This window comes from Algoriphagus litoralis, assembly GCF_003259255.1.
Lineage (GTDB): Bacteria > Bacteroidota > Bacteroidia > Cytophagales > Cyclobacteriaceae > Algoriphagus > Algoriphagus litoralis.
This window is the reverse complement of the sequence record NZ_QGOL01000008.1, coordinates 57,672-113,670: the sequence shown is the minus strand read 5'-3', so window position 1 is coordinate 113,670 and position 55,999 is coordinate 57,672. Positions and strand designations below refer to the sequence as shown.

The following is a 55,999-nucleotide window of genomic DNA, read 5'->3' as shown; positions in this document are numbered from 1 at the left end:
GGAATAGGGAACAGGGCTCTGAATGGCTCAGATTGTCCTTTTTCCCACCATGGCTGGTTCCACTTCCCGAAGCGGATCATATCAGTTCTTCTGCTTGCTTCAGCAAACATTTCGAACCCTCTTTCTTCGAAGATGATATCCAAAGTAAGGGAAGTGTAGGCAGGCATACCTGCTCTGGTTCTAATCTGGTTGATAGCAGCCAAAGCTTCTGCATTTTTTCCTTGACGGAAAGCAGCCTCAGCTTTGATCAGAATGATATCACCAAGACGAATCAATGGATAATCATTGTTCAAGCTAGACGCAGCACCAGAAGCGAATTCAAATTTACCCACTCTAACTCCCGCCTGTCTTAATGCATTAGGAGCAAGCATGTTGATTTCTGGTGTGAACGTCAAAGGTTGACCATCCGGATCACCTGCTTCAGCAGAGATATCGTTCAGTCTGCTTCCGTCAGAAGCGAATTGAGGACCTACTAGGAATGAGTTCTTGCGGACGTCAGCGTCATCAAAGTTGTTGTAGAACTCTTCCAAAGAGGCATAGCCATTCCAAGGTTGCTCCTGCAAGTTGTAAGTGTTCTGGCTCAAATAATGCAAAGTCATCTGAGGAAGGTTAAAGCCTCCCGCATTGTTTTGATCATAAGGAAGCGTCAGAATATTCTCAGTGGATCCGTTATTTCTTTCGGAGAAATTGGTGAAGAAATTAGAAGACAGGGAGAACACACCACTGTTGATCACTTCATTGGCAGCAGCTTCAGCTTCAGCCCACTTGGCAGTGCCAGTGTAGATTTCAGCATTCAAATACAACTTAGCCAACATTGCCTGAGCAGAATAATAGTTGACAGTAGTTTTGGTATTTGATTTTGGCAAAAGGTCAATGTTTTCTTTGATTGAGCTTTCGATGAATGCAAATACTTCAGCACGGGAGTTGTTTGTTGGGTTACCACCTGTAGAAGTTTCTTCGATGATAGGCACGTTACCGAACGAATCAATCAACCAGAGGTAAACTAGAGCTCTCAATACTTTAAGCTCTGCATTCAAGGCCTCAACATCCGGATATTGAATCAACAAGTTGTTGATTTCACCGATTGCGGTGTAGCAATAGTTCCAAGAGTTGTTGAAGGCTTCATCAGATGGCTGCCAAGTATGTCTGTGCATTCTTAGCCAAAGTCCACCATCTTCCCAGTCAGCTCCTTTTTGAGGAATGGCCATTTCGTCAGAAGATATTTCATAGATGGACCAGATGCTATTGTGACCTCCCCAAGAACCTACGATTCTTGAATAAGCGGAAGCTTTGAGGACATTAATCAAATTCGGATTGTTGCTGTTTGCAATATCATCCGCAGTCACACCATCCAACACCTCTTGCTCAAGCTCCTGACATGCGCCCAAGGCATAAACCAATGGGAGCATCAAACAGATTTTACTTATAGATTTTAACATATCTGTAGAATTTGATTGGTTATTTAAAGTTAACTGTTACACCCAATGTGAATGAACGAGTCTGGAAGTAGGTATTTCTACGCTCAATACCCGGAGAAAGAGCAGATGTAAATGCATCATTGTTCTCAGAGTCATTTGTTCTTACTTCCGGATCAACACCGGTGTAATTGGTAATTGTGAATAAGTTCTGTGCAGCGAAGTACACTCTCAAAGAACTCAAATTTGGAGAATTGGTTTTTACATTGTATCCAATCTCAGCGTTGTCCAAACGGATAAATGAAGCATCTTCTACTACAGAGCTATTGAATGTAGGAGTAGAGATTACCAATGGATTGGTAGGAGTCTTGTCTGTCACTACAGAGTTCCAGGTGTTGGAAGCAGGGTCAGCGTTTTCATAGAAACCTCTGTAAGAGTTGTACAGATCATGTCCCCATGCACCTCTGAGGAAGAAGTTCAAGCTCCACTGTCCATAGGAGAAGCTGTTGGTGAAGCCAAACTCACCTTTAGGGAGACCGTTACCCAATTTTTCAAATTGATTTGGATCGGTAGTAGAAAGAATATACTCTCCGTTTTCTGTCAATCCATTCAGTCTTGGTCCATAGATGTCACCCAATGTCTGACCTACTCTGTTGTAGATGATTGGGTTGTTGTTTTGTCCAGGAGAACCTGGAGTCGCAAATCGCAATTCTTCAAAACCAAGCTCCCCAGCGGATAAACTTTCGATAGTAGTCTTGTCATAGATTGTGAAGTTCAAAGTAGGAGTCCACTTTAGGGCGCCTTTTCCGATTTGATTCACACTTACCGCGAATTCAAATCCAGCTGCTCTAAGGTCTGCCAAGTTCACCCAAGTAGAACCTGCGGTGTTGAATCTTCCCGGATCGAATGGGTTAGGTGCACCAGTAGCCACCGGTACGTTGAACAATAGATCAGAGATATTTCTGGTGTAGTAATCTACACTACCTGTCACTTTGTTGTTGAACATTCCAAAGTCGATACCAAAGTTCAATTCTTCTTTAGTTTCCCATTTTAAGTCTTGGTTTGGATTTGAAAATTGGTTGATCCCCACGAAAATATCGTTTTGTGTCAATGGATCGCCATCCAAGTCGATTCTGTTACCGTTGCCAAATACACCCAAAGCCAAGGTTGGAGATGGAGGAAGGTTACCGGTGATACCGAATGAAACTCTAGGCTTGAACTGAGAGAAAACTCCCATGTCAAAAATTTGAGTGAAATCAGATCCCAAAGAGAATGCAGGGAAAACACCAGTTTGGTTGTTTGGTCCGAATCCTGAGTAAGTTTCCGCTCTTACTGAAGCAGAAAGGAAGATCATATTGTCCCAGTTGAAGTTTGCTCTTCCGAATACGGAGTTGAGTTGATCTTCATTAGCGTAAGAAGAAACTTCGGTGTTATTTCCGACTCTGATTGCTCCAGCTCCTAAGTTATTCCATCCCAAGTCAAACAGATATTGTCTAACTCTAGCATTAAATCCTTGGTTGGTAGTGAACTGAAGGCCCACACCGCCTAGGAGTGTCATGTTCAATTTATCAGAAAGATCAGTTTCGTATCTTAAAGTAGATTCGAAGATTCGTTGAGATCGGTCTCTTGTAATCCGTTGAGCAGAACCAGTTGCACCTAGACCTACTTGGAAATCCTGCAATGACCAGAAGTTACCTTCAAGTTCATTTCTTCTGTCCTGAGAATACTGTCCGGTAATAGTAAGGTTTGGAAGAATGTCATATTCTACTCTGTAAGAAGTTAGGGCAGTTTTAACTTCACCAACAAACTTTTGCTGATTAGCAAGTGCTACTGGATTGTAGAAGTCAAAAAGATCTCGCTGGAAATAACCTCCGAATCTGTCCTGAGCTGCTTCAGTGTTTTCAAAAACAGGAGCCGTAGGATTGTAAATCGTAGCATATCTAAATGCAGCATCGTTAATTGATTCTCGCGAGGTATTGGTAAAGCTTAGGTTAATATTGAATCTCAATTTGTTGTCCAAAGCACCCTGAGAAAGGTTCAATCTGGTGTTTAGTCTTTCATTACCCACACCGTTTACAATCCCGTTGTTATCTCTGTAGTTGACAGAAGCCATATAGCTAGAGTTACCGAAACTTCCGGAAACACTTGCGTTGGTAGTGTAAGAAATCGCATCGTCGATCAGCTCATTTCTCCAATCGGTGTTGCTTCCGAAATCCGTACCCCCTCTTGCCACAAACTCCTCGGCAGAAAGAATAGGAATCAAATTGGTTGCTTGATCTACCGTAGCAAATGAATTGATGGTCACATTGGTAGTTCCTTCTTTTTTCCCCTGTCTGGTGGTGGTAATCAAAATTACACCAGAAGAACCTCTAGCACCGTAGATAGCAGCAGCTGATCCATCCTTCAAAACGTCAATTGACTGGATATCATTTGGATCGACGTTTTCAAGCGAAGCACCAATTACACCATCCAATACTATCAATGGGGAAGAGTTGGCACCGAAAGTTGAAAGACCTCTAAGTCTTACCTGGAATGCATTGTTTGGGTTACCTCCCGGACGGGTGATAGACAGACCTGCCACCTTACCTTGAAGCAATTGTGCCGGGTTGGATACGTTACCCCGGTTGAAGTCTTCCGGCTTGACACCTACTACGGCAGAAGTGATTTCTTTCTTATCCTGGGAACCATAACCGATTACGACTGCTTCTTCAAGGCTTTGGATATCCTCTTCAAGATTTACAGTGATGTTGGTCTGGTTACCGATCTCTACTTCCTGAGTCATATAGCCGACAAAGGAAATCACGAGTACCTGATCGTCTGCCTGTAGCGGAAGGGTGAATTTTCCGTCCAAATCCGTGGCTGTACCACGGGTAGTGCCTTTGACGATCACTGTGGCACCAGGAACAGGGTCTCCATAAGCAGCGTCCATAACTGTACCAGAGATGGAGCGACTTTGGGCATTGGCTGCTAGCGTTGCACCTAGTGTCAGTGCAAACGCAAGCATCAATGTCTTGAGTTTTGGTAAATAATTTCTCATAGGGTTTTTTGTTTTTTAAAAATCGAAATAGGTATGAGTACTTGTATTTCGAATCTAAGGTGAATCCTAAATTTTGATTTTGCAATAATTAACAAAACCCCTATTCTGAGTTGCTGAAATCTATTTTCAACAGAACAATGTATTATTTGTTAAATTCACAATGAATTATTCGTTTTGTTTCAAAGGATTTAATGGAAAACGTTTTCCGTTTGGTGATACTTAAAAAATTCAATTTTTATTAAAAAAATGAAAATTGAGATGAATTGGTAAATCTTTGTTTACAGCTCAATTTCAACATTTTTAAAAATTTTAAAGAAGTAAGGACACTAGTCAGATTAATTTATTCACTAGGGCATGGGTAGGATTTTACGGTTTGGCTTGGGCCTGAGAATTTTCTATTCCATTCTCTTCGCTAATCCATCTTTTCCTGCGATCCTAAAACATCTTAAAACTGCCCATACAACCTCTCCGTTAATTTTTGCATCTCTATATTTAACGAAGGCAAAACCGACTTTTATGAAACCAACTTTTACACGATCGATTCTTCTTGCATGTACCTTATTTATCTTTTTTCAGAATCAAACCTATGCTCAGGGTATAAAGGGGAAGGTAACCACCAAAGAAGGTGAACCTCTCGCCTATGCTTCAGTCTATATCCGAAATCTCGAGGATGGAGTGCCAACCAATGAAAATGGCCTCTATGAATTTCGGCTGAAGCCCGGGTTTTACGATGTCATTGTCCAATTTCTAGGATACAAATCTGTGCTCGAAACGGTAGAGGTCCGTGAGGACTGGGTAGAGATGAATTTCACCCTAGAGTCGCAGGTCTATAACCTAAGCGAGGTTGAAGTCCGGGCAGGTGCAGAAGATCCGGCGCTGACCATCATGCGAAAGGCCATTTCCAAGGCAAAATACCACCGGCTTCAACTGCAGGAGTATTCCATGACCGTATACCTCAAAGGGACAGGGCAATTGACCGATGCTCCGTTTTTTATGAAAAAGACTTTGGAGAAGGAAGGTCTAAAGCTCAATGAGGCCTATACTTCAGAGTCCGTATCCCGGATCACTTTTACCCTTCCGGATAAGGTAGAAGAAAAAGTAATTTCCATCCGTACCAATGGAGATAATCAGGGAACATCACCTGCACCCTATATCCAAACTTCCTTTTACCAAGATCAGATCAATGAGATTGTCTCCCCGCTTTCCCGGTATGCGTTCAATTATTACCAATTTAAGTACGAGGGTAGCTTTTTTGACCAAGAGGTGATGGTCAGCAAAATCAAAGTTACCCCGAGATCCAGAGGGGAGCGGGTTTTTGAAGGCTACATTTACATCATTGAGGACCTGTGGGCAATACACAGCCTTGATTTAAAGACTTCGCTTTTGGGATTTCAGATCGGCGCCAAGCAGCAATATGCGCCTGTGGCTGACAATGTCTGGATGCCGCTCACCCATACCTATACATTTGGAGGAAAGATTTTTGGCTTCGAAGGTGAATTCAAGTACCTCGCTTCCACCCGGGAATACGAAGTAAAACTCAATCCGGACTTGATCGCTGTGCCGGAGATTGTAGATGAAAAGGTGCAGGAATTGCCGGAAGATTTGAAGAAGTTTGATAAGTCCATATCCGCTCTCGAGCAATTGGCCAGTGAGGAACCCAAATCCCGCAAAGAGTACCGCAAACTCCTCAATGAATATGAAAAAGAATCACTGAAAGCCCAGCAGGCCGAGGAAAAGGAGATTGTCGTCTCCGAGCGAAATTACAGTGTGGACTCTCTTGCGAAAAAAAGAGACTTGGCCTATTGGGACAGTATTCGGCCAGTTCCGCTGACTCCAAAAGAAATCGAAGGCTACAAGCGGGACGATAGTTTGGCGACCGTAGAGACAGCTAAAATGAGCGACGTGGACTCGGTCGCCAAAAAAGCGCGAAGCAAGTATAAACCTTTAGATTTCATGAATGGATCCAGATACAGCTTCGGAAATGGAGTGTCGATGGGTTTTCGGACCAATTGGACCAAGCTTTCCTTCAATACGGTGGAAGGCTGGAAAGTGGGATTAGGTATGTATTACAGAAAGTATTCCGAAGTCAAAGACGCTGACAGTGTGAATATTGTAAGAAGGAAAAGCTTTAATATCGAGCCGGAACTTAGGTATGGATTCTCCAGTGACAGATTTTACGGGAAAGTCGATTTTCGATGGTCAGATACTAAGACTACCTCTGGAAAGACTTGGGGAATAGACGGAGGAAGGTACATTTTCCAGTTTAATCCCGAAAACCCCATCCAAGAGCAAGTTAATGCGGCATACTCGCTATTGGTGAGAAGGAATTACATGAAATTGTACGAGCAGGATTTTGCCAGAGCCTATTTGGCTCACCGGGTGAATTATGGATTTACCTATCGATTATCCTTTGGATGGGCGGAGCGAAGAGAATTGTTTAATAATTCCGATTACTCCTTTTATAACAAGCCTGAACGGGAGTATACATCAAACAGGCCAGAGAATGTCGAGGCCGGTGATGTAGCATTTCAAAACCACCAAATCGCAAAACTCAATGCTTCGATAGAATGGAGGCCTGGCTTGACCTACTCCATCCGGAATGGCAGAAAATCCCCCAATTTTGAGCGCTCTCCATTGATTACGTTCACCTTTCAGAAGGCATTTCCTGAATTGGTGACTTCTGCTAATGGGGCAAAGTATGATCTATTGGAAGTTGGGGTAAAGCATGATTTCAAGTTTGGGGTCAGCGGCAAACTTGACTTTAATGTCAATGCGGGAACATTTCTGAACAATGATCGGGTATATTTTCAGGATTTCAAGCATTTTGGAGGCAACCGAACCATATTCTCCAATTTGGGTCCTGCGTCCAATTACCGCTTTATGGACTACTACAAGTACAGCACCAACTCTAACTTTATTTCAGGGATTGCGCATTACCAATTCAGGAAGTTCTTGTTGACCCAACTTCCCATGTTGCGGTTTTCAGGTGTTCGGGAAAACATCTTTGTCAATTATCTAAAAACCGAAAACTCTCCACACTACACCGAGATTGGCTATTCTTTGGATAACCTGTTCCGGATTTTCAGACTGGAGTTGGGAGTGGCTTTCGAAAATGGCAAATACCTAAGAAGCGGTCCCTTGTTTGGAGTGGCGACCTTTATCAATGTAAGTTTTGAGGATTAAGGCCTAGTGCCAAGGTTAAAATTTCTTTGCCGAGGCCATAATTCGACCAATTCACCAAAAAGCATTGCTTTCGGTGAATTCATTCACTAAAAAGCATTACTTTTGGTGAATGATAAAAAGAGATGATTGAAAGAATCTTAAAAAAAAGGATCACAGATCAATTATTCAGAGGTAAGACTATCATACTTATCGGAGCGAGACAAGTTGGTAAAACTACCCTTATTCGAGAAATCCTACAGGAGCGGGATTTTTTATTTCTTGACGGAGACGATCCGCTGGTAAGGCAGCAGTTGACTAATCCCAATACAAAACAAATTGAGACACTGATAGGTACCTCAGCCATTGTTTTCATTGACGAAGCTCAGCGAATAGAGAATATCGGAATTACAGCAAAAATTATTCACGATCAATTTCCTAAGGTCCAGTTGATCCTTAGCGGTTCTTCAGCTTTTGAACTTCGAAATCAAACCAATGAACCTCTGACTGGAAGGAAGTTTGAATATTTTTTATATCCCATATCTTATGAGGAATATGAACAGTCTGAAGGGTATTTGGATGCTATTCGAGATCTGGAAACCCGTCTGATTTTTGGCTTTTATCCCGATGTTATCAATCAGCGTGGGGAGGAGCGAGGAGTTCTGAATGAAATCACTCAAAGCTACCTTTTCAAGGATATTCTCTCCTTTGCAAATATTAAGAAACCTGAAGTTTTGGAAAAAATACTTCAAGCTTTGGCTTTTCAGGTTGGAAGTGAGGTGAGTTACAATGAAATCGGTCAATTGACAGGAGTGGATAAAAACACCGTTTCGAACTACATACACCTATTGGAGCTTTCATGCATCGTGTATCCGCTCACCTCATTTAGCCGAAACCTTAGAAATGAAATAAAAACCAACCGAAAAATTTATTTCTATGATAATGGTATTCGGAATGCAATCATCCAAAATTTTAATCCCCTTGAATTGCGAAATGATGTCGGAGCATTGTGGGAGAATTTCCTAGTAACTGAGCGGCTTAAGCGAAACCATTATCACAGAAAGTATTGTAACACTTATTTTTGGAGAACAAAGCAACAGCAGGAAATCGACTATTTAGAAGAGGGAGATGGGAAAATTTCCGCTTTTGAATTTAAATGGAATGCAAATGCTAAAGTTAAAATCCCAAGTGCTTTCGCTGAGGCCTATAATCCTGATTTTCAAATTATATCCAAGGATAATTTTCGGGAGTTTGTTTGCTTCTTTTAAACACACTTTCCATAAGGTTGAAACACAAAAAAGCCTGGCAAAATTTGATTTGCCAGGCTTTTTTGTTCGGTTTTATTAAATCAGACCTTCATAATATCTGCTTCTTTTTTCACCAGAAGTTCATCCAGTTTGGCAGAATACTGATCGGTTAATTTCTGTACCTGATCTTCAGCACGCTTGATGGCGTCTTCCGGAGCTCCGTCTTTTTGAAGCTTTCGAAGTGATTCATTCGTCTCTTTTCTGACGCTTCGAATAGAGATTTTCCCTGATTCGCATTCCTGCTTGGATTGCTTCACCAGATTGATTCTTCGCTCTTCGGTGAGGGCAGGGATCGTCAGCATGATGGTTTCTCCGTTGTTTTGTGGAGCAAGTCCAAGATCCGAGTTGATGATTCCCTTTTCGATCTCCGAGATCAAGTTGCGCTCAAAAGGCTTGATCGCCAAGGTTCTCGCATCTGGAGTAGTCACAGAGGATACCTGGTTGATTGGGGTAGGTGATCCATAGTACATGACCATCACACCATCGAGCATAGTTGGCATAGCTTTGCCTGCTCGGATTTTAAGCAATTCAGCTGCGGTGTGGTCTACCGCTTTTTGCATCAATTCTTTTGCTTCATCTAAGAATAGCTCGATTTCTTCCATGATTTTATTCAGGATTTATCAGTGATCAATGTTCCAATTTGTTCTCCAAGTACGAGTTTGCTCAGGTTGCCGGCCTTATTCATGTCAAAGACGATGATAGGCAGGTTATTTTCCTGGCAAAGTGTGAAAGCAGTCATATCCATGACGTTGAGGTTTTTTTCATAGACCTCGCTGAAAGTGATCTGTTCGTATTTTGTGGCAGTAGAGTCCTTTTCAGGATCGGCAGTGTACACCCCATCCACCCGAGTTCCTTTCAATACCACATCTCCCTCGATTTCAATGGCGCGAAGTGCAGCCGTGGAATCAGTGGTAAAGTATGGATTGCCAATTCCTGCTCCAAAAATAACAATTCTGCCTTTTTCCAAGTGTCTAATCGCTCTGCGTCGGATGAAGGGTTCGCAGACACTTTCGATTTTGATACCAGACATGAGTCGGGTAAACATCCCGTTTTGCTCCAGCGCACTTTGCAAAGCCATCGCATTGATCAGCGTGGCCAACATCCCCATGTAGTCGCCTTGAACCCGGTCGATGCCGGATTTTTCAGCCTGAACCCCGCGAAAAATATTTCCGCCTCCGATGACAATCGCTATCTCTACTCCCATATCCTTCACTTTTTTGATTTCATCAGCGTACTGCTGAAGACGGGAAGGATCGATACCGTAGTTTTTGTCGCCCATGAGGGCTTCTCCACTGAGTTTGAGTAGAATGCGCTTGTATTTCATTTGTTTATAAATTGTTTTTTAGTTGTCAAATGGAATGCCCTATATAAACATCCACAGTTGCGAAAATCATTTCTCATGGGCATTACATTGCAATTGAGAAGGTTGATTTCTAAAGTTTTTTTTGGAAAAAATCCGAAACTTGATTTGGATTTAGCTGTCAAATTGAGATTGAATCGACCCCGAAAAGCCCAAACAATCCGGCAAATATAATTTCTTCATGGCACAATGAAAGGGCCAAATCCAAAAATGGCAGTGCCATACTCAAAATTGGATCAAGACCTGATTTTTTTCCACACTTTGCTTCAAGGATACTTTTACTTCCTTTACCACTCCTTCTCCGGGAGATTTGATGATATTTTCCATCTTCATGGCTTCCAAGATCAGTACCACATCTCCTTTTTTGACTTCATCACCGGGCTTTACCTTCAGGTCCAGAATCAATCCGGGCATGGGCGCTTTGATATTTTTCAATGCTCCCGATCCGCCTGCATTCATGCCCATTTTTTCTAGGAGAAGATCAAATCGATCTTTGACCTGAAGTGTGGCCGTTTTGTGGCCCAAGCGGATCTGAATGGTTTTTGACTCCTTATCAAATGACAGCATTTCGGCTTCCATTGACTCAGCACCTTTGATGAGATGAACCTTCCGATCACCCATCCACTTGAGATCCCATTGGATTTGTTTCTGATTGACAGCAATCGAATCGGTAGTTTTTTCGACCGCTTGAACGGTATTTTGGAGAATTACTGAAAACATTCCTGCTTATTTGGAAGTGAAAATACACCTGACGGGGAATTGCCCTCGTTTAGATTTTCCCAAATATGAAACAAATGCAATCGAAGCCAAAGAAAATTTTGAATAGGAGTTTGACTTGGAGCTGTGTGGTGACTCTTTTTTTTGTCTTTTCCTGCAAATCCGAAAAATCAACCCTACAGACAACGGCACTAGATAGTATTCAAAGTGAGTCTTCCTCTCCAACAGATTTGGACACGCTCAAAATTTTGAAACTCATCAAGGAAAAAGAGTCCAAGCTGGAAAGCTACCAACCCAGTGCGAAAAGAGAATTTGACTTGATTCATACTGAATTGGATTTGTCTTTTGACTGGTCCAAGCAAACCGTAACTGGAAAGGCTAAATTGAAGTTGACGCCCTATTTCTATCCTCAAAAGGAAGTAGTCCTTGACGCCAAAGACTTTGAAGTAGGGGCTGTTTTATTGTGGAAAGAAGCAAGCCAACAAAAATTAAACTACCGCTACGATGAAAAGCAACTTCGAATTTACCTCCCAGAGGTAGTCAATTCTAAGGACACCATCGAGGTGGAAATAAACTACACGGCCTTCCCGGAACGTAACTCCGGATCCGGCAGTGAAGCGATTACCGACAACAAAGGCTTGTACTTTATCGATCCATTGGACAAGATTCCAGGAAAGCCAAGCATGATCTGGACGCAAGGCGAGACCGAGCATAATAGCAAATGGTTTCCTACGATTGACAAACCCAACGAGCGGTTTACTCAACTTTTCAAACTGACCGTCCCTGACACGATGGTGTCAATCGGCAATGGGGAATTAATCCATCAGGAAAAGCTGGAGAATGGCCTCAGAATCGATCATTGGGAAATGAAATTACCCCATGCCCCTTACTTGGCAGCTTTCGCCATCGGGGAATTTGATAAGGTAGAAGCAAAGTTGGGTGATATTCCGCTTGGATATTACGTTGAAAAAGGCTTTGCAAAAGGGGCCGCAAAAGTGTTTGAAAATACGCCTGAAATGATTGGGTTCTTTGAGAAAAAGCTCGGAGTAGACTTTCCATGGCCTAAGTATGATCAGATCGTGGTGCGTGATTTTGTGTCAGGTGCAATGGAAAATACCACTGCATCGATATTTATGGAAGAGTTACGCTTGAACGAACGGGAAGCGATCGACTCCGAATGGGATTACATTATTGCGCATGAGCTTTTCCACCAGTGGTTTGGGGATTACGTCACAGCGGAATCCTGGGCCAATTTGACATTGAATGAAGCCTTTGCCAATTACAGCGAATACTTATGGAATGAGCATCACTATGGACAAGATGAAGCAGACCTGAAGTTGGTGACGGAAATGGAAGGGTATTTTGCAGAATCTGAGACCAAGCAAGTTGATTTGATCCGATTTGATTACAGCGATTCGGAGGACATGTTTGATTCCCATAGTTACAACAAAGGTGGTGTTATTTTGCATATGCTGCGAAAACACCTTGGAGACGAGGCTTTTTTCCAAGGTCTGAACAAATACCTGACTGATCATGCCCTACAGTCTGTGGAGGTTCATGATCTGAGACAAGCCTTTGAAGAGGTGAGTGGAGAGGATTTGAATTGGTTTTTCAACCAATGGTTTCTAGATAAAGGCCATCCGGAGCTTTATTTTGACGTGGATTATTCTCAGCCAGAGAATATTCTCGTCTCGGCCTATCAAGTTCAGAATCTGGAAAATTCCCCTTTATTCCAGCTTCCTATCGAAGTGAGCTGGTATGAAAATGGAGTCCGGAAAACGAAAACCATAAAACTGACTAAGGCTTTTCAGCAGTTTGCGCTGGAAAATGGATTTCCACTCAACCAGATTTATGTGGATGAAAGTAAGGATTTGCTGGCCCGTAGAGCTCAGGAACTGACTGTAGAACACTATGCCCTTCAGTTTAAAGAATCGCAGAAGGGGATTGCCCGGTATGAAGCGCTAGATAGTTTGGTTGCGAGAGATGCTGCCGATCAACTAGTGGAAATTATTCCCTTGGCTTTGAACGATTCATTTTGGGCTGTAAAAGAAAATGCCTTGGGTTTCCTTCAAAATAGTGCTGAATGGGCGGACAAGATCCCTGGATTGGAAGATATGGTCTATGGATTGGCAGAGAAGGATCCAAAAAACTCAGTTAGGGCTGCTGCCATTGATCTTTTGGGAGTTTGGGACCCGGATAAGTATCAAAGTGCTTTTCTCCGTCTAGCCAATGATTCCTCTTATTTGGTCGCAGGTTCAGCTTTGATGGGATTGGTAGCTGCTACAGAAAATCCAGTGGAGGCCGGAGTGATTGAGCGCTATGCCACAGACCCAAATTACAGGATAATCATACCTGTAGCTGAATATTACATTCAGCAAGGAGTGAATGGAAAAGGTCAATGGTTTTTGGATCGGTTGAACCAACTCTCCAATGAAGGCCTGTATTATTATTTCGGGTATTTCAGTGAGTACTTTACCCGATTTCCTGAGGAGGGAAAAGATCAGGCGGTGTCTGAACTTTTGATTCAACTCGAGAAAAATTCAAAAAGCTACCTACGAAGAGGGGCATTTTTGGCTTTGTTGGGATTTGCAGATGATCAGGCCGTAGTCAGCAAAATCGTCAGCATCGTGGAAAAGGAGAATGACGAAAATCTCAAAAACTACTACAATTATTTTCTGGAAAGCTTCAACTGAAAAAATTAATGAGTTGATTTTGTGAACATTGAAATACAACTCCTGAAAAAATTATCAAATTTAGGATGCATCCTTTGATACTTTAATAAAAGGCTATAATTTTGCCATCCGTTAAGATAGCTAGGAGTTAAATCTGAATGATTTTGACGCAGTTGGGGGAATACCAAAGCGGCCAACTGGGACGGACTGTAAATCCGTTGACTTATGTCTTCACAGGTTCGAATCCTGTTTCCCCCACGTTGTTGCCTAAATGCAAAATTTTTTTTCTAATTTTGCAGGGCTTTAAAAAATCCGGCACGCCGGTTACAAGCGGGAGTAGCTCAGTTGGTAGAGCGGCAGCCTTCCAAGCTGCAGGTCGCGGGTTCGAGCCTCGTCTCCCGCTCTTTATTTTCCTAGGAAGATAAAAGGGCAAAAGCCGACGTAGCTCAGGGGTAGAGTACTTCCTTGGTAAGGAAGGGGTCACGGGTTCAATTCCCGTCGTTGGCTCAATTACAGAGAATTATTATCTAAACATATCTTTAAACTTAAACTGAGGATTTTCACGCATGGCAAAAGCAACCTTCGACCGTTCCAAGCCGCACGTTAACATCGGTACGATTGGACACGTAGACCATGGCAAAACAACCCTGACTGCCGCCATCACTACCGTATTGGCAAAAAAAGGTCTTTCTGAATTGAGAGATTTCTCTTCAATTGATAACGCTCCTGAAGAGAAAGAAAGAGGTATTACAATCAATACTTCACACGTAGAATATCAAACTGAGAACAGACACTACGCACACGTGGATTGTCCAGGTCACGCTGACTACGTTAAAAACATGGTTACTGGTGCTGCCCAGATGGACGGTGCTATCCTTGTAGTAGCAGCTACTGACGGACCTATGCCGCAGACCAGAGAGCACATCCTTTTGGCTCGTCAGGTAGGTGTACCTCAGCTAGTAGTATTTATGAATAAAGTAGATATGGTTGATGATCCTGAGCTTCTTGAGCTTGTGGAGATGGAAATCAGAGAACTACTTTCATTCTATGATTTTGACGGTGACAACATCCCTGTGATCGCAGGTTCTGCACTTGGAGCTTTGAATGGCGAAGAGAAGTGGGTTGAAACTGTGATGCAGTTGATGAACGCTGTTGATTCTTACATTCCAATTCCAGCTCGTCTTGTTGACAAAGACTTCTTGATGCCTGTAGAAGACGTATTCTCGATCACTGGTCGTGGTACAGTAGCTACAGGTAGAATCGAAAGAGGTGTAATCAACTCTGGTGAGCCAGTTGACATCATTGGTATGGGTGCTGAAGGCTTGAAGTCTACAGTAACTGGTGTTGAGATGTTCCGTAAAATTCTTGACAGAGGTGAAGCAGGTGATAACGTAGGTCTATTGCTTAGAGGTATTGAAAAATCTCAAATCAAGAGAGGTATGATTATCTGTAAGCCAGGATCTGTGAAGCCACACGCTCACTTCAAAGCAGAAGTTTACGTTCTTTCAAAAGAAGAAGGTGGACGTCACACTCCTTTCTTTAACAAATACAGACCTCAGTTCTACCTTAGAACTACTGACGTAACTGGAGAGATCAAACTTCCAGAAAACGTAGAAATGGTTATGCCAGGTGATAACGTGACTATCGAAGTTACACTTCTTAATGCAGTTGCATTGGAAAAAGGTCTTCGATTCGCGATTAGAGAAGGTGGTAGAACAGTAGGTGCCGGTCAGGTTACCGAAATCCTAGACTAATTCCATATAAATTCAAGTTACTATGCGATCCCAAATTAATTTGGGATCGCATTTGTTTCTAAAGACTTTATTCCTAATTTTGCGTTCCCATTTGCGGGGCGTTCATTCACACGGGCATAGTTCAATGGTAGAATAGCGGTCTCCAAAACCGTTGATGGGAGTTCGAATCTCTCTGCCCGTGCAGCAAGAAAGTAGACTATGAATCTTAAAAACTTTGTCCTAGAGTCATACGACGAAATGAAAAACAAGGTCACTTGGCCAAAGTTCTCATTTCTTCAGAATAGTGCCGTATTGGTGTTGGTAGCGTCTCTCATCTTTGCACTGTTTATCGGTGTGGTGGATTTGGGATTTGAGAACATCATGACATGGTTTTATGATTTATTCTAATTGACATTACAGAATGGCTGAACATAAGTGGTACGTACTCAGAGTAGTAGCGGGACAGGAAAAAAAGACCAAGACTTATCTGGACAATGAAATCCAGAGACAGAAAATCGAGGAATTTATTCCTGAAGTGCTGATTCCCTCTGAGAAGGTCTATGAGATGCGGAATGGTAAAAAGCGGGTCCGTGAAAGAAATTTCTTTCCGGGGTACGTTTTAGTCAACGCCGATCTTTCTAATGGTGAAGCCAATCACGTAATAACGAGTATCCCGGGTGTTATCGGGTTTCTTGGATCAAACCAGGGGGGAGCTTCCAAAACCCCTGAGCCATTACGCCAGTCAGAGATCAACCGTATCTTAGGTAAGGTTGAGGAGATTGATGAGTTTGCCGAGAAGCAGGACACGCCATTTATAGTTGGAGAGGCCGTAAAAGTAATGGACGGACCCTTCAGTGGATTTACCGGTACGATTGAGGAGATATTTGAGGAGAAGAAGAAGCTTAATGTTATGGTTAAGATCTTCGGCCGAAATACTCCTGTTGAATTAAATTTTATACAAGTAGAAAAACAAGACTAAGCAATGGCTAAGGAAATCACTGGTTATGTAAAACTACAGGTGAAAGGTGGCCAGGCTAACCCGTCTCCTCCAGTAGGTCCTGCTCTTGGTTCCAAGGGTTTGAATATTATGGAGTTCTGTAAGCAATTCAATGCGCGTACCCAAGATAAAATGGGTACTGTGCTTCCTGTATTGATTACGGTTTTTTCTGATAAGTCTTTTGAGTTTGTCGTTAAAACTCCACCTGCAGCAAACCTGTTGTTGGAAGCGGCTAAACTGAAAGGCGGATCAGCAGAGCCAAACAGAAAGAAAGTAGGATCTGTAACCTGGGATCAGGTAAAAGTGATTGCTGAGACGAAAATGCCTGACCTGAATGCCTTCAGAGTAGAGTCTGCCATGAAAATGGTAGCTGGTACTGCACGAAGCATGGGTATCACAGTATCTGGTAAAGCCCCTTGGGAAGTATAAATAAAAAACAATGGCTAAGTTAACAAAAAAGCAAAAAGAAGCTCTTTCTAAGTACGACGCAAGCCAAGTGTACTCCCTGGAGGCAGCTTCTTCACTGGTAAAGGAAATTACCATGACTAAATTTGACGCATCTGTGGATGTTGACGTTCGATTGGGCGTTGATCCACGTAAGGCTGATCAAATGGTAAGAGGCGTAGTAGCCCTTCCTCATGGTACAGGCAAAGACATCAAAGTTTTGGTTCTTTGTACTCCCGATAAAGCAGCAGAAGCAACTGAAGCAGGTGCAGACTACGTTGGTTTGGACGATTACATTGCCAAAATTGAAGGCGGATGGACTGATATCGATGTGATCATCACCATGCCTAACGTAATGGCAAAAGTAGGTAGGTTAGGTAGAGTATTGGGTCCTAGAGGCTTGATGCCAAATCCTAAATCAGGAACAGTTACTCTTGATGTAGCAAAAGCAGTAAAGGAAGTTAAAGCTGGTAAGATCGACTTTAAAGTTGACAAATTTGGAATTATCCATGCCGGTATTGGAAAAGTGTCTTTCACTCCAGCTCAAATTGAGGAAAATGTGAAAGAACTTATCATGACTATCTCTAAGCTGAAACCAACTTCATCAAAAGGTACATATTTCAAAAGTATTCATTTGTCAAGCACAATGTCCCCGGGTATTGCTGTAGACAAGGGTAGCATTCAAGGTATTTAATCATGACTAGAGACGAAAAGAAAGTAATAATCGACAGTCTGACTGAGAAACTAAAGGAAAACCCTTTCTTCTACATCACTGATGCTTCCGGATTCTCTGTAGCTCAAGTGAATGCATTCAGAAGAACTTGTTACGAAAAAGGAGTAGAATACAAAGTCTACAAGAATACTTTGATCGCAAAAGCTCTTGAAAATCTGGATGCGGACTATTCGAAATTATCGAATGGTGCATTGAAAGGGTTCTCTGGAATTATTTTCTCAAAAGAGACTAGTAACCTTCCAGCAAAAGTATTGCTGGATTTCAGAAAGAAACAAGGTAAAAAAGAGACAAGACCAGTATTCAAAGGTGCAGGTATCGATTCAGATGTATTTCTGGGCGAAAACAACCTTGAACTGTTATCTAATCTCAAGTCTAAGCAAGAATTGCTGGGTGATCTGATTGGATTGCTACAGTCTCCTGCTAAGAATCTCGTATCCGCATTGCAGTCTGGTCAGAACAACATCACTGGTGTTCTTAAGACGCTTGCTGATCGGGAATCAAAATAATCTTATCAAATCATTCAAAAAACAATTAAATAATTAATACAATGGCAGATCTTACACAACTTGCAGAACAGTTGGTAAACTTGACTGTAAAAGAAGTTAAAGAATTAACAGACATCCTTAAGGATCAGTATGGTATCGAACCTGCTGCTGCTGGCGCTGTAATGGTAGCTGGTGGTGGAGCTGGTGCTGCTGATGCTCCTGCTGAAGAGGAAAAAACTTCTTTCGACGTGATCCTTAAAGCTGCTGGAGCTTCTAAGCTTGCAGTAGTGAAACTTGTAAAGGAATTGACTGGTCTTGGCTTGAAAGAAGCAAAAGATCTAGTTGACAGCGCTCCTAAAGCCCTTAAAGAAGGAATTGCTAAGGACGAAGCTGAAGCGTTGAAAAAGTCTCTTGAAGAGGCTGGTGCTGAAGTAGAGATCAAATAATTTGCAGATTTCGCGCCATTAGGTTCGAAATCAGCCCCAAGACCTGACTTTGTAAGTCAGGTCTTTTCCTGTTTATGCTCAGGTTAATAATTGCATTATTCCAAGTGATTATTGTCACTTTCTGATATTAAATTTCACCATAAACTATACACTACCTTGGCTATCAAGAATCAAACCGAAAGGAAAAGTTTCTCCTCCATTAAGGTGGTCAAAGACTATCCCGACTTTCTCGATATTCAACTGCAGTCTTTCAAAGACTTTTTTCAGTTGGATACTCCTGCAGAAAAGCGACGGGCAGATGGATTGTTCAAAGTTTTCGCCGAAAACTTCCCAATCAGCGATTCCAGAGAAAATTTCACTTTGGAATTCATCGATTATGCAGTAGACCCGCCTAAATATAGTGTGGAAGAGTGCATCGATAGGGGATTGACCTATTCTGTACCACTCAAAGCAAAATTGAGATTGCTTTGTCATGATGAGGACAATGAGGATTTCGAAACCATCGAGCAAGAGGTGTTTTTGGGTAATCTTCCTTACATGACAGAAAAGGGATCCTTTGTCATCAATGGCGCCGAGCGGGTAATTGTTTCTCAATTGCACCGTTCTCCAGGAGTATTCTTTGCGCAAAGCAAGCATACTAATGGAACTAAGCTCTATTCTGCCAGAATTATTCCTTTCAAAGGTTCTTGGATTGAATTTGCCACTGACATCAACAATGTCATGTATGCATACATCGACCGAAAGAAGAAATTCCCGGTAACTACCCTTTTGAGAGCGATTGGTTATGGTTCCGATAAGGATATTCTTGATCTGTTTGGCTTATCTGAAGAAGTAGCCGCAACTAAGGCTGCCCTTAAGAAAGTTGGTGGTCGTAAATTGGCTGCAAGGGTTTTGAGAACCTGGGTAGAAGACTTCGTGGATGAGGATACCGGTGAGGTAGTTTCTATTGACAGAAATGAGGTCCTTTTGGAACGTGATTCCATTTTGACAGAAGAAGATATTGAAATGATTTTGGATTCTGGATCCAAGTCCATCATTCTCCACAGAGAAGATGTGAATGTGGCAGATTTCTCTATCATCTATAATACATTACAAAAAGATAACTCCAACTCCGAAAAAGAGGCAGTGGAAGTGATCTATCGTCAGCTGAGAAATACAGAAGCTCCTGATGAAGCGACTGCTCGAGAAGTAATTCAGAGCTTGTTCTTCTCAGACAAGCGTTATGATCTTGGCGAAGTAGGACGATATAGAATCAATAAAAAACTTGGACTCGATATTGAGCCCGAGAAGATTGTGTTGACCAAGCAAGACATTATTTCCATCGTGAAATATTTGATCGGTTTGATCAACTCCAAAGCAGTAGTCGATGATATTGACCACTTGTCTAATAGACGAGTGAGGACTGTAGGTGAGCAGTTGTATAGCCAGTTCGGAGTAGGTTTGGCAAGAATGGCCAGAACAATCCGTGAGCGAATGAACGTACGGGACAATGAAGACTTTAAGCCGGTCGATTTGATCAATGCGCGGACGCTTTCTTCGGTTATCAATTCCTTCTTTGGTACCAACCAGCTTTCTCAGTTCATGGACCAGACTAACCCTCTGGCAGAGCTGACTCACAAGAGAAGACTTTCAGCCTTGGGTCCAGGCGGTCTTTCAAGAGAAAGAGCAGGATTCGAGGTTCGTGACGTTCACTACACGCACTACGGTCGTCTGTGTACCATCGAAACTCCAGAAGGTCCAAACATCGGTTTGATTTCCTCACTTTGTGTGCATGCGAAAGTAAACTCTATGGGATTCCTTGAGACTCCTTATAGAAAAGTGGCTGAAGGCAAAGTGGGCATGAAAGTAGAAGACATCGTCTTCCTTACTGCCGAAGAAGAAGACAACCACAACATTGCCCAGGCAAATGCACCTCTTGATGAAGCTGGTAAATTCATTAATGAAAAAGTAAAAGCAAGGTTTGAAGGGGATTTCCCTGTTCTTGAACCTAGCGAAATTACTTATATGGACGTAGCTCCAAACCAGATCGTATCGGTGGCGGCTTCGTTGATTCCTTTCTTGGAACATGATGATGCCAACAGAGCATTGATGGGATCCAACATGCAGCGTCAAGCTGTTCCTTTACTTAAAGCTGAGGCACCTATTGTAGGTACAGGTCTGGAAGGAAAAGCAGCGATTGACTCCAGAGCGCTGATTATTGCAGAAGCAAATGGCGTAGTGGAATATGTGGATGCTAAGAAAATTACCATTAAGTACGATCTGACTTCAGACGAGCTTCTGGTGAATTTCACGAATGAATATAAAAGCTACGATCTGATCAAATTCAGAAGAACAAACCAGGATACGACCATCAACCTAACACCTTTGGTGTTGAAGGGCGAGAAAGTAACCAAAGGTCAAGTTCTTGTAGAAGGATATTCTACCAATAATGGAGAGTTGGCTTTGGGTAAAAACCTGAAAGTCGCTTACATGCCTTGGCAAGGATATAACTTCGAGGATGCGATTGTAATCTCTGAGCGAGTTGTCCGAGAAGATATCTTTACCTCTATTCACGTAGAAGAATTCCAGTTGGAAGTTCGTGATACCAAGCGAGGAGAGGAAGAATTGACTTCTGAAATTCCTAACGTGTCTGAAGAAGCCGTGAAGCACTTGGACGAGGACGGAATCATCCGAATCGGAGCAGAGGTGAAAGAAGGAGATATCATCATCGGTAAGATCACACCTAAAGGGGAGACAGATCCGACTCCTGAAGAGAAGCTTTTGAGAGCGATCTTCGGAGATAAGGCAGGTGATGTCAAAGATGCTTCTTTGAAAGCTTCTCCTTCCTTGAATGGGGTTGTGATTGAAACGAAGCTTTTCTCCAGACCTAAAAAGGATAAAGACAACAGAGCGAAGTCTAAAGCTGAAGTTGAAAAACTGAAAGCTAAATATTCCAAAGACCTCCTTGGAATCAGAGCCAGAATGATCAATAAACTGGTAACTATCCTGGATGGTAAAACTTCTTTGGGTGTTCGTCACAAGTTTGGAGATGAGATCATCACCAAGGGAACCAAGTTTAACCAGAAGAATATTGAGAATAACCTTTTCCCTGCTAAGAATCCTTACAGAGATGAGTCTAACTACAATGTGCCTGAAGAAGCAAACTTGATTTCTGACATCATTTTGGATGACTGGACAGAGGATGCACACACCAACTCACTGATTGTGAAATTGGTAAAAAACTATACCAATTCTAGAAATGAGATTTCTGGTCTATTCAAGCGTGACAGGTTTACACTTGAGGTAGGGGATGAATTGCCTGCTGGTATTGTGAAACTTGCCAAAGTTTACATCGCTAAAAAGCGTAAGCTTAAAGTAGGTGATAAAATGGCGGGTCGTCACGGTAACAAAGGTATCGTCGCTCGTATCGTAAGAGACGAGGATATGCCATTCCTAGAAGATGGAACTCCAATGGACATCGTATTGAATCCGCTGGGTGTACCTTCCCGAATGAACATCGGACAGATCTTCGAAACTGTTTTGGCATGGGCTGGTCAGCGTATGGGTAAAAAATACGCTACTCCGATCTTTGACGGTGCAACCCTTGAGGAAGTATCTGCTGAGTTGGAAGCTGCTGGCGTTCCTGCATATGGCAGAACCTATCTTTATGATGGACTTTCTGGAAACAGATTTGATCAGCCAGTTACAGTTGGTGTGGCCTACATGCTGAAACTTGGTCACCTTGTGGATGACAAGATGCATGCTAGATCCATCGGTCCATACTCGCTCATCACACAGCAGCCGTTGGGTGGTAAGGCACAGTTTGGTGGTCAGCGTTTCGGAGAAATGGAAGTTTGGGCACTGGAAGCATTCGGTGCATCTCACGTCCTTCAAGAAATCCTGACTGTGAAGTCTGATGATGTAATCGGTAGAGCGAAAGCTTACGAAGCTATCGTGAAAGGTGAAAACCTTCCTAAGCCAAATATTCCTGAATCATTCAATGTATTGGTTCACGAGTTGAGAGGCTTGGCTCTTGAAATTACCCTGGATTAATTTGGCTCATAGGGCGAGCAATCGCCCTTCACATATCTCTAATAACTATGTCGTTTAGAAAAAATAAAAAACTCAACAACGATTTTTCCAGAGTTACGATCAGCTTGGCCTCTCCAGAATCTATTCTGGATAGCTCAAACGGAGAAGTAACTCAGCCAGAGACCATCAATTACAGAACGTACAAGCCTGAAATGGGTGGATTGTTCTGTGAGCGAATCTTTGGTCCGGTGAAAGACTGGGAATGTCATTGTGGTAAATACAAGCGAATCAGATACAAAGGCATCATCTGCGACCGTTGCGGAGTAGAGGTGACTGAGAAAAAGGTGCGTCGTGAGCGAATGGGCCACATTGAACTTGTGGTTCCTGTAGCACATATCTGGTACTTTAAATCTCTTCCTAATAAAATCGGATATCTCCTAGGACTTCCTACCAAAAAGCTTGATCAGATTGTTTATTACGAGCGGTATGCCGTAGTGCAGCCGGGTATTAAAGCTGAGGAAGGGGTACAATACTTAGACTTCCTTACCGAAGACGAGTATTTGGATATCATGGACAAGCTACCAAAGGAAAATCATGCCCTTGATGATGCTGATCCGAATAAGTTTATTGCCAAAATGGGTGCCGAGGCTCTTGAAATGCTGTTGGCAAGACTTGATTTGGATGATCTTTCCTATTCACTTCGCCATCAGGCAGCCACTGATACTTCTCAGCAGAGAAAAGCAGAAGCCTTGAAGCGATTGAAGGTAGTAGAAGCATTCCGTGATGCAAGAACCAGAATTGAAAACCGTCCTGAGTGGATGGTGGTACGTATGGTTCCAGTTATTCCACCGGAATTGCGTCCATTGGTTCCTTTGGATGGTGGTCGTTTTGCGACTTCCGATTTGAATGATCTTTATAGAAGAGTAATTATCAGAAATAACCGTCTGAAGCGATTGATCGATATCAAAGCTCCGGAAGTGATTTTGAGAAACGAAAAAAGAATGCTTCAGGAAGCTGTCGATTCACTTTTTGATAACTCAAGAAAAGTAAATGCGGTAAGATCCGATGGAAATCGTGCTTTGAAATCTCTTTCCGATATGCTGAAAGGGAAGCAAGGTCGTTTCCGTCAAAACTTGCTCGGTAAGCGTGTGGATTACTCCGGTCGATCTGTAATCGTCGTGGGTCCTGAATTGAAGCTTCACGAGTGTGGACTTCCTAAAAATATGGCAGCTGAGCTTTTCAAGCCATTTATTATCAGAAAACTGATCGAAAGAGGCATTGTCAAGACAGTAAAATCTGCAAAGAAAATTGTTGATCGTAAGGATCCGGTAGTTTGGGATATTTTGGAAAACGTATTGAAAGGACACCCTGTTCTTTTGAACCGTGCTCCAACACTTCACAGATTGGGTATCCAAGCTTTCCAACCAAAACTGATCGAAGGAAAAGCCATCCAGCTTCACCCATTGGTATGTACAGCATTCAACGCCGATTTTGACGGTGACCAGATGGCTGTTCACGTACCACTTGGCCATGAGGCAATCTTGGAAGCTTCTACTTTGATGCTTTCTTCACATAACATTCTAAACCCTGCTAACGGAGCTCCGATTACTGTACCTTCTCAGGATATGGTGTTGGGTCTATACTACGTGACCAAGGGTAAGAAGTCGACTCCTGAGGAAATCGTAGCCGGTGAAGGCATGACTTTCTACAGCCAGGAAGAAGTAATCATTGCGTTGAACGAGGGCAAAATTTCCAAACATGCCAATATTAAGTGCAAGGTAAAAGTGAAAGATGCGCAGGGTGTCATCGCTGATAAAATCATCAATACAGTAGCCGGCCGTTTGATCTTCAACCAGTTTGTGCCTGAAGAAGTAGGGTATGTAAACGAACTATTGACTAAGAAAAAATTACAACAGATTATTGCTGAGGTAGTAAAAGTCTGTGGGATCGCTCGTACAGCCCAATTCTTGGATGATATCAAAAATCTAGGATTCCAGATGGCCTATCAAGGTGGACTTTCTATGGGATTGAATGACGTCATCATCCCGGATGAAAAAGTTCCGATGATCGCGAAGGCCAAAGAGGAAGTAGACCAGGTATGGAACAATTACCTCATGGGTCTGATTACCGATAACGAACGATACAATCAAGTAATCGATATCTGGACTCGTACCAACTCTCATTTGACTAATAATCTGATGAAGCAGATGGAAGAGGATAAGCAAGGATTCAATGCTATCTATATGATGATGCACTCAGGAGCTAGAGGTTCCCGTGAGCAGATTCGTCAGCTAGGTGGGATGAGAGGATTGATGGCTAAGCCTCAGAAAAACCTTCAAGGTTCTGTTGGTGAAATCATCGAAAACCCAATTCTATCCAACTTTAAAGAAGGTCTGGATGTATTGGAATACTTCATCTCTACCCACGGTGCACGTAAAGGTCTAGCCGATACAGCATTGAAAACTGCCGATGCGGGTTACCTGACTCGTCGTTTGGTGGATGTTGCTCAGGACATGATTGTCACAGAAGAGGATTGCGGTACCTTGAGAGGTCTTGTTGTTCAGCCTTTGAAAGACAATGAAGAAATCGTTGAGCCACTTTCTGAAAGAATCTTAGGTCGGGTATCTGTACACGATGTATATGATCCGATCACTGATCAATTGATTATCCCAGCCGGAGTAGAAATTGGAGATGATGTTGCCAAATTGGTTGACGAATCTGCGATCGAAGAGGTTGAGATCAGATCTGGATTGACTTGTGAAACTAGAAGAGGTATTTGTGCAAAATGTTACGGTAGAAACCTTGCCACAGGCCATATGGTACAGGCAGGTGAATCTGTAGGTGTTATTGCTGCACAATCTATCGGTGAACCAGGTACTCAGCTTACCTTGAGAACTTTCCACGTGGGTGGTACTGCTTCCAACATGGCGGTAGATGCTTCAATCAATGCGAAATTTGATGGGGTTATCGAATTCGATGAGGAATTGAGATACATCGAGACCACCAACAAGGATGGTGAAGCGGTGACCATGGTAATGGGACGTTCCGGCGAAATCAAGATCAATGAAGCAAAAACTGGCAAGACTCTAGTTTCCAACCACGTGCCTTACGGTGCCATGTTGAATGTGAAAGACGGTCAGAAAATCACCAAAGGACATTCACTTTGTACTTGGGATCCTTACAACGCGGTAATCCTTTCTGAATTTGACGGTAAAGTTGAATTTGAGGCAGTCGTAGAAGGTATTACGTACAAGGAAGTAGCCGATGACCAGACTGGTTTCCGCGAGAAGGTTATTATTGAGACTAAGGATAGAACTAAGAATCCTGCCATCATTGTAAATTATGGTGAAGATTCTAAGTCATACAATATTCCAGTAGGTGCTCACTTGGCTGTAGAAGCTGGTGAAAAAGTAAAATCAGGCCAGATTTTGGTGAAAATCCCAAGATCAGTAGGTAAGACAAGAGATATTACCGGTGGTCTTCCTCGAGTTACAGAATTATTCGAAGCAAGAAACCCATCCAATCCGGCTGTAGTTTCTGAGATCGATGGTGTGGTGACTTACGGAGGTATCAAGCGTGGTAACAGAGAAATCATCATCGAATCAAAAGATGGTGTGATCAAGAAGTATATGGTATCGCTTTCGAAACACATCTTGGTTCAGGAAAATGACTTCATCCGTGCAGGTGAACCATTGTCTGATGGAGCGATCACTCCAAACGACATCCTGTCTATCAAAGGACCAACAGCTGTTCAGGAGTATTTGGTGAACGAAATCCAAGAAGTTTATAGACTTCAGGGTGTGAAGATCAACGATAAGCACATCGAGGTAATTGTAACCCAAATGATGCAGAAAGTTGAAATTCTCGATGCTGGAGATACTGGATTCCTTCAAAACCAAATCGTGGACAAGTGGGCATTCCGTGAGGAAAACGACAATATCCTTGATAAAAAAGTGGTAATGGACGCTGGAGATTCTTCTACTCTAAAGCCAGGTATGATCATCTCTTCAAGAAGATTGAGAGACGAAAACTCTAGCTTAAAGCGTAAGGATCTGAAGTTGGTACAAGTGAGAGATGCTGAAACAGCAGTTTCCAGACCAACGCTACAAGGTATTACCGCAGCATCTTTAGGAACTGAAAGCTTTATTTCAGCGGCTTCCTTCCAAGAAACAACCAAAGTGCTTTCCGAGGCAGCAATCAGAGGTAAGAGAGATGAGCTTTTGGGCTTGAAGGAAAACGTGATCGTAGGTCACTTGATTCCAGCAGGTACCGGTCAGCGCAGATTACAAAACCTGATTGTTGGCTCACAGGAGGAGTACGAAAAGCTTTCTGAAAATATGGAGAGAACATCCTCCAAAAGATCAAGTGAAGCAATCCTTTAATTGGATAAGTAAATAGTTTAAAGGCCTGTACATACCATACAGGCCTTTTTTTAATCCTAAAATAAAATGGAAGACAACAAAAGAGCTGATCAGCAGATCAATGTAGAGCTATCCGAGGAAGTAGCCGAAGGAGTTTATTCAAACTTGGCAATGATTGCACATTCCAATTCGGAATTTGTGATTGATTTTATTCGATTAATGCCTGGTGTGCCTAAAGCCAAAGTGAAGTCCAGAATCATTGTGACTCCGGATCATGCCAAAAGATTGCTTGCGGCATTAAAAGAAAACATCGAAAAATATGAGGCTGCTTTTGGTAAAATTAATCAAGGAGGAGGTGCTCCTTCGTTCCCGATTTCCTTTGGAACACCGGGTGAAGCGTAACAAAAATATAACTGCTTAATTTTGTTACTCTTATTACTTTCTTTACCTTTGCAGTCCAAAATTTAACAGTTTACAGGAAAACTAAATTTCATCAGTTAATGCCTACTATTCAACAGTTAGTAAGAAAAGGTAGAACTACACTGGAAATCAAATCAAAGTCTCGTGCTTTGGACGCTTGTCCTCAGCGTAGAGGTGTTTGTACCAGAGTATATACTACGACCCCTAAGAAGCCAAACTCTGCGATGAGAAAGGTGGCAAGGGTAAGATTGACAAACGGAAAAGAAGTGAATGCTTACATTCCAGGAGAAGGCCACAATCTACAAGAGCACTCGATCGTATTGATCAGAGGTGGTCGTGTGAAAGATCTTCCCGGTGTGAGATACCACATCATCCGAGGTGCACTTGATACTGCAGGAGTTAAAGACCGTAAGCAAGGTCGCTCTAAGTATGGTGCTAAAAGACCAAAAGCTGGTAAGGGTGCCCCTGCAGCAGCTCCAGGCAAAAAGAAATAATAAAACACTTTAAAAGAAATGAGAAAAGCGAAACCAAAGAAGAGATATATTCTTCCTGATCCAAAGTTCAATGATACTTTGGTGACCAAGTTTGTAAACTGTCTGATGTTTGACGGGAAGAAGAGTATTGCTTACAATATTTTCTACGATGCAGTAGCAAAAGTAGAAGCTAAAGTAGGTGAGAATGGTCTTGAAGTTTGGAAAAAAGCGCTTAACAATATTACTCCTGCCGTTGAGGTTAAGAGTCGTAGAGTTGGTGGTGCTACATTCCAGGTTCCTATGGAAGTCAGACCTGAAAGAAAAGTGTCCCTTGGTATCAAGTGGATGATCAACTACGCGCGTAGAAGAGGTGAGAAAACAATGATGGACCGTTTGGCGGGTGAAATCATCGCAGCAGCAAAAGGCGAAGGTGCCGCTGTGAAGAAAAAAGATGATACACACAGAATGGCTGAAGCTAACAAAGCATTCTCACACTTTAGATTTTAATTAGAATGGCAAGAGATTTAAGATATACCAGAAATATTGGTATCGCCGCTCACATTGATGCTGGTAAAACCACCACAACAGAGCGAATCCTTTTTTACTCCGGTGTAAGTCACAAAATCGGTGAAGTTCACGACGGTGCTGCTACCATGGACTGGATGGCTCAAGAGCAGGAGCGTGGAATTACCATCACCTCTGCTGCAACCACCGTTTTTTGGAACTATCGTGACCAAAAATACAACGTAAACATCATTGACACGCCGGGTCACGTTGACTTTACTGTTGAAGTTAACCGTTCTCTGCGAATCTTAGATGGTCTAGTTTTCCTGTTCAGTGCTGTAGATGGTGTAGAGCCGCAGTCTGAGACCAACTGGAGATTGGCGGATAACTATAAAGTAGCTCGTATCGGTTTCGTTAACAAAATGGACCGAGCTGGCGCTAACTTTTTGGAGGTTTGTAAGCAAGTAAAGGAAATGCTGGGTAGCTATGCAGTTCCATTGCAGCTTCCAATCGGGGCTGAGGATAAGTTCAGAGGTGTGGTTGATTTGATCAACAACCGTGGAATTATCTGGAATGAATCTGATATGGGGATGACCTATGAAGTAGTTCCTATTCCTGAAGACATGGTGGAAGAAGCCGCACAGTACAGAGAATACCTTCTGGAAGCTGTAGCTGAGTACGACGAGTCATTGATGGAGAAATTCTTCGATGATCCTAATTCAATCACTGAAGCTGAAATTTTGAAAGCACTGAGAGCAGCTACCATCGACATGAAAATTGTCCCTATGGTTTGTGGTTCTTCTTTCAAAAATAAAGGTGTACAGACCATGCTTGACCTGGTGATGGAATTGCTTCCTTCTCCTTTGGATAAAGACAATATCATCGCTACTTCTTTGGAAGACGAAGAGGTTGAGGTTGCTATAGCACCAGATGAAAAAGAGCCTTTCACAGGTTTGGCATTCAAAATCGCTACAGATCCTTTCGTTGGTCGTCTTTGTTTCGTAAGAGCTTATTCAGGTATTCTTGAGTCTGGTTCGTATGTTTTCAATAGCCGTTCAGGTAACAAAGAGCGTATTTCCCGTGTATTCCAAATGCACGCCAATAAGCAGAACCAAATCGAAAGATTGGTAGCTGGTGATATCGGAGCCGTAGTAGGTTTTAAAGACATCAAGACAGGAGATACACTTTGCGACGAAAAACGCAAGGTAGTTCTTGAGTCAATGGTTTTCCCAGAGCCAGTTATCGGATATGCAATTGAGCCTAAGACTCAGGCTGACGTAGATAAACTGGGTATGGCTATCGCCAAACTGGTTGAAGAAGATCCAACACTCCAAGTAAATACTGACCACGAAACTGGTCAGACCATCTTGAGAGGAATGGGAGAACTTCACTTGGAAATTATCATCGACCGTCTGAAGCGAGAATTCAAGGTTGAAATCAACCAAGGTGCTCCTCAGGTTGCTTACAAGGAAGCTTTGTTTGGTTCAGTAGAACACAAAGAAGTTTACAAAAAGCAAACTGGTGGTAAAGGTAAGTTTGCCGATATCGTATTCGAATTGGGACCAAAAGATGCAGATCCTGAAACTGGTGAAATTAAGCCAGGATTGGATTTCGTCAACGGAATCGTAGGTGGTGTGATTCCAAAAGAATTCATCCAGCCGGTTCAAAAAGGTTTCCAAGAAGCGATGAAAAACGGACCGCTTGCTGGCTATCCGATCGAATCTATGAAAGTGAGATTGTTCCATGGTTCTTACCATGATGTCGATTCAGATGCACTTTCATTTGAATTGGCTGCTCGTATCGGTTTCAAAGAAGCTGCAAAAAAATGTAAGCCTCAATTGCTTGAGCCGATCATGGCTGTAGATGTGGTAACTCCGGACGAATATACCGGACCTATCACAGGTGACTTAAACAGAAGAAGAGGTTTGATGAAAGGTATGGATACCAAAGGTTCCTCTACCGTAGTTAAAGCTAGCGTTCCTTTGTCTGAGTTATTTGGTTATGTGACAGATTTGAGAACAATTACCTCTGGTAGAGCGACTGCGTCATTGACCTTCTCTCACTACGAGCCAGTTCCAAACAACATAGCCGAAGGTGTGATTGCTAAAGTAAAAGGTGAAAAGGCCTAATCTTCAAGAAAATGAATCAGAAAATCAGAATAAAACTTAAATCATACGATCACAGCCTGGTGGATAAGTCATCAGAGAAGATCGTGAAGGCTGTAAAAGCCACAGGCGCAGTAGTAGTTGGACCTATTCCATTGCCTACTAAGAAAGAAAAATTTACAGTGTTGAAATCCCCACACGTAAATAAGAAGGCAAGAGACCAGTACCAATTGTGTACTTATAAAAGACTGGTAGATATCTACTCAAATTCCTCCAAAACAGTTGATGCTTTGATGAAAATCGAGCTTCCTAGTGGTGTGGATGTAGAGATCAAGGTCTGATAGGACTTTAGATTTTGACTTAGAAAAGGCCTGCATACCCTGCAGGTCTTTTTGTTTTCTGGCAGATTCTGAAATTTCCTTTCTTTAGGAAGGATCTTTTTGAGCCTAAACCAAATCATTTTTTCTAATTGTTTGAAAATATTGGAGTTGGGATTTGCTGCCAAATATTATTTCAGTAACTTTGCAGTCCTTAAAAAGGGCCCAAGTGTATAATCTCTTGTGGATTATCAAATTATCTTATCAAAGATGTCTGGTATTATAGGAAAAAAAGTAGGAATGACTAGCATTTTCAGTGCCGATGGACGTAACGTCGCATGCACGCTAATAGAGGCTGGTCCTTGCGTAGTGACGCAAGTAAAAAACGTTGAAACAGACGGGTACAACGCAGTGCAGTTGGCATTCGGTGAGCGTAAGGAGAAAAACACTCCTAAGCCATTGATCGGTCATTTTAAAAAGGCCGGTACTACGCCAAAGCAGAAAGTTGTTGAATTCCGTGACTTCAGGGTCGAGTTTGAAGGCCAAGTGGAGCTCGGAAAGACAGTGAATGCCAAAGAGGTTTTCGTAGAAGGTGACTTCGTCGATGCCATTGGTACTTCAAAAGGTAAAGGTTTCCAAGGTGTTGTAAAGCGTCATGGTTTTGCCGGTGTGGGTGGACAAACTCACGGTCAGCACAACAGAGGCAGACACCCAGGTTCCATTGGTGCATGTTCTTGGCCATCCAGAGTATTCAAAGGCATGAGAATGGCCGGTAGAACTGGTGGCGACAGAGTAAAAGTAATCAACCTAAGAGTATTGAAAGTCTATCCTGAGCAGAACCTATTGTTGGTTTCTGGATCAGTACCTGGCCCAAAAAACTCTTTTGTAATTCTTGAGAAATAAGCCATGGAATTAGCAGTAATCAATCACAAAGGACAAGATACAGGTAGAAAGGTGACTCTTTCTGACGAGATTTTCGCGATCGAACCAAACGATAACGCGATCTACCTGGATGTGAAGCAGTACCTGGCTAACCAAAGACAGGGAACTCACAAATCAAAAGAAAGAAACGAAGTAGCAGGATCTACTAAGAAGATCAAAAAGCAAAAAGGTACAGGTGGTGCCCGAGCTGGATCTTTGAAGGCGCCTAACTTCCGTGGTGGAGGTAGAGTATTCGGTCCTAGACCGAGAGACTATTCCTTCAAATTGAATAAAAAAGTAAAGCAGTTGGCTCGTAAGTCTGCACTTTCATATAAAGTGATTGAAAACAGCCTAGTAGTATTGGAGGACGTGAAATTCGACGCTCCTAAGACTAAAAACTACATCGCTTTGTTGAATGGCCTATCGCTGGCTGACAAGAAGACACTTTTGGTTCTCCCTGGAGATGACAAGAATGTATTCCTTTCCAGCAGAAACCTGCCTAAAGCGAAAGTGGTAACTGTAAATGATGTGAATACTTACCAAGTTCTTCATGCTGACCAATTGGTTCTCTGCGAAGGTTCTGTAAGTATATTGGAAACCATTTTATCGAAATAAGACAATGGATATTCTAAAACAGCCTTTGATTACAGAAAAAATTTCTGCTGGTAACGAAAGAGGTGTCTACGGCTTTATAGTAGAAAAAACCGCTGACAAAATCCAGATTAGAAATGCTGTAGAGAAAACATACGGTGTGAAAGTGGTATCAGTAAGAACCATTCGTTATGCAGCTAAGCATAAGACCCGTTACACGAAGAATAAAATCGTATCTGGCTTCACCAATGCTTTCAAAAAAGCAATCGTGCAGGTAGCCGACGGTGAGGTAATTGATTTTTACGGAGAAATTTAATTGAATCAATATCATGGCAATTAAAAAGTTGAGGCCTGTAACTCCAGGGACAAGATTCAGAGTGGCACCTGCTTTTGACGAGATTACCAAGTCAAAGCCGGAGAAGTCACTTCTTGCACCTTTGAAGAAATCAGGCGGAAGAAATAATACAGGCAAAATGACCGCTCGATATATCGGTGGTGGTCACAAGAGAAGACTACGTATTGTAGACTTCAAAAGAAACAAGTTTGGTGTACCAGCGACAGTGAAAGCTATCGAATACGATCCAAACAGAACAGCTCGTCTTGCCCTACTCTATTATGCAGACGGTGCTAAGGCCTATATTATCGCCCCGGAAGGTTTGACGGTAGGTCAGACAGTGATTTCCGGTGAGCAAGTTGCTCCAGAAGTGGGCAACGCCATGCCTATGGCCAATATCCCAATGGGTACAATTGTACACAATGTGGAATTGAAGCCAGGCAATGGTGGAGCCATGGCAAGAAGTGCCGGAGGTTATGCACAGATCGTAGCTCGTGATGCGAGATATGTGACAGTGAAACTTCCTTCCGGTGAAATGAGACTCGTTTTGGGTACTTGTATGGCAACAGTAGGAACTGTTTCCAACGGTGACCACATGAACGTGGTGTTAGGTAAAGCTGGTCGTAAGAGATGGCTTGGAGTAAGACCTCGTACAAGAGGTGTGGCAATGAACCCAGTAGATCACCCTATGGGTGGTGGTGAAGGCCGGTCTTCAGGTGGACATCCTAGATCAAGAAAAGGACTTCTTTCTAAAGGAAAGAAAACCAGATCACCTAAGAAGTATTCAAACAAGTTCATCATCAGCAAAAGATCTAAATAATTATGGCACGTTCATTAAAAAAAGGTCCTTATATCGAGCACCATCTGGTGAAGAAAGTAGATGTCATGAACGAGTCAGGCAAGAAATCTGTCATCAAGACTTGGTCAAGAAGATCTATGATTTCCCCGGATTTCGTAGGCCATACCTTCGCAGTGCATAACGGTAACAAGTTTATCCCGGTGTTTGTCACTGACAACATGGTAGGTCACAAGCTGGGTGAATTTGCTCCAACTAGAAACTTCCGTGGCCACATTGCTAAAAAAGATAAAGGAAAGAGATAATCATGGAAGCAGTAGCAAGATTAAAAAACGTTCCTACATCCCCGCGCAAAATGCGCCTTGTGGCTGACCTTGTGAGAGGTAAGCGAGTAGGATTGGCACTTAGCATATTGAAATTCACGCCCAATCATGGCGCGATGAAATTGGAGAAGCTTCTCCTTTCAGCAGTGGCCAACTGGCAAGCAAAAAATCCTGACGAGAAGCTTGAAGAAGCTGATCTGTATATCAAAACTATCATGGTGGATGAAGGCAGATCATTGAAGCGACTCAGACCAGCTCCTCAGGGACGTGGACATAGAATCCGCAAAAGATCCAATCATGTAACCCTTGTAGTTGATGCATTCATCTCAGGTGACGTTACCGCTGATTTAGTTGAAACAAACGAAAAGGCAAATTAAAAAAGACTATGGGACAAAAGATTAACCCAATAGGATTTAGACTTGGTGTAGTCAAAGGCTGGGATTCCAACTGGTATGGTGGGAAAGACTTTGCTGAGAAGCTATACGAAGATCAGCAGATCCGTAAATATGTCCTTGCCAGAATCCCCAAAGGAGGTATTTCCAAAGTAATCATTGAGCGTACGCTTAAGAGAATTACTTTGACAATCCATACCGCCAGACCGGGTGTAGTTATTGGTAAAGGCGGAGCCGAAGTAGATAAGCTGAAAGAAGAGCTGAAAAAGATCACCAACAAAGATATTCAGATCAATATCTTCGAAATTAAGCGTCCGGAATTGGATGCGAAATTAGTTGGGGAATCCATTGCGCAGCAGCTTCAGGCTAGAATTTCCTTCAGAAGAGCAATGAAGCAAGCCATTGCAGCATCCATGCGAGTGGGAGCGGAAGGTATTAAGGTAAAGCTTTCTGGTCGTTTAGGAGGAGCTGAAATGGCTCGTTCTGAAATGTACAAAGAAGGCAGAATTCCACTTCATACCCTTAGAGCAGATATTGATTATGCACTTTCCGAAGCACTTACTGTGTATGGATTGATTGGAATCAAAGTCTGGATCTTTAAAGGTGAAGTTTACGGAAAGAGAGATCTTTCTCCTAACCAAGGAGCAGCTAATGAGCCTAAAGGCCAGCGCAGCCCGAACCCAAAAGGTGGAAGAGGAGATAGAGACAACGGTCCAAGACGCCGAAATAAGAAATAACTATTTTCACCGAATAAGTGAGAAATCATGTTACAGCCGAAAAGAACGAAATATAGAAAAATGCACAAGGGCCGCGTCAAAGGTCTTGCTACTAGAGGGGCTGAACTCTCTTTTGGCAACTTTGGTGTAAAATCCCTTGAGCCAGGATGGATTACTTCTCGCCAGATCGAGGCAGCTAGAATTGCCATGACAAGAGCTATGAAGAGAGAAGGTCAGGTTTGGATCAGAATTTTCCCTGACAAACCGATCACTAAAAAGCCAGCGGAAGTACGTATGGGTAAGGGTAAAGGTGCTCCAGAATATTGGGTAGCTGTTATCAAGCCAGGAACGATACTTTTCGAAGCTACAGGCGTGAGTCTGGAGGTTGCTAAAGATGCATTGAGACTTGCGCAGCAGAAGCTACCCGTAAGTACAAGTTTTGTTGTTCGTAGAGACTACGCAGAATAATCATAAGCAATGAAGAACACAGAAATCAGATCCCTTTCCGCAAGTGAGATCGCAGAGCGAGTAGTCGCAGAGCAGGAGAATCTTAGCAAATTGAAATTTGCTCACTCGATTACTCCTATTGAGAATCCTAACAGAATCAGAGAAGCCAAGCGTCTTGTCGCAAGATTGAAGACTGCATTAGCTTCCAAATAACTAGCTAACAGAAAAGAAAATGGCTACGATTGAGAGAAATCTTCGCAAAGAGAGAATTGGTAAGGTCGTAAGTGACAAAATGGATAAATCCATAACTGTGGCTGTGGAACGTAAAGTGAAACACCCAATCTATGGTAAATTTGTCGCTAAGACTACCAAATTTATGGTTCATGACGAGAACAATGAGTGTCACCCAGGCGACTTGGTGAGAATCAGTGAGACTCGTCCGCTGAGCAAAAACAAGCGTTGGAGATTAGTGGAAATTATTGAAAGGGCTAAGTAATCATGATACAGCAAGAATCCAGACTAGGCGTTGCAGATAATTCAGGTGCTAAAGAAGTACTTGTCATCCGCGTATTGGGAGGAACTGGCAAGCGTTATGCTTCCATCGGCGATAAAGTAGTCGTGACTGTAAAGTCAGCCCTATCTTCCAGTAATATGAAAAAAGGTACCGTTTCAAAAGCGGTAATTGTGAGAACCAAAAAGGAAATCCGACGTAAAGACGGCTCCTACATTCGGTTTGAGGATAACGCTGCAGTGTTGCTTAACAACAACGACGAGCCAAGAGGCACACGTATCTTCGGACCCGTGGCCAGAGAGCTTAGAGAGAAGCAGTTCATGAAAATCATTTCCTTGGCCCCTGAAGTATTGTAATCATGGAAAGAAAACTGAACAAGCAGACAAAACTGCATATCAAAACTGGAGATACCGTGAAGGTAATCGCCGGTGATGACAAAGGGAAAACAGGAAAAGTTCTTTCTGTTAATACCGAAAAGAAAAGAGCTTACGTGGAAGGTATCAATATGATCACCAAACATGTGAAGCCTACCGCTGCTAAGCCACAAGGTGGAATCGAAAAGAAAGAAGCAGCACTTCATATCAGCAATCTAATGCTCGTAGATCCTAAAACTGGTGAAGCAACCCGTACAGGTCGTAAGGCAGGCGAAAATGGTAAACTAGTAAGATATTCAAAGAAAACTGGGGAGGTGATCAATGGCTAATTCAAGAATGAAAGCAAAGTACCTGAGCGATATCGTTCCGGCTTTGAAGGAGAAGTTTCAATACTCATCTATCATGCAAGTGCCTCAGTTAACTAAGATCGTCCTTAACAAAGGTATCGGTGCAGCTGTCGCTGATAAGAAATTGGTAGACCAGGGTGTGGAAGAACTTTCACTTATCACTGGACAGAAAGCAGTAGCGACAAAGTCGAAAATTGCAGTGTCCAACTTTAAGTTGAGAGAAGGAATGCCGATCGGCGCCAAAGTTACTTTGAGAGGTGAAAAGATGTATGAATTTCTTGACCGTCTGATCACTGTTGCTTTACCCCGTGTACGTGATTTCAAAGGTATCTCAGACAAGGGATTTGACGGAAGAGGGAACTATACGCTAGGTGTGACTGAGCAAATTATCTTTCCTGAAATTTCTATAGAGAAAGTGAACAGAATCTCCGGTATGGACATCACTTTCGTGACCTCAGCTAAAACAGACGAAGAAAGCTATGCCTTGTTGAAAGCTTTCGGAATGCCGTTCTCCAATAAAAATAAAGAAGAATAATCATGGCAAAAGAATCCATCAAAGCTCGTGAGAGAAAAAGAGAGCATCTGGTAGCCAAGTACGCTAAGAAAAGAGCTGAGCTGAAAGCAGCCGGTGACTACGAAGGCCTTGACAAATTGCCAAAAAATGCTTCTCCGGTTAGATTACATAATCGTTGCAAACTTACAGGTCGTCCTAAAGGATACATGAGAAAGTTTGGTATCAACAGGGTAACATTCAGGGAAATGGCCTCTGCAGGCAAGATCCCAGGAATTACAAAGTCCAGCTGGTAAAATAACGACAGTAATTTTTATTATAAAAATCAATTCGTAACTTTGCACGCCCAAAACGGGTGGAGCTAGACTATAAATACCATGACTGATCCAATAGCTGATTATCTGACTAGGTTGAGAAATGCCATCAAGGCATCTCACCGAATCGTTGAGATACCTGCCTCTAACATCAAGAAGGAGATTACGAAAGTATTGCACGACAAAGGATATATTCAAAACTATAAGTTTGAACAAAATGGTCCCCAGGGATCCATCAAGATCGCTTTGAAGTACAATCCTACAAGCAAGCAAAATGCTATCGTAAGCCTTGAAAGAGTAAGTACGCCAGGTTTGAGAAAATATGTAAAGCATGATGAGCTCCCTAGAGTCATCAATGGCTTGGGAATCGCAATCGTATCCACCTCCAAAGGTGTGATGACTGACAAAGAGGCACGTACCGAAGGTATCGGTGGCGAAGTACTTTGCTACGTTTATTAATATACTATCATGTCTAGAATAGGTAAAAAACCAATAAATATACCCAGCGGTGTTACTGTAGACGTGTCAGCTCATGGAACTGTCACTGTTAAAGGTCCAAAGGGTACACTGACTCAGGATGTGAATCCTGATATTCAGGTGAAAGTCGAAGGCAGCGAAATCATCGTTGCTAGACCTACCGAGTCTAAGAGACATAAGTCTCTTCATGGACTTTACAGATCATTGATCAACAATATGGTGATCGGTGTATCTGAAGGTTACAAGAAGGACTTAGAATTAGTAGGTGTCGGTTACAAAGCATCCAATCAGGGTCAAATACTCGAGCTTAGCTTAGGCTATTCTCACAGTATTTTCATGGCGATGCCTAATGAGATCTCTATCAAAACTGAGACTCCAAAAGGTAAAAATCCATTCATCACCCTAGAGGGTATTGATAAAGAATTGATCGGTCAGGTAGCTGCCAAGATCAAATCACTCCGTAAAGTGGAACCATACAAAGGTAAAGGTGTGCGTTTCGTTGGTGAACAAGTTAGACGTAAGGCTGGTAAAACTGCCGGTAAAAAATAATAGGTTATGGCATTTAATAAGACTTCCAGAAGACTTAGAATCAAGCAAGGTATCCGAAGAAAGATCTCCGGTACTGATTCCAGACCTCGTTTGTCTGTATTCAAGAGTAATACAGGTATTTACGCGCAATTGATCGATGACCTCAAAGGTCTAACTTTGGCACAAGCTTCTTCAAAAGAGCTTGGATCTAAAGCCAACACTAATCTTGGAGTTTCCAAAGAAGTAGGAAAAAAACTAGCCGAAAGAGCAGTAGCTAATGGCGTATCTGTAGTAGTTTTTGATAGAAACGGCTACTTGTATCATGGTAATGTGAAAGCTTTGGCTGAAGGCGCCAGAGAAGGAGGCCTTAAATTTTAATCATTATGTCTCAAGTAAGAAGAAAACCCATTAGGGCTACAGATACAGAATTAAAGGAGAAAGTAGTAGCAATCAACCGAGTAGCCAAAGTGGTAAAAGGTGGTAGAAGATTCTCCTTTTCTGCAATTGTTGTGGTAGGTGATGGCCAAGGTGTAGTAGGTTACGGATTGGGAAAAGCCAATGAAGTAACTGATGCAATCACTAAAGGCATCGAAGACGCAAAAAAGAACTTAGTAAAAGTTCCAGTGTTGAAAGGTACCATCCCTCATGAGCAGATTGGTAAATTCGGAGGCGGACTTGTATTGATCAAGCCAGCTGCAGCAGGTACTGGTGTAATTGCCGGTGGTGCGATGCGTGCTGTACTTGAAAGTGCCGGTGTGACAGACGTTTTGGCTAAATCCAAAGGTTCATCAAATCCACACAACGTAGTGAAAGCTACAATCGATGCACTGACTCAATTGAGAGATGCGATCGCTGTATCCCAGCAGCGTGGTGTGAAAATGGCTAAAGTCTTTAACGGATAATCATCATGGCAAAGATCAAAATCACACAAACTAAAAGTACGATTGACCGACCTAAAGATCAGAAAGCAACAATCACTGCATTAGGGTTGGGACGTATCAGCAAGTCTGTAGTAGTTGAAAATACTCCACAGATTGCAGGAATGGTAAATAAAGTGAATCACCTTGTAAAAGTGGAGGAAGCTTAATCATGAAATTAAATACATTAACTCCGTCAGAAGGTTCAACCAAAAATCGAAAGAGAATTGGTAGAGGTACCGGTTCCGGTCGAGGTGGAACATCTACCAGAGGTCACAAAGGAGCAAAATCAAGATCTGGCTACAAGTCTAAAATCGGATTTGAAGGTGGGCAAATGCCTCTTCAAAGAAGAGTTCCAAAATTTGGCTTCAAATCCTTTAACAGGGTTGAGTTCAAGCCAGTAAATTTGGATACCTTGCAGTCCCTAGCTGATCAATTCAGTCTTGTGGCTATCGACATGGAAGCTTTGGTTTCTCATGGCATTGCTTCGAAGAATGATAAGATCAAAATCTTAGGTGGTGGCGAACTCACAGCCAAATTAGATGTGACTGCCCACAAGTTTTCTGCTTCAGCAGTTGAAGTAATCGAAAAACTTGGTGGTTCTGTAAACAAGATTTAAGTAAATGAAAAAGTTTATTTCGACAGTTAAGAATATTTTCTCAATCGAAGATTTGAGAGTTAGAATTGTAAATACAATCGGCTTCTTGATCATCTTTAGATTAGGTTCATTCATCGTGCTTCCAGGCGTAGATCCTTCCAAATTGGGAGGTGCTCCAGAAGGAATCTTCGGACTGATTGATACCTTTCTTGGAGGAGCATTCAGCAATGCATCCATCTTCGGATTGGGAATTATGCCTTATATCTCTGCTTCCATTGTGTTGCAGCTGTTGACTGTCGGAGTTCCTTATTTTCAGAAAATGCAAAAGGAGGGTGAGTCTGGTAGAAAACGAATCAACCAGATCACCAGAGTCCTTACTATCCTGATCACAATAGCTCAAGGGATTGGGTATGTCTCAGCGACAATCCTTCCTACCGGAGCTGTGATGGTGAGCACCTCTCTTTTCATGTTCAGTTCATTGGTCCTGCTTTCTGCGGGTACCATGTTCTGTATGTGGTTGGGTGAAAAAATTACCGAGAAAGGTATCGGAAACGGTATTTCCATGTTGATCATGATAGGCATCATTTCTAGATTCCCAGGAGCGATTATTGCAGAAGGATTAGAGAAAGGAACATCTGGTATGTTGCTTCTAATCATTGAGGCGCTAGTGTTGTTCTTTGTAGTTGTGGGAGTAATTGCATTGACTGAAGCTACCAGGAGGATCCCCGTACAATACGCTAAGCAGGTAGTAGGGGGTAAAGTTTATGGAGGACAACGTCAGTACATTCCGATCAAAGTAAATGCCTCCGGTGTTATGCCGATCATATTCGCTCAGTCTTTGATGTTCGTGCCTGCGATGATAGCCCAGATCTGGGCCCAGGAAAATGACATTGCAAACTACATTGGATCGACGTTTAGTAATCCGACTTCTTGGCAGTACAACGTTTTGTTTGCAGTGTTGATCATCATTTTCACGTTCTTCTACACAGCCATCACGGTCAACCCTGAGCAGATAGCAGAAGACATGAAGAGAAACGGTGGCTTCGTACCCGGTATTAAGCCAGGTGCACCCACATCTGAATTCATCGATGGAATTATCTCCAAGATTACGCTTCCCGGTTCTGTTCTGCTCGCGGTAGTGGCGATTCTTCCAGCTATTGCTGTGATAGCCGGTGTTGGACAGGAGTTTTCATACTTCTATGGTGGAACTTCCCTTCTTATTATGGTGGGTGTGATCATGGATACTTTAAGACAAATTGAAAGTTACCTGCTCATGAGACATTATGAGGGAATGATGAAAAGCGGTAATCTGAAGAACAACCCTTCGAATTACCAAGTAGCATAATATGATTCAATACAAAACTTCGGAAGAAGTTCAATTGATAAAAGAGAGTGCAGATATACTGGGGAGAGCTCATGGAGAAGTAGCCAAGTATATCAAAGAAGGGGTAAAGACCTCTTTTCTTGACAAGATTGCTGAAGAGTTTATTAGGGATCACAACGGAGTACCTTCTTTTAAAGGGTACAATGGTTTTCCCGCTTCACTTTGTATTTCTGTGAACGAAGTTATTGTTCACGGTTTTCCAAATGATTATGAATTGAAAGATGGCGATATAATCTCAGTAGATTGTGGAGTCTTTCACCAAGGTTTTCATAGCGATTCCGCTTATACGTACCCTATCGGTGAGGTTTCCCCTTCTGTCAAAGCATTATTGTCCGCCACCAAAGATTCGCTCTATTTAGGAATCGAGCAAGCTGTGGTTGGGAATAGAATTGGTGACATTGGATTTGCTATTCAAAAGTTTGTCGAGGCAAAAGGCTACACGGTAGTTCGAGAGCTTGTCGGACATGGTTTGGGTAAAAAGCTACATGAAGCACCTGAAGTCCCTAACTATGGAAAAAAAGGAAGTGGTGTCCCGCTTAAGGCTGGGATGGTGATTGCAATTGAGCCAATGATCAATCTGGGGACTCGAAATATAGTCCAGGAAAGAGACGGGTGGACTATCCGAACTGCAGATCGGAAACCTTCAGCTCACTACGAGCATACGGTTGCAATATTGGAAGATAGAACAGAAGTTTTAACAACGCATAAATACATAGAAGAGGTCTTTAAATTCTAATATGGCCAAACAGACATCAATAGAGCAAGACGGTACCATCATCGAAGCATTGTCTAATGCAATGTTTAAAGTGGAACTTGAAAATGGACATCAGTTGATAGCTCATATTTCGGGAAAGATGCGAATGAATTATATCAAAATCCTTCCTGGAGATAAGGTCAAACTTGAATTATCTCCCTATGATTTAACCAAAGGCAGAATAGTATATCGATATAAATAGACTGACATGAATTCGACTGTTGTGCATATCCCGTGTGGTGATGCAAGGGCAGCAAGAGTTCACGGCTATCTGACCACTTTAAAACGACAAGCAGATGAAAGTAAAAGCATCTATTAAAAAAAGAAGTGTTGACTGCAAGCTAATCCGTAGAAAAGGAGTTTTGTATGTCATCAACAAAAAGAATCCCAAGTTTAAACAAAGACAAGGTTAATCATGGCTAGAATTGCAGGTGTAGACATACCAGACAATAAGCGCGGCGAAATCGGACTTACCTATATCTTCGGAATCGGTAGAAGTGCTGCCAAAGCGATCCTGACTAAAGCTGGTATCTCTTTCGACAAAAAAGCCGGAGAGTGGAATGATGACGAATCTACCGCTATTCGTAACATTATCGCTGAAGAATTCAGAACCGAAGGTGTGCTGAAGTCAGAGGTCCAACTGAACATCAAGCGTCTGATGGACATCGGATGTTACAGAGGTTTGAGACACAGAAAAGGACTTCCTGTCCGCGGGCAAGGTACTAAAAACAACGCCAGAACGAGGAAGGGTAAGCGTAAAACTGTTGCTAACAAAAAGAAGGCAACTAAATAAAACCTGATTTAGATTATGGCTCAGAAAAGAAACGATAAAGCAAAAGGTAAAAAAAGAGTAGTAAAGGTAGAAGCTGTTGGTCAGGCGCACATCAGAGCCTCCTTCAACAATATCATTATCTCTATTACCAATAATGCAGGTCAAGTGATCTCTTGGGCTTCTGCCGGTAAAATGGGTTTCAGAGGTTCAAAGAAAAATACTCCTTATGCTGCACAAATGGCCGCTCAAAACTGCGGACAAGTAGCGTACGACTTAGGTTTGAGAAAAATCGAAGTGTTCGTAAAAGGACCAGGATCTGGTCGTGAATCTGCGATCAGAACATTGCAAAACGTAGGATTGGACGTGACTACGATTATCGACGTGACTCCAATGCCGCACAACGGCTGTCGTCCTCCTAAGCGTAGAAGAGTTTAATTTTAAAAAGGCAACGAAATGGCAAGATATACAGGTCCTAAAGCGAAAATCTCCAGAAAATTTGGAGAAGCAATCGAAGGGCATAGCAAGGCGCTTCAAAAGAAAAACTACCCTCCCGGCATGCACGGAAGAGGTAGAAGAAAGAAGCAATCAGAATATGCTGTTCAGCTCGCTGAGAAGCAAAAAGCAAAATACATCTACGGCATCTTGGAAAGACAATTTGCTAAGATGTTTGACATCGCTTCCAGAAAATCAGGCATCACCGGTGAAAATCTCCTTCAGCTTCTTGAAGCTCGTCTGGATAACACTGTGTACAGATTGGGCATTGCCCCAACTCGTCGTGGCGCAAGACAGCTTGTATCACACAAGCACATTTTGGTAAACGGTGAAGTGGTAAACATCCCATCTTACACCCTGAAGCCAGGTGATCTAGTTTCAGTACGTGAGCGTTCCAAGTCTTTGGAAGCAATTACAAATAGCCTAGCAGGAAAAAGTGCAAACAGATATCCTTGGTTAGAGTGGGATAATGCTTCCTTGACAGGCAAATTCGTCAGTGTACCAGGCAGAGATGATATTCCTGAGAATATCAAGGAGCAGCTCATTGTCGAACTTTACTCTAAGTAATTTTACAATTTTCAGCTAAAAACAGAACGAGATATATGTCCATACTAGCATTTCAAATGCCCGAGAAAGTGGTGATGGAAAAAGCCGATGACTTTCATGGCTTGTTCACTTTCAAACCACTCGAAAAAGGCTATGGAGTTACCATCGGTAACGCCCTGAGAAGAATATTGCTTTCTTCATTGGAGGGATACGCCATCACTTCTATTAAAATCCCTGGAGTGGTTCACGAATTCTCAACCATTGAGGGTGTAGTAGAAGACGTGACTGATATTATTTTGAACATGAAGCAAGTGAGATTCAAGAAAGTGCATGATGCATTTGACGGAAAAATCACTGTAGAAATCAAAAATCAGGCTGTATTCACCGCAGGGGACATTGCTAAGTTCACTTCTTCCTTTGAAGTGCTCAATCCAGAATTGGTAATCTGTCATATCGACGAAACCAAAAACTTCGAAATTGAGATCACTATCGAAAAAGGTAGAGGTTACCTTCCAGCTGAAGAATCCAAACCAAAAGAGCAGGTTTTCGGACAGATTGCTATTGACGCCATCTTCACACCGATTAAGAATGTGAAGTACAGTGTCGAAAACACTCGAGTAGAACAAAAGACTGACTTTGAAAAATTGATCCTTGAAGTTTCTACGGATGGCTCTATCCACCCAGAGAAAGCACTTCAGGAATCAGCTAAAATTCTGATTCAGCACTTTATGCTTTTCTCTGACCAGACTATGGTCCTTGATTCTACAGGAGTAGCAGAGCCAGAACCTATCGATGAAGAGTTCCTTCACATGCGTAAGTTGTTGAAGACTTCACTTAGCGATCTAGATCTTTCTGTACGTGCATTCAACTGCCTCAAAGCAGCTGATGTGAGAACATTGGGTGATCTGGCTAGACTTGAGATTTCTGATATGATGAAGTTCAGAAATTTCGGCAAAAAGTCTTTGGCTGAACTTGAGCAACTGATCCAAGAAAAAGGTCTGACCTTCGGGATGGATATTTCTAAGTACAAACTTGACGAAGAATAATATAAAATGAGACACGGTAAGAAATTTAACCACCTTGGACGGACTGCCTCTCACAGAAAGGCAATGCTCTCCAACATGGCAACTTCCCTGATTCTTCACAAGCGTATTTCAACTACGCTTGCCAAGGCAAAAGAATTAAAGAAGTTTGTTGAGCCTCTGGTAACCAGAGCTAAAGAAGATACTACCCATAACAGACGTATTGCGTTTTCTTACCTGAAAAGCAAAGATGCCATCAAGGCTCTTTTTGGAGAGGTAATTGAAAAAGTAGGAACTCGTCCAGGTGGATATACCAGAATCATCAAGACTGGCTTCCGTCTTGGTGACAACGCTGAAATGTGTATCATTGAGCTGGTAGATTACAATGAGTTGATGCTGAAAGATGCCAAGCCAGCTAAGAAAACTACTAGAAGATCCCGTAGAGGAACTTCAGCAGCTAAAGAGACTGCTTCTGTTGAAGCACCTGCTGCTCCAGTAGCAGAAGCTAAAGCTGAGGAGCCTTCCGCTCCAGAAGCATCTACTGAAAGCGAAAACGAAGAAAAGTAAATTGAAATTTTATTTCAAATAGCAAAAGGATTGGACTTTCGTTCAATCCTTTTTTTATACCCTATCCTCTTATCCTCCTTCCCAAGATTTGGTTAACTTTGGGCAACATTCAGAAAAATGATTAAAAAGAAAGCAACACTTCTACTGGCTGATGGAACAGTTTTCCACGGCTCCCTTATTGGAAATCCCGGCACCAATGGCGGTGAAATTTGTTTTAACACCGGTATGACCGGATATCAGGAAATCTATACAGATCCATCGTATACCGGACAAATTGTGGTGACTACCACCTCTCATATTGGAAATTACGGAGTACACGCTGAAGAAATTGAATCGAATCATCCCTGTGTAGCAGGAATTGTGGTGAATAGTTTTTCGGATATTTTTTCAAGACTGGATGCGTCTGGCTCTCTTCAGGATTATTTGGTGAAATATGGTATCACGGGTATCGCTGATATTGATACCCGAATGCTTGTCAGACACCTGAGATCCAAAGGTGCGATGAATGCAATCATTAGCTCAGAATATGAGGGTAACCTGGATGGTCTGCAGGCAGAACTAGACAAAGTCCCTGATATGAATGGCTTGGAGCTTTCCTCAACTGTCTGCACACAAGAGCCATACTTCTATGGGGATGAAAGTGCATCGATCAAAGTGGCTTGCCTAGACTACGGAATCAAAAAAAATATTCTTCGAAATCTCGCTTCTAGAGGAGTTTATTGTAAAGTTTTTCCAGCTAAAACCAAATTGGCAGAATTACAAGCTTGGAACCCTGATGCTTTTTTTCTTTCAAACGGCCCTGGAGATCCAGCAGTCATGGATTATGCAGTCGACACAGTAAAAGAGATTCTTGAGACTGGAAAGCCTGTCTTTGGCATTTGCCTAGGCCACCAGCTATTGGCAGAAGCGGTAGGAATCAAAACTTACAAAATGCACCACGGACACCGCGGTCTGAATCATCCCATTAAAAATTTGGTCACTGGAAAAAGTGAAATCACTTCGCAAAATCACGGATTCAATGTGGTGCGTGAAGATACCGAGCAAAACGAGGCGGTAGAAATTACCCATGTTCACTTGAATGACAACACTGTAGCTGGCATTCGCTTGAAAAATAAACCTGCATTCTCAGTCCAGTACCACCCAGAGTCTTCCCCGGGACCACATGACTCACGGTACCTTTTTGATGAGTTTATCGCATTAATAAATCAAAACTAATCCTAATAAACCTTTTAACATTATGACGTTGATTCAATCAATTCATGCAAGACAAATCCTCGATTCCAGAGGTAACCCAACCGTAGAAGTTGATGTTTTTACCGAAAATGGTGCTTTTGGCCGTGCGGCTGTACCAAGTGGAGCTTCTACCGGTGTAAATGAAGCAGTAGAACTTCGAGACGGAGACAAAAGCAAATATCTAGGCAAAGGCGTATTGAAAGCCGTAGCCAATGTGAATGAAATCATCGCTCCTGAATTGGTAGGAATGGATGTATTTGAGCAAAATACCATTGACCAAATCATGATCGAGCTGGATGGTACCTCTACCAAAAGCAAGCTTGGCGCAAATGCAATCTTAGGGGTTTCTCTGGCAGTGGCAAAAGCTGCAGCTATGGAGGCAGGTCAGCCACTTTACCGATACATCGGCGGCGTAAATGCCAATACTCTTCCCGTACCGATGTTGAACATCATCAACGGTGGTTCTCACTCCGATGCACCGATCGCTTTCCAGGAGTTCATGGTTCGTCCTGTTGGAGCTTCCAGCTTCTCTGAAGCGATCCGTATGGGAGCGGAGATTTTTCACAATCTGAAAAAAATCCTTCATGACAAAGGCCTCAGTACGGCAGTAGGGGACGAAGGGGGATTTGCTCCAAATTTCTCTGGAGGAACCGAAGAAGCTCTGGGATGTATTTTGGATGCTATCGCAAAAGCTGGATACAAAGCTGGAGATGACGTGACCATTGCCCTGGATTGTGCAGCTTCTGAATTCTACAAAGATGAAAAGTACGACTATACCAAGTTTGAAGGTCCTACTGGTAAAATCAGAACCAGAGAAGAGCAAGTAGCCTATCTCGCTGAGTTGACCGAAAAATATCCAATCGACTCCATCGAAGACGGTTTTGCCGAGGAAGACTGGGCTGGTTGGGCAATGTTGACTTCCAAAATCGGCGACAAAGTGCAACTGGTAGGTGATGATCTTTTCGTCACTAACGTGAAATTCCTCAAGAGAGGTATCGAAGAGAAATCCGCAAACTCTATCCTGGTGAAAGTAAACCAGATCGGTACGTTGACTGAAACCCTAAACGCGATCAGCTTGGCGCACAAAGCCGGATTTACCGCTGTAATGTCTCATAGATCCGGTGAAACTGAAGATTCTACCATCGCTGATCTGGCTGTGGCTGTGAATTGCGGTCAGATCAAGACCGGTTCCGCTTCGCGCTCTGACCGTATGGCAAAATACAATCAGTTGCTTCGTATCGAAGAGCAATTGGGCGAATCAGCTGTATTCAAAGGAAGATTGAAGTAATCGGCTTTTACCGTTAAATAATTGGACAGCCTCGATTCCGGGGCTGTCTTTTTTTGCACCATTTTTGTACCTTGATTCAGACTACGGATTCATTATGAAGAAACTTCTTAAGTACAGTGGCAATTTTTATGTGTTGGCTTCGCTGTTATTCCTTTTTTGGATCACCTTTATCGATTCCAACAACTTGGTCAATCACTTCAAACTGAGCCAAAAGCTCGGTCAGTTGGAAGATCAAAAAGAATTCTACCTTGAGAAAAAAGAAAAAATCACCGCAGAGCGTGAGGAACTTTTAAGCAATCCAGCACTTTTGGAGAAGTTTGCCCGTGAGCGATACCTGATGAAAAAACAAACCGAAGATCTTTATGTCATTGTCGAAAAGTAGGGTTCTGATTATTGCCCTTTTGGGGCTTTTTTTTATTTCCAGCCAGTCATTTGCGCAGCGGGAAATCTACTCTGATTCTACCTCCTTCAAGGACCGCTTGTATTTCGGTGGTAATTTGGGTCTGCAATTTGGCACCGTTACCTTAATTGACGTTTCTCCCTTGGTTGGGGTGATGATCACACCGAAATTTTCGGCAGGTTTAGGGGGCACCTTTCAGTACTTCGATGACAATAGATTTCAGGGAGGACAGGGCACATCTTACGGTGGTCGGGTTTTTGGGCGGTACAATATCCTGCCCAATATCTTTACTCAGGCAGAGTATGAATCTATCAATTGGAATGCCTACGACTTTTTTGCTGATGATTTCAGAAGGACCTGGTCCAACGCACTTTTTCTTGGAGCGGGATATTTTGCCCCTTTTGGGGATAGGGGAGGTGCCAATTTCACCTTTCTCTACAATGTCCTTCACAACAACTTAAATTCCTACTATGCCGAACCTTATGTAATTCGGGTTGGTTTTGTTCTGTAACAATTCCATCTTTAGAATACATGGATTCTTTTATTAGAAAAATACACCAGGCACATCAAGAGTGTTCCGATTGTCCCTCTCCCAAGCTGATCCAGCAGTATTTTGAGGACTTGTTGGGATTGCTTTTTCCAGAGTACTCTGTTCAGAATATCCGGGAGGTGGAAGAAGTCAAGTCCAGACTGGAAAATCTGCAGGCGCAGCTTTCGGCTATTTTGACGCGAAACATTCACCTGCATTCCGGAGATGGAGAAAAGCTCGCCCAGCGTATTTTTGTCGACCTCGAGCAAGTTTTTGACTGGATCAATCAGGACGTGGATGCGATGTTTGCTGGAGATCCTGCAGCCAAGTCACGGACCGAGATCCTGAGAAGTTATCCTGGATTCTATGCGATAGCCGCTTATCGGATCGCACATTTGTTTCATCAAAATGGGATTAAACTTATCCCAAGAATGATCACCGAATTTGCACATAGCCGTACCGGGATTGATATTCACCCCAGCGCACAGATTGGACAGTTTTTCTGCATAGATCACGGCACAGGTGTGGTGATCGGAGAGACGACCGTCATTGGCAATCATGTCAAAATATATCAGGGGGTCACCCTCGGCGCACTCAGTGTAGACAAAGCCGACGCTGATGTCAAGCGTCATCCGACGATCGAGGATAATGTGGTCATCTATGCAGGGGCCACCATTCTGGGAGGAAAGACAGTCATCGGCAAAAACAGCGTCATTGGGGGAAATGTCTGGTTGACCAAATCGGTTCTTCCAGGTTCCAAGGTATATTATCAAACTCAAATGCACCACGAGGAAGGTACCGTGACTGATATTTATGTTTTCAAAAATGACCTGGACGAATTGAGTCATTAAGCTATCCCTAGTTGTTCCATTTTCTTTGCTTTGGCAAAAAATGCACAAGCATAACTCTTCAATACAAGCCATATGAAACTCTTTGAACTGATTGGAAATACCCCATTGGTAGAATTGGAAGCAATCCCAACCCATCCTAAGGTGAAGATTTTTTGCAAAATGGAAGGGCAGAATCCCGGCGGCAGTGTCAAGGATCGTGCGGCTTACAATATGCTCCGCTCTGCGCTGGACCGGGGTGACATCAAAACTGGCGACAAGTTGGTAGAGGCTACTAGCGGAAATACCGGAATCGCACTAGCCATGGTGGCCAAAGTCCTAGGCTTGGAGATGACCCTGATCATGCCGGATAATTCCACCAAAGAGCGGGTACTGTCCATGGAAGCGTACGGAGCTACGGTGATTCTAACACCTGCTGTGAAGACCATAGAATATTCCAGGGTTTTAGCTGAAAAGATGCGGGATGAGGAGGGCTACTTTATGCTTAACCAGTTTGGAAATCCAGACAATTATCTGGCACATTATAAGACTACCGGTCCAGAAATCTGGAGAGACACAGATGGCAAAGTCACCCATTTTGTCTCGGCGATGGGTACAACGGGGACGATTATGGGAGTCTCTAGATTTTTAAAAGAGAAAAACCCAGACATCCAGATTGTCGGAACCCAGCCTACGGACGGCTCCAGTATTCCCGGAATCCGCCGCTGGTCTGCGGAGTTTTTACCGGCTATTTTTGAACCGCAGCGAGTGGATCGTGTGATTGACGTCAGTCAGCAACAAGCCACAGAAATGACCCGCAGAATGGCCAAAGAAGAAGGGATTCTTGCTGGGATGAGTAGCGGAGGCGCACTGCATGCAGCTATCGAACTTTCCAAAGATCTGGAGGAAGGACTGATCGTCTGCATCACCTGTGACCGGGGAGATCGATATTTGAGTTCAGATCTGTTTGGGTGAGGGGTGATTGAAAAATTGGAAGATTTCAAAATTGAAAAATTGATGGCCTATAGGGCTTGCTTTAGCGTTTTGATTATTTGCTTCTAGCTTTAGTGGGAGGAGAATAATAGAGATGTTAAGCTATCCATATAGGCTCTGCCTAATCGAATTAAGCGAATCCTTAGCTGACACTTACCCTTTGATTTACTGTAGATTTCGCCTGGCCAATTCCTTTTTTAGAGCTTCATATTGCTTTGGCTTTTTCAGAAAGAGATAAATCAGAAATAAAGGAATAATACTGACCAGACCCCAAGTGCTTGCAAAGACGCTAAATAGGATGATCCCAACCAGAAAGCCGATAAAAAAAGCATCGAAAATAGGGGAGGGTTTGTTGTTTTTTGCAGCCTCGAGAAGCTCCTGATCGCTTAGCTGAGCAAGTTCATTTGGGGTCATGGGTAGTTTCGGTTTTAGTTTCTTACAAGGAATTTTTCGTGCGTAAACGGCAATTGGACTGGACCTGAATGCTGGTTTTTCACCACAATGGTTTAATCAAATTATAACTTTTCTACTAGAAAAACCGCTTCATCTTCTCCAATCCTGTCTTCACCACCACTTCAGCATCCATCGCGTAGTAAGTTGGATTGAAAAGCTCAAGCGAGAGGATGATGGATTTACCCTTGGACTTCAGGGTATCTGCCAGTTCCTGCATCGGAGCACCGCCGTCACCAGGGAATACCCGGTCTTTGTCCTGCTGCTCGGTTCTTGGGATTTCTCTGGGAAAATCATTCATGTGAAAGATATCGATCGCATGTCCGTCCAGCATCTTCATTCCCTCAAATCCTGAACCTCCCCGGAAGAGGTGATAGACATCGGCCAGAATCTTGGCGTCTTTGTCATCTGCCGCTGCCGCGACCGCCATGGCTTGACCCAAGTGGTAGAAGGATGGAAAGGCTCCCCAAAACTCCAGCTGCGGCATAACCCCGGTTTTTCTTCCCAGCTCCAACAGCTTTTTGTATTTTTCTCCAGCTTTCAGCAGATCGATCGGAGCTTCGGTCCCGATGGCAGGAGCTGCGACTCTTGGGCAACCTAAGTCCGCCAGAATTCCCATTTCTGTTTCCATCTGAGTGAAACCTGTCTTGCTTTTCGCTTCATCCTGAGCCATCCAGGTCGGGAATCCGATACAGTCAAAAAACTCCAGCCCGGCATCCGATGCCAGTTTTTTCAAGGAGGCCAGAGACTTTCCAGTTTCCAGATATGCCTGAATCTCCATCATCCAAGGTTCGAATCCATCATAGCCTGCTCGGGCACAGAGTTCTATGATCTGCGGTAGGGAGAGCTTTTGCCCTCGGATGGTGCTGGTGTTCAGCGAAAATTTAAATGAACTCGCTTTCTTTTCAGAAACTTGACCAAAAGCAGGGGCAGTGCTGAGGGCAAGTGGGGCTAGTGCCAAGGTTTTTAATAGGTTTCTTCGGGTAGTCATGAGTTTGAGGAGAGTTTTGAGTTCCATCTATAAAAGCAAATAGCCATTCATAGATATTTTGAATAAAACTAAACGGTTACCATTTTCAATCGTATTTTTCAGCATGCAAAAAATAATATTTTTTCTTTTCTCCGTATGCTGTTTTGTGAGCAATGGCTACAGCCAAGTGGCCGGAGCTAATCTTACCTACCTTTCGGAGTACAAAGAACAGCTGCCCTATTTTCAGGAATTGATCACTGGTGGGCAATATGCGGAAGCTTCCCGACTCATCCAAGGCAATCCGTATTTTGCCTCCCGTCAGTTTGAAAACGGGATGCTCACGATCAACGGCATCGTGTATCCGGAGGTGCCACTACTCTATGACAGCTACTTAGATCAGGTGGTGACTTTTCACCCGATATTCAACCAAAAGATCCTCATCAAACCGGAAAAGATCGATGGATTTGTGCTATCCAACGGATCCAGCTTCCGGTTCATTTCGGGAAATGAGCAATACCTGCGCAATGAAAACGGTATCTATGAAGTCTTGGGCGAAGGGGGATTTTTGGCCGTGGCCAAGAGATACAAAACCACCAAGGAACTCCGAGAACTGTCTCAGTATGATGCGGTTTTTCTGGAGAAAAGTGATTTTTTCTTAGTCCAATCCGGAGTTTTCTATCCGGTAAGCAAAGGGAAACAAGCGATTGAAGTCCTAGGGCTGGACCCAAAAACAGCCAAAAGGCAACTTCGTTCCGCAGGCTTGAATTTCAAGCAGAGCCCAGAGAAATACCTTCAGTTTTTAGTCACCCAAACCGCAGCCAATTAATTCGCCTATGAAGCTTTTTACCAAAGGATTATTGCTGGTATTTTTCCTGCTTTCGTTCCGCTCTTTTGCCCAACAAACCTCAGATCGAATTACGGGATTCTTTCCCGGGGTTTCGTTTGAGCGCTTTATGGAACTGGCGGAGAAAGAAACGTCTTTTCGGTTTTACTTCAAAAAGGCAGACATCGCTGGGCTGACTGTCAATCTTCAGGCTTCGGATGACAAATTGGACGATGTCTTGAACCTGATTTTTCTCAATACAGATTTGAAATTTTCGATTTCCAAATCAGGAGAGGTGTTTATCAGCAAAGGGCAAAAACTTGCCGTTGACTTTCCGGAAACCTTTTTTACCCAAAATTCAGAAAATCAAGCTTCGGCAATTCCCGGAAGAGAGGATGAATTTGTCCGAAACAGGCGCTATACCATCGGGGTCGCTAGTGGGGGGGCGACTACTGCCAAGATCCGGGGTCAAGTCATCAGTCTGGAAAAAAGTGAACCCATCGCAGGTGCCATCGTCTACGATAAGCTTACCCAAACACAGACCATCACAGACCAAGAAGGTCGCTATGAATTGACCATTCCAAAAGGGAATCAGACCATTTTGGTACAGAATATCGGGGGCTATACCGAGCAGCGTTTGATTGACTTGCAGGGAGATGGGGAATTGAACATGAGTATCGGTGAAGGAGTCTTTGCGCTCAATGAAGTTGTCGTCCGATCCGGTGCCCTCACCAATGTCTCCAGACCTGAGATGGGCGTACAATCGCTCTCCGTCCAGCAGATGAGGAAGCTGCCTTCAGTCATGGGCGAAGTCGATATCCTCAAAGGCATCCTGACCATGCCTGGTGTAAATACTGCCGGAGAGGCCAGCGTTGGCTTCAATGTCCGAGGAGGTGCTGCTGATCAAAACCTGATTCTATTTGATCAGAATACACTCTTTAACCCATCACACTTATTTGGCTTTTTCTCTTCGGTCAATTCGGATATGGTCGAAGGGGTAGAACTTTACAAAGCCGGAATTCCGGCGAGTCTCGGCGGCAGACTGTCCTCAGTACTTCAGGTCACTCCCAAAGTAGGCAGGAAAGATAAGATTGGAGGTTCGGGAGGAATTGGTCCATTGACCAGTAGATTGAGCTTGGATGGACCCTTGGGTGAAAAAACCACCTTTATTGTCGGGGCGAGGTTGACCTATTCGGATTGGTTGCTGGATTACCTGGAGGAGCGGGCAGATCTGGGAGCAAGTCGCGCGTTCTTTGCGGATTTTAATGGTACGATCCAACATGAGTTGAATGAGAAAAATATCCTCAGATTCACCGGATATTACAGTGAGGATAAGTTTCAGTTTGACCCGGATACAGTTTACAGCTATTCCAACAAGAATTTTGCCTTATCCTGGATTCATTATTTTAACGATCAAGTAGAGGCTACTTTTTCGGTAGGTCAGGATGGATATGCATTTCAAGTACAGGGAGAAGACAATCCGCTGAATTCGTATCGCTATAATTTTGACATCCGACAGCGGTTTCTTAAAGCTGAATTCCGTCAGGAAAAAGGCGATCGTCACCTCTTTACCTATGGAGTCCATTCGATTTGGTATGATTTGAATCCTGGAGAAATTGCCCCATTTGGTGCGGAAAGTATTGTGATTCCGGATGATGTGGCTCAAGAAAAGGCCTTGGAGACCTCCTTTTTCTTTGGTGACGAGTTTGAAGTCAATGAAGAGCTGACAGTTTCTGGCGGATTGCGGTATAATCTTTACGGTTATTTTGGGCCTCAAACCTTGCCCGTCTATGCAGAAGGAGCTCCCTATCTTCCGGAGAATATCACCGGAGAGGAAAACTTCGGATCAGGTGAATTGGTCAATACGTACCATGGACCAGAATTTCGACTTTCGGGGCGCTATGCCTTGACTAACTGGTCTTCCATCAAAGCAGGGGTGAATACCATGCGACAAAACATCCATTTGCTCAGCAACTCCTCAGTCATCACCCCCACGGATACTTGGAAGCTGAGTGATGCATTCATCGCTCCGCAAAGAGGCATTCAGTATGCGGTGGGGTATTTTCACAACCTGAAAAACAACACCATAGAATTCTCCGCAGAGGTGTATTACCGCACGATGCAAAACCTTCTGGATTATAGATCGGGAGCTTCCATCGTGCTCAACGATCGTATCGAGCAGGATGTCTTGGTGACGAAAGGTAAAGCTTATGGCTTGGAGCTATATCTCCTCAAGTCTACCGGAAAGCTCAACGGTTCCATTGCCTATACTTACAGCAGATCACTTCTGCAGACCGACCCAAGCGAAGGCAAAGAGCAAATCAATCGCTCGGAATGGTACCCGAGCAATTTTGATCAGCCGCACAATGCCAATGTGGTCGTGAATTATGAACTCAGCCGCAGAGTGAATACTACCTTAGCGGGTAAATACAGCACCGGTCGTCCGGTGACATTGCCCGTGGCAAAATTTGAATATGGAGGCTCTGAGCGTGTCTATTTTGGAGATCGAAACTCTGTTCGTATTCCTGACTATTTCCGTCTGGACTTCTCAGTCAATCTAGAGGGGAACCATAAAGTCAAGAAACTTGCGCATGCCTCCTGGTCCTTTGGGGTCTATAATATTCTGGGCAGGGACAATCCGTACTCAGTCTACTATATCCCAGAAGCTGGAAAATTGCAGGGATACAAACTTTCGATTTTTGCAGAGCCGATTCCATTTATCACATATAATTTCAGGTTCTGATGCATATGAACAGACAAATCAGATCCAAAGAAAATGAGGGTCAAACCTATTTTGATATCCAGGTATTGACTCGTCGGGTTTCCCGACTAATATTCTACTTTTTGGTAATTCACCTGACCTCTTCAACTGTCATTGCTCAGCAAAGAGATTTGGTGAAAGAATCCGTTCAATTCAATACGCCAAAAACATTGTATTTGGTAGGAGAGAAAATCTGGTTTGAGGCGGAAGTCACTTCAGGTTCCAATCCGAGCCCATCTCAGGTGCTTTATGCAGAGTTGGTAGATCGATTTTCCAATTCTGTGGCATACACCAAAGTTCCCCTTGAGAATGGAAAAGCCCTGAATTACCTTCTGCTGTCCACGGCTATTCCTTCGGATCACTACCTACTCCGAGTCTATACCCGAATCAGTCCC

General features: G+C 43.0%; 62 protein-coding genes and 4 tRNA genes (2 of these 66 only partly in view). 59 read left to right on the top strand and 7 right to left on the bottom strand.

Annotation, left to right across the window (positions count from 1 at the left end; translation table 11 throughout):
• On the bottom strand, window positions 1-1,439 hold the 5' portion of the coding sequence (locus DK188_RS10230; protein ID WP_111670723.1) for a RagB/SusD family nutrient uptake outer membrane protein. It extends 52 nt beyond the left edge of the window; only the first 1,439 of its 1,491 coding nucleotides appear in the window; the start codon lies at window positions 1,437-1,439; its stop codon lies off the left edge, out of view.
• Window positions 1,440-1,458: 19 nt separating this feature from the next.
• Entirely contained in the window at window positions 1,459-4,452 is a 2,994-nt protein-coding gene (locus tag DK188_RS10225; protein WP_111670722.1) for a SusC/RagA family TonB-linked outer membrane protein, read from the bottom strand.
• 516 nt (window positions 4,453-4,968) lie between these two features.
• Here DK188_RS10225 and DK188_RS10220 point away from each other — a divergent pair.
• Complete coding sequence (locus DK188_RS10220) at window positions 4,969-7,635, top strand: DUF5686 and carboxypeptidase regulatory-like domain-containing protein (protein ID WP_111670721.1); 2,667 nt, start codon at window positions 4,969-4,971, stop codon at window positions 7,633-7,635.
• A 122-nt stretch (window positions 7,636-7,757) separates the two neighbouring features.
• The gene (locus tag DK188_RS10215) at window positions 7,758-8,879 is read left to right on the top strand and encodes an ATP-binding protein (protein ID WP_111670720.1); all 1,122 of its coding nucleotides are present in this window, start codon (window positions 7,758-7,760) and stop codon (window positions 8,877-8,879) included.
• An 80-nt stretch (window positions 8,880-8,959) separates the two neighbouring features.
• On the opposite strand, the gene frr is transcribed toward DK188_RS10215, so the two are convergent.
• The 3 genes from frr to DK188_RS10200 all read right to left on the bottom strand — a co-directional run bounded on the left by frr (window position 8,960) and on the right by DK188_RS10200 (window position 10,998).
• Window positions 8,960-9,520 (bottom strand): ribosome recycling factor, encoded by a 561-nt coding sequence (gene frr / locus DK188_RS10210; RefSeq protein ID WP_111670719.1) that lies wholly within the window; start codon window positions 9,518-9,520, stop codon window positions 8,960-8,962.
• Between the two features lie 8 nt (window positions 9,521-9,528).
• Window positions 9,529-10,242 carry a UMP kinase gene (pyrH, locus tag DK188_RS10205; protein WP_111670718.1) on the bottom strand — a complete coding sequence of 238 codons (714 nt, stop codon included), beginning with the start codon at window positions 10,240-10,242 and terminating at the stop codon, window positions 9,529-9,531.
• A gap of 261 nt (window positions 10,243-10,503) precedes the next feature.
• Window positions 10,504-10,998, bottom strand: coding sequence for an acetyl-CoA carboxylase biotin carboxyl carrier protein subunit (locus tag DK188_RS10200; RefSeq protein ID WP_111670717.1), 495 nt, complete (start codon window positions 10,996-10,998; stop codon window positions 10,504-10,506).
• 74 nt (window positions 10,999-11,072) lie between these two features.
• Between DK188_RS10200 and DK188_RS10195 the strand changes: the two genes are divergently transcribed.
• The 54 genes from DK188_RS10195 to cysM all read left to right on the top strand — a co-directional run bounded on the left by DK188_RS10195 (window position 11,073) and on the right by cysM (window position 50,582).
• Window positions 11,073-13,688: a M1 family metallopeptidase gene (locus tag DK188_RS10195; RefSeq protein WP_111670957.1), complete on the top strand. Its 2,616-nt coding sequence runs from the start codon at window positions 11,073-11,075 to the stop codon at window positions 13,686-13,688.
• A 154-nt stretch (window positions 13,689-13,842) separates the two neighbouring features.
• Window positions 13,843-13,925: transfer RNA gene (locus tag DK188_RS10190), tRNA-Tyr, on the top strand.
• Window positions 13,926-13,997: 72 nt separating this feature from the next.
• Window positions 13,998-14,070: transfer RNA gene (locus tag DK188_RS10185), tRNA-Gly, on the top strand.
• 32 nt (window positions 14,071-14,102) lie between these two features.
• Window positions 14,103-14,174 (top strand) — tRNA-Thr (locus DK188_RS10180).
• 59 nt (window positions 14,175-14,233) lie between these two features.
• Window positions 14,234-15,421: an elongation factor Tu gene (gene tuf, locus DK188_RS10175; protein WP_111670716.1), complete on the top strand. Its 1,188-nt coding sequence runs from the start codon at window positions 14,234-14,236 to the stop codon at window positions 15,419-15,421.
• A gap of 110 nt (window positions 15,422-15,531) precedes the next feature.
• Window positions 15,532-15,602: transfer RNA gene (locus DK188_RS10170), tRNA-Trp, on the top strand.
• 17 nt (window positions 15,603-15,619) lie between these two features.
• Window positions 15,620-15,808, top strand: a complete 189-nt coding sequence (secE, locus tag DK188_RS10165) for a preprotein translocase subunit SecE (protein ID WP_026966270.1) — start codon at window positions 15,620-15,622, stop codon at window positions 15,806-15,808.
• Between the two features lie 13 nt (window positions 15,809-15,821).
• Window positions 15,822-16,379, top strand: a complete 558-nt coding sequence (gene nusG / locus DK188_RS10160; protein ID WP_111670715.1) for a transcription termination/antitermination protein NusG — start codon at window positions 15,822-15,824, stop codon at window positions 16,377-16,379.
• Between the two features lie 3 nt (window positions 16,380-16,382).
• Window positions 16,383-16,826, top strand: coding sequence for a 50S ribosomal protein L11 (gene rplK / locus DK188_RS10155; protein WP_111670714.1), 444 nt, complete (start codon window positions 16,383-16,385; stop codon window positions 16,824-16,826).
• 10 nt (window positions 16,827-16,836) lie between these two features.
• The gene (gene rplA, locus DK188_RS10150; protein ID WP_111670713.1) at window positions 16,837-17,535 is read left to right on the top strand and encodes a 50S ribosomal protein L1; all 699 of its coding nucleotides are present in this window, start codon (window positions 16,837-16,839) and stop codon (window positions 17,533-17,535) included.
• 2 nt (window positions 17,536-17,537) lie between these two features.
• Complete coding sequence (gene rplJ / locus DK188_RS10145) at window positions 17,538-18,080, top strand: 50S ribosomal protein L10 (RefSeq protein WP_111670712.1); 543 nt, start codon at window positions 17,538-17,540, stop codon at window positions 18,078-18,080.
• A 41-nt stretch (window positions 18,081-18,121) separates the two neighbouring features.
• Window positions 18,122-18,505 (top strand): 50S ribosomal protein L7/L12, encoded by a 384-nt coding sequence (rplL, locus tag DK188_RS10140; protein ID WP_111670711.1) that lies wholly within the window; start codon window positions 18,122-18,124, stop codon window positions 18,503-18,505.
• A gap of 156 nt (window positions 18,506-18,661) precedes the next feature.
• Window positions 18,662-22,537, top strand: a complete 3,876-nt coding sequence (gene rpoB, locus DK188_RS10135) for a DNA-directed RNA polymerase subunit beta (RefSeq protein ID WP_111670710.1) — start codon at window positions 18,662-18,664, stop codon at window positions 22,535-22,537.
• A gap of 47 nt (window positions 22,538-22,584) precedes the next feature.
• Complete coding sequence (rpoC, locus tag DK188_RS10130) at window positions 22,585-26,898, top strand: DNA-directed RNA polymerase subunit beta' (RefSeq protein ID WP_111670709.1); 4,314 nt, start codon at window positions 22,585-22,587, stop codon at window positions 26,896-26,898.
• A gap of 66 nt (window positions 26,899-26,964) precedes the next feature.
• Window positions 26,965-27,279, top strand: coding sequence for a DUF3467 domain-containing protein (locus DK188_RS10125; protein WP_111670708.1), 315 nt, complete (start codon window positions 26,965-26,967; stop codon window positions 27,277-27,279).
• Window positions 27,280-27,377: 98 nt separating this feature from the next.
• A complete protein-coding gene (gene rpsL, locus DK188_RS10120; protein ID WP_111670707.1) occupies window positions 27,378-27,791 on the top strand; it encodes a 30S ribosomal protein S12 in 414 nt (137 codons plus the stop codon).
• An 18-nt stretch (window positions 27,792-27,809) separates the two neighbouring features.
• Window positions 27,810-28,277 carry a 30S ribosomal protein S7 gene (gene rpsG / locus DK188_RS10115; protein ID WP_092731221.1) on the top strand — a complete coding sequence of 156 codons (468 nt, stop codon included), beginning with the start codon at window positions 27,810-27,812 and terminating at the stop codon, window positions 28,275-28,277.
• Between the two features lie 5 nt (window positions 28,278-28,282).
• Entirely contained in the window at window positions 28,283-30,403 is a 2,121-nt protein-coding gene (gene fusA, locus DK188_RS10110) for an elongation factor G (RefSeq protein WP_111670706.1), read from the top strand.
• Window positions 30,404-30,414: 11 nt separating this feature from the next.
• Window positions 30,415-30,720 (top strand): 30S ribosomal protein S10, encoded by a 306-nt coding sequence (gene rpsJ / locus DK188_RS10105; RefSeq protein WP_024284766.1) that lies wholly within the window; start codon window positions 30,415-30,417, stop codon window positions 30,718-30,720.
• 246 nt (window positions 30,721-30,966) lie between these two features.
• Window positions 30,967-31,599 (top strand): 50S ribosomal protein L3, encoded by a 633-nt coding sequence (rplC, locus tag DK188_RS10100; RefSeq protein ID WP_092731282.1) that lies wholly within the window; start codon window positions 30,967-30,969, stop codon window positions 31,597-31,599.
• A 3-nt stretch (window positions 31,600-31,602) separates the two neighbouring features.
• Window positions 31,603-32,232 carry a 50S ribosomal protein L4 gene (gene rplD, locus DK188_RS10095; protein ID WP_111670705.1) on the top strand — a complete coding sequence of 210 codons (630 nt, stop codon included), beginning with the start codon at window positions 31,603-31,605 and terminating at the stop codon, window positions 32,230-32,232.
• A 4-nt stretch (window positions 32,233-32,236) separates the two neighbouring features.
• Window positions 32,237-32,524 carry a 50S ribosomal protein L23 gene (gene rplW, locus DK188_RS10090; RefSeq protein WP_077346312.1) on the top strand — a complete coding sequence of 96 codons (288 nt, stop codon included), beginning with the start codon at window positions 32,237-32,239 and terminating at the stop codon, window positions 32,522-32,524.
• Between the two features lie 13 nt (window positions 32,525-32,537).
• Window positions 32,538-33,362, top strand: coding sequence for a 50S ribosomal protein L2 (rplB, locus tag DK188_RS10085; RefSeq protein WP_111670704.1), 825 nt, complete (start codon window positions 32,538-32,540; stop codon window positions 33,360-33,362).
• Window positions 33,363-33,364: 2 nt separating this feature from the next.
• Entirely contained in the window at window positions 33,365-33,643 is a 279-nt protein-coding gene (gene rpsS / locus DK188_RS10080; protein WP_074226879.1) for a 30S ribosomal protein S19, read from the top strand.
• Window positions 33,644-33,645: 2 nt separating this feature from the next.
• On the top strand, window positions 33,646-34,038 hold the full coding sequence (rplV, locus tag DK188_RS10075) for a 50S ribosomal protein L22 (protein ID WP_111670703.1): 393 nt from the start codon (window positions 33,646-33,648) through the stop codon (window positions 34,036-34,038).
• Between the two features lie 8 nt (window positions 34,039-34,046).
• Entirely contained in the window at window positions 34,047-34,790 is a 744-nt protein-coding gene (gene rpsC, locus DK188_RS10070) for a 30S ribosomal protein S3 (RefSeq protein WP_111670702.1), read from the top strand.
• Window positions 34,791-34,817: 27 nt separating this feature from the next.
• Window positions 34,818-35,237 carry a 50S ribosomal protein L16 gene (gene rplP / locus DK188_RS10065; RefSeq protein WP_092731233.1) on the top strand — a complete coding sequence of 140 codons (420 nt, stop codon included), beginning with the start codon at window positions 34,818-34,820 and terminating at the stop codon, window positions 35,235-35,237.
• Window positions 35,238-35,246: 9 nt separating this feature from the next.
• Window positions 35,247-35,429, top strand: coding sequence for a 50S ribosomal protein L29 (gene rpmC / locus DK188_RS10060; protein WP_111670701.1), 183 nt, complete (start codon window positions 35,247-35,249; stop codon window positions 35,427-35,429).
• 19 nt (window positions 35,430-35,448) lie between these two features.
• Window positions 35,449-35,712, top strand: a complete 264-nt coding sequence (gene rpsQ, locus DK188_RS10055) for a 30S ribosomal protein S17 (protein ID WP_111670700.1) — start codon at window positions 35,449-35,451, stop codon at window positions 35,710-35,712.
• Window positions 35,713-35,714: 2 nt separating this feature from the next.
• Entirely contained in the window at window positions 35,715-36,083 is a 369-nt protein-coding gene (gene rplN / locus DK188_RS10050) for a 50S ribosomal protein L14 (protein WP_026966248.1), read from the top strand.
• Between the two features lie 2 nt (window positions 36,084-36,085).
• Entirely contained in the window at window positions 36,086-36,430 is a 345-nt protein-coding gene (rplX, locus tag DK188_RS10045) for a 50S ribosomal protein L24 (RefSeq protein ID WP_111670699.1), read from the top strand.
• Window positions 36,423-36,983, top strand: a complete 561-nt coding sequence (rplE, locus tag DK188_RS10040; protein ID WP_111670698.1) for a 50S ribosomal protein L5 — start codon at window positions 36,423-36,425, stop codon at window positions 36,981-36,983. The genes rplX and rplE overlap by 8 nt, the downstream gene beginning before the upstream one ends.
• 2 nt (window positions 36,984-36,985) lie before the next feature.
• Entirely contained in the window at window positions 36,986-37,255 is a 270-nt protein-coding gene (gene rpsN / locus DK188_RS10035; RefSeq protein WP_111670697.1) for a 30S ribosomal protein S14, read from the top strand.
• Window positions 37,256-37,336: 81 nt separating this feature from the next.
• The gene (gene rpsH / locus DK188_RS10030) at window positions 37,337-37,732 is read left to right on the top strand and encodes a 30S ribosomal protein S8 (RefSeq protein ID WP_103923361.1); all 396 of its coding nucleotides are present in this window, start codon (window positions 37,337-37,339) and stop codon (window positions 37,730-37,732) included.
• Between the two features lie 9 nt (window positions 37,733-37,741).
• Window positions 37,742-38,299, top strand: a complete 558-nt coding sequence (rplF, locus tag DK188_RS10025; RefSeq protein WP_111670696.1) for a 50S ribosomal protein L6 — start codon at window positions 37,742-37,744, stop codon at window positions 38,297-38,299.
• 6 nt (window positions 38,300-38,305) lie between these two features.
• A complete protein-coding gene (rplR, locus tag DK188_RS10020; RefSeq protein WP_111670695.1) occupies window positions 38,306-38,656 on the top strand; it encodes a 50S ribosomal protein L18 in 351 nt (116 codons plus the stop codon).
• Window positions 38,657-38,661: 5 nt separating this feature from the next.
• Window positions 38,662-39,180: a 30S ribosomal protein S5 gene (gene rpsE, locus DK188_RS10015; protein ID WP_077346324.1), complete on the top strand. Its 519-nt coding sequence runs from the start codon at window positions 38,662-38,664 to the stop codon at window positions 39,178-39,180.
• Between the two features lie 5 nt (window positions 39,181-39,185).
• On the top strand, window positions 39,186-39,365 hold the full coding sequence (gene rpmD, locus DK188_RS10010) for a 50S ribosomal protein L30 (protein ID WP_086500303.1): 180 nt from the start codon (window positions 39,186-39,188) through the stop codon (window positions 39,363-39,365).
• Between the two features lie 2 nt (window positions 39,366-39,367).
• A complete protein-coding gene (gene rplO, locus DK188_RS10005) occupies window positions 39,368-39,814 on the top strand; it encodes a 50S ribosomal protein L15 (RefSeq protein ID WP_111670694.1) in 447 nt (148 codons plus the stop codon).
• Window positions 39,815-39,818: 4 nt separating this feature from the next.
• Window positions 39,819-41,138 carry a preprotein translocase subunit SecY gene (gene secY / locus DK188_RS10000; protein ID WP_111670693.1) on the top strand — a complete coding sequence of 440 codons (1,320 nt, stop codon included), beginning with the start codon at window positions 39,819-39,821 and terminating at the stop codon, window positions 41,136-41,138.
• A gap of 1 nt (window position 41,139) precedes the next feature.
• Window positions 41,140-41,913, top strand: coding sequence for a type I methionyl aminopeptidase (gene map / locus DK188_RS09995; protein WP_111670692.1), 774 nt, complete (start codon window positions 41,140-41,142; stop codon window positions 41,911-41,913).
• A gap of 1 nt (window position 41,914) precedes the next feature.
• Window positions 41,915-42,133 (top strand): translation initiation factor IF-1, encoded by a 219-nt coding sequence (infA, locus tag DK188_RS09990; protein ID WP_009183359.1) that lies wholly within the window; start codon window positions 41,915-41,917, stop codon window positions 42,131-42,133.
• 94 nt (window positions 42,134-42,227) lie between these two features.
• Entirely contained in the window at window positions 42,228-42,344 is a 117-nt protein-coding gene (gene rpmJ, locus DK188_RS09985; protein WP_111670691.1) for a 50S ribosomal protein L36, read from the top strand.
• Between the two features lie 2 nt (window positions 42,345-42,346).
• The gene (gene rpsM / locus DK188_RS09980) at window positions 42,347-42,724 is read left to right on the top strand and encodes a 30S ribosomal protein S13 (RefSeq protein ID WP_103923370.1); all 378 of its coding nucleotides are present in this window, start codon (window positions 42,347-42,349) and stop codon (window positions 42,722-42,724) included.
• A 15-nt stretch (window positions 42,725-42,739) separates the two neighbouring features.
• Window positions 42,740-43,138, top strand: a complete 399-nt coding sequence (gene rpsK / locus DK188_RS09975) for a 30S ribosomal protein S11 (protein ID WP_092731260.1) — start codon at window positions 42,740-42,742, stop codon at window positions 43,136-43,138.
• An 18-nt stretch (window positions 43,139-43,156) separates the two neighbouring features.
• Window positions 43,157-43,762 (top strand): 30S ribosomal protein S4, encoded by a 606-nt coding sequence (gene rpsD / locus DK188_RS09970; protein WP_111670690.1) that lies wholly within the window; start codon window positions 43,157-43,159, stop codon window positions 43,760-43,762.
• A 35-nt stretch (window positions 43,763-43,797) separates the two neighbouring features.
• Complete coding sequence (locus DK188_RS09965) at window positions 43,798-44,787, top strand: DNA-directed RNA polymerase subunit alpha (protein ID WP_111670689.1); 990 nt, start codon at window positions 43,798-43,800, stop codon at window positions 44,785-44,787.
• A 6-nt stretch (window positions 44,788-44,793) separates the two neighbouring features.
• Complete coding sequence (gene rplQ, locus DK188_RS09960) at window positions 44,794-45,330, top strand: 50S ribosomal protein L17 (protein WP_111670688.1); 537 nt, start codon at window positions 44,794-44,796, stop codon at window positions 45,328-45,330.
• Window positions 45,331-45,447: 117 nt separating this feature from the next.
• On the top strand, window positions 45,448-46,545 hold the full coding sequence (carA, locus tag DK188_RS09955) for a glutamine-hydrolyzing carbamoyl-phosphate synthase small subunit (protein ID WP_111670687.1): 1,098 nt from the start codon (window positions 45,448-45,450) through the stop codon (window positions 46,543-46,545).
• 22 nt (window positions 46,546-46,567) lie between these two features.
• Entirely contained in the window at window positions 46,568-47,851 is a 1,284-nt protein-coding gene (gene eno, locus DK188_RS09950; RefSeq protein ID WP_111670686.1) for a phosphopyruvate hydratase, read from the top strand.
• 94 nt (window positions 47,852-47,945) lie between these two features.
• Window positions 47,946-48,233 carry an FtsB family cell division protein gene (locus DK188_RS09945; RefSeq protein WP_111670685.1) on the top strand — a complete coding sequence of 96 codons (288 nt, stop codon included), beginning with the start codon at window positions 47,946-47,948 and terminating at the stop codon, window positions 48,231-48,233.
• Window positions 48,214-48,762, top strand: coding sequence for a hypothetical protein (locus tag DK188_RS09940; protein ID WP_111670684.1), 549 nt, complete (start codon window positions 48,214-48,216; stop codon window positions 48,760-48,762). Before DK188_RS09945 ends, DK188_RS09940 begins: the two co-directional genes overlap by 20 nt.
• A gap of 20 nt (window positions 48,763-48,782) precedes the next feature.
• A complete protein-coding gene (locus DK188_RS09935; RefSeq protein WP_111670683.1) occupies window positions 48,783-49,631 on the top strand; it encodes a serine O-acetyltransferase in 849 nt (282 codons plus the stop codon).
• 72 nt (window positions 49,632-49,703) lie between these two features.
• Window positions 49,704-50,582: a cysteine synthase CysM gene (gene cysM, locus DK188_RS09930; RefSeq protein ID WP_111670682.1), complete on the top strand. Its 879-nt coding sequence runs from the start codon at window positions 49,704-49,706 to the stop codon at window positions 50,580-50,582.
• Window positions 50,583-50,765: 183 nt separating this feature from the next.
• Here cysM and DK188_RS09925 read toward each other — a convergent pair whose 3' ends face one another.
• Together DK188_RS09925 and DK188_RS09920 are read right to left on the bottom strand one after the other, a co-directional pair.
• Window positions 50,766-51,014, bottom strand: a complete 249-nt coding sequence (locus DK188_RS09925) for an FUSC family protein (protein WP_111670681.1) — start codon at window positions 51,012-51,014, stop codon at window positions 50,766-50,768.
• A gap of 115 nt (window positions 51,015-51,129) precedes the next feature.
• Window positions 51,130-52,068 carry a sugar phosphate isomerase/epimerase family protein gene (locus DK188_RS09920; RefSeq protein WP_232825709.1) on the bottom strand — a complete coding sequence of 313 codons (939 nt, stop codon included), beginning with the start codon at window positions 52,066-52,068 and terminating at the stop codon, window positions 51,130-51,132.
• Between the two features lie 76 nt (window positions 52,069-52,144).
• Between DK188_RS09920 and DK188_RS09915 the strand changes: the two genes are divergently transcribed.
• The 3 genes in view from DK188_RS09915 to DK188_RS09905 are tightly spaced (at most 7 nt apart) and all read left to right on the top strand, a layout consistent with a single transcriptional unit that may run on beyond the window.
• A complete protein-coding gene (locus tag DK188_RS09915) occupies window positions 52,145-52,846 on the top strand; it encodes a hypothetical protein (RefSeq protein WP_111670680.1) in 702 nt (233 codons plus the stop codon).
• Between the two features lie 7 nt (window positions 52,847-52,853).
• Window positions 52,854-55,586: a TonB-dependent receptor gene (locus DK188_RS09910; protein ID WP_111670679.1), complete on the top strand. Its 2,733-nt coding sequence runs from the start codon at window positions 52,854-52,856 to the stop codon at window positions 55,584-55,586.
• 5 nt (window positions 55,587-55,591) lie between these two features.
• On the top strand, window positions 55,592-55,999 hold the start of the coding sequence (locus DK188_RS09905) for a hypothetical protein (RefSeq protein WP_157963217.1). 1,266 nt of this gene lie beyond the right edge of the window; the window shows 408 of its 1,674 coding nt (coding positions 1-408); its start codon is at window positions 55,592-55,594; its stop codon lies beyond the right edge, outside the window.

What these genes read in the sequence shown, in the direction of transcription:
- rplO (WP_111670694.1), top strand. Translation starts at nt 39,368, where the DNA reads ATGAAATTAAATACATTAACTCCGTCAGAAGGTTCAACCAAAAATCGA.
- DK188_RS10215 (WP_111670720.1), top strand. Translation starts at nt 7,758, where the DNA reads ATGATTGAAAGAATCTTAAAAAAAAGGATCACAGATCAATTATTCAGA.
- rplF (WP_111670696.1), top strand. Translation starts at nt 37,742, where the DNA reads ATGTCTAGAATAGGTAAAAAACCAATAAATATACCCAGCGGTGTTACT.
- rpsK (WP_092731260.1), top strand. Translation starts at nt 42,740, where the DNA reads ATGGCTCAGAAAAGAAACGATAAAGCAAAAGGTAAAAAAAGAGTAGTA.
- rpoC (WP_111670709.1), top strand. Translation starts at nt 22,585, where the DNA reads ATGTCGTTTAGAAAAAATAAAAAACTCAACAACGATTTTTCCAGAGTT.
- fusA (WP_111670706.1), top strand. Translation starts at nt 28,283, where the DNA reads ATGGCAAGAGATTTAAGATATACCAGAAATATTGGTATCGCCGCTCAC.
- rplC (WP_092731282.1), top strand. Translation starts at nt 30,967, where the DNA reads ATGTCTGGTATTATAGGAAAAAAAGTAGGAATGACTAGCATTTTCAGT.
- DK188_RS10220 (WP_111670721.1), top strand. Translation starts at nt 4,969, where the DNA reads ATGAAACCAACTTTTACACGATCGATTCTTCTTGCATGTACCTTATTT.
- rplN (WP_026966248.1), top strand. Translation starts at nt 35,715, where the DNA reads ATGATACAGCAAGAATCCAGACTAGGCGTTGCAGATAATTCAGGTGCT.
- DK188_RS10195 (WP_111670957.1), top strand. Translation starts at nt 11,073, where the DNA reads ATGCAATCGAAGCCAAAGAAAATTTTGAATAGGAGTTTGACTTGGAGC.
- tuf (WP_111670716.1), top strand. Translation starts at nt 14,234, where the DNA reads ATGGCAAAAGCAACCTTCGACCGTTCCAAGCCGCACGTTAACATCGGT.
- rplA (WP_111670713.1), top strand. Translation starts at nt 16,837, where the DNA reads ATGGCTAAGTTAACAAAAAAGCAAAAAGAAGCTCTTTCTAAGTACGAC.
- rpsD (WP_111670690.1), top strand. Translation starts at nt 43,157, where the DNA reads ATGGCAAGATATACAGGTCCTAAAGCGAAAATCTCCAGAAAATTTGGA.
- infA (WP_009183359.1), top strand. Translation starts at nt 41,915, where the DNA reads ATGGCCAAACAGACATCAATAGAGCAAGACGGTACCATCATCGAAGCA.
- DK188_RS09920 (WP_232825709.1), bottom strand. Translation starts at nt 52,068, where the DNA reads ATGGAACTCAAAACTCTCCTCAAACTCATGACTACCCGAAGAAACCTA.
- frr (WP_111670719.1), bottom strand. Translation starts at nt 9,520, where the DNA reads ATGGAAGAAATCGAGCTATTCTTAGATGAAGCAAAAGAATTGATGCAA.
- rplL (WP_111670711.1), top strand. Translation starts at nt 18,122, where the DNA reads ATGGCAGATCTTACACAACTTGCAGAACAGTTGGTAAACTTGACTGTA.
- rpsL (WP_111670707.1), top strand. Translation starts at nt 27,378, where the DNA reads ATGCCTACTATTCAACAGTTAGTAAGAAAAGGTAGAACTACACTGGAA.
- rpmC (WP_111670701.1), top strand. Translation starts at nt 35,247, where the DNA reads ATGAAGAACACAGAAATCAGATCCCTTTCCGCAAGTGAGATCGCAGAG.
- DK188_RS10225 (WP_111670722.1), bottom strand. Translation starts at nt 4,452, where the DNA reads ATGAGAAATTATTTACCAAAACTCAAGACATTGATGCTTGCGTTTGCA.
- DK188_RS09965 (WP_111670689.1), top strand. Translation starts at nt 43,798, where the DNA reads ATGTCCATACTAGCATTTCAAATGCCCGAGAAAGTGGTGATGGAAAAA.
- rpsQ (WP_111670700.1), top strand. Translation starts at nt 35,449, where the DNA reads ATGGCTACGATTGAGAGAAATCTTCGCAAAGAGAGAATTGGTAAGGTC.
- rpsS (WP_074226879.1), top strand. Translation starts at nt 33,365, where the DNA reads ATGGCACGTTCATTAAAAAAAGGTCCTTATATCGAGCACCATCTGGTG.
- DK188_RS10200 (WP_111670717.1), bottom strand. Translation starts at nt 10,998, where the DNA reads ATGTTTTCAGTAATTCTCCAAAATACCGTTCAAGCGGTCGAAAAAACT.
- rplW (WP_077346312.1), top strand. Translation starts at nt 32,237, where the DNA reads ATGGATATTCTAAAACAGCCTTTGATTACAGAAAAAATTTCTGCTGGT.
- cysM (WP_111670682.1), top strand. Translation starts at nt 49,704, where the DNA reads ATGAAACTCTTTGAACTGATTGGAAATACCCCATTGGTAGAATTGGAA.
- rplX (WP_111670699.1), top strand. Translation starts at nt 36,086, where the DNA reads ATGGAAAGAAAACTGAACAAGCAGACAAAACTGCATATCAAAACTGGA.
- nusG (WP_111670715.1), top strand. Translation starts at nt 15,822, where the DNA reads ATGGCTGAACATAAGTGGTACGTACTCAGAGTAGTAGCGGGACAGGAA.
- map (WP_111670692.1), top strand. Translation starts at nt 41,140, where the DNA reads ATGATTCAATACAAAACTTCGGAAGAAGTTCAATTGATAAAAGAGAGT.
- rplJ (WP_111670712.1), top strand. Translation starts at nt 17,538, where the DNA reads ATGACTAGAGACGAAAAGAAAGTAATAATCGACAGTCTGACTGAGAAA.
- DK188_RS09910 (WP_111670679.1), top strand. Translation starts at nt 52,854, where the DNA reads ATGAAGCTTTTTACCAAAGGATTATTGCTGGTATTTTTCCTGCTTTCG.
- rplP (WP_092731233.1), top strand. Translation starts at nt 34,818, where the DNA reads ATGTTACAGCCGAAAAGAACGAAATATAGAAAAATGCACAAGGGCCGC.
- carA (WP_111670687.1), top strand. Translation starts at nt 45,448, where the DNA reads ATGATTAAAAAGAAAGCAACACTTCTACTGGCTGATGGAACAGTTTTC.
- secE (WP_026966270.1), top strand. Translation starts at nt 15,620, where the DNA reads ATGAATCTTAAAAACTTTGTCCTAGAGTCATACGACGAAATGAAAAAC.
- DK188_RS09935 (WP_111670683.1), top strand. Translation starts at nt 48,783, where the DNA reads ATGGATTCTTTTATTAGAAAAATACACCAGGCACATCAAGAGTGTTCC.
- rpsM (WP_103923370.1), top strand. Translation starts at nt 42,347, where the DNA reads ATGGCTAGAATTGCAGGTGTAGACATACCAGACAATAAGCGCGGCGAA.
- DK188_RS09940 (WP_111670684.1), top strand. Translation starts at nt 48,214, where the DNA reads ATGTCATTGTCGAAAAGTAGGGTTCTGATTATTGCCCTTTTGGGGCTT.
- rplR (WP_111670695.1), top strand. Translation starts at nt 38,306, where the DNA reads ATGGCATTTAATAAGACTTCCAGAAGACTTAGAATCAAGCAAGGTATC.
- DK188_RS09945 (WP_111670685.1), top strand. Translation starts at nt 47,946, where the DNA reads ATGAAGAAACTTCTTAAGTACAGTGGCAATTTTTATGTGTTGGCTTCG.
- DK188_RS10125 (WP_111670708.1), top strand. Translation starts at nt 26,965, where the DNA reads ATGGAAGACAACAAAAGAGCTGATCAGCAGATCAATGTAGAGCTATCC.
- rpsC (WP_111670702.1), top strand. Translation starts at nt 34,047, where the DNA reads ATGGGACAAAAGATTAACCCAATAGGATTTAGACTTGGTGTAGTCAAA.
- rpmD (WP_086500303.1), top strand. Translation starts at nt 39,186, where the DNA reads ATGGCAAAGATCAAAATCACACAAACTAAAAGTACGATTGACCGACCT.
- rpsN (WP_111670697.1), top strand. Translation starts at nt 36,986, where the DNA reads ATGGCAAAAGAATCCATCAAAGCTCGTGAGAGAAAAAGAGAGCATCTG.
- rpsG (WP_092731221.1), top strand. Translation starts at nt 27,810, where the DNA reads ATGAGAAAAGCGAAACCAAAGAAGAGATATATTCTTCCTGATCCAAAG.
- secY (WP_111670693.1), top strand. Translation starts at nt 39,819, where the DNA reads ATGAAAAAGTTTATTTCGACAGTTAAGAATATTTTCTCAATCGAAGAT.
- rplK (WP_111670714.1), top strand. Translation starts at nt 16,383, where the DNA reads ATGGCTAAGGAAATCACTGGTTATGTAAAACTACAGGTGAAAGGTGGC.
- rpsJ (WP_024284766.1), top strand. Translation starts at nt 30,415, where the DNA reads ATGAATCAGAAAATCAGAATAAAACTTAAATCATACGATCACAGCCTG.
- rpsE (WP_077346324.1), top strand. Translation starts at nt 38,662, where the DNA reads ATGTCTCAAGTAAGAAGAAAACCCATTAGGGCTACAGATACAGAATTA.
- rplQ (WP_111670688.1), top strand. Translation starts at nt 44,794, where the DNA reads ATGAGACACGGTAAGAAATTTAACCACCTTGGACGGACTGCCTCTCAC.
- rplB (WP_111670704.1), top strand. Translation starts at nt 32,538, where the DNA reads ATGGCAATTAAAAAGTTGAGGCCTGTAACTCCAGGGACAAGATTCAGA.
- rplE (WP_111670698.1), top strand. Translation starts at nt 36,423, where the DNA reads ATGGCTAATTCAAGAATGAAAGCAAAGTACCTGAGCGATATCGTTCCG.
- rplD (WP_111670705.1), top strand. Translation starts at nt 31,603, where the DNA reads ATGGAATTAGCAGTAATCAATCACAAAGGACAAGATACAGGTAGAAAG.
- rplV (WP_111670703.1), top strand. Translation starts at nt 33,646, where the DNA reads ATGGAAGCAGTAGCAAGATTAAAAAACGTTCCTACATCCCCGCGCAAA.
- rpsH (WP_103923361.1), top strand. Translation starts at nt 37,337, where the DNA reads ATGACTGATCCAATAGCTGATTATCTGACTAGGTTGAGAAATGCCATC.
- rpmJ (WP_111670691.1), top strand. Translation starts at nt 42,228, where the DNA reads ATGAAAGTAAAAGCATCTATTAAAAAAAGAAGTGTTGACTGCAAGCTA.
- DK188_RS09925 (WP_111670681.1), bottom strand. Translation starts at nt 51,014, where the DNA reads ATGACCCCAAATGAACTTGCTCAGCTAAGCGATCAGGAGCTTCTCGAG.
- pyrH (WP_111670718.1), bottom strand. Translation starts at nt 10,242, where the DNA reads ATGAAATACAAGCGCATTCTACTCAAACTCAGTGGAGAAGCCCTCATG.
- DK188_RS09915 (WP_111670680.1), top strand. Translation starts at nt 52,145, where the DNA reads ATGCAAAAAATAATATTTTTTCTTTTCTCCGTATGCTGTTTTGTGAGC.
- eno (WP_111670686.1), top strand. Translation starts at nt 46,568, where the DNA reads ATGACGTTGATTCAATCAATTCATGCAAGACAAATCCTCGATTCCAGA.